The sequence below is a fragment of the Oceanobacillus limi genome, from assembly GCF_900111445.1.
Classification (GTDB): Bacteria; Bacillota; Bacilli; order Bacillales; family Amphibacillaceae; genus Ornithinibacillus; species Ornithinibacillus limi.
Window position 1 is genome coordinate 117,071 of record NZ_FOHE01000003.1, and the last position, 57,671, is coordinate 174,741.

Annotated in this window: 53 protein-coding genes, 1 pseudogene and 2 riboswitches (2 of these 56 running past the window's edge); of the genes and pseudogenes, 31 read left to right on the top strand and 23 right to left on the bottom strand. The window is 38.5% G+C overall.

The features are described from left to right. On the top strand, positions 1-195 hold the 3' end of the coding sequence (locus BMX40_RS04755; RefSeq protein WP_090867376.1) for a Na+/H+ antiporter NhaC family protein. It extends 1,218 nt beyond the left edge of the window; only the last 195 of its 1,413 coding nucleotides appear in the window; its start codon lies off the left edge, out of view; it ends in the stop codon at positions 193-195. A gap of 18 nt (positions 196-213) precedes the next feature. Continuing rightward, positions 214-1,398, top strand: coding sequence for a saccharopine dehydrogenase family protein (locus BMX40_RS04760; RefSeq protein ID WP_090867378.1), 1,185 nt, complete (start codon positions 214-216; stop codon positions 1,396-1,398). On the opposite strand, the gene BMX40_RS04765 is transcribed toward BMX40_RS04760, so the two are convergent. Both BMX40_RS04765 and BMX40_RS20095 read right to left on the bottom strand, forming a co-directional pair. After that, positions 1,379-2,047 (bottom strand): GntR family transcriptional regulator, encoded by a 669-nt coding sequence (locus BMX40_RS04765; RefSeq protein ID WP_170840665.1) that lies wholly within the window; start codon positions 2,045-2,047, stop codon positions 1,379-1,381. The two genes, BMX40_RS04760 and BMX40_RS04765, sit on opposite strands and share 20 nt — an antisense overlap. Before the next feature lie 319 nt (positions 2,048-2,366). Continuing rightward, complete coding sequence (locus BMX40_RS20095) at positions 2,367-2,525, bottom strand: hypothetical protein (RefSeq protein WP_170840666.1); 159 nt, start codon at positions 2,523-2,525, stop codon at positions 2,367-2,369. Between the two features lie 206 nt (positions 2,526-2,731). On the opposite strand from BMX40_RS20095, the gene BMX40_RS04770 reads away from it, so the two are divergent. Further along, positions 2,732-3,331, top strand: a complete 600-nt coding sequence (locus BMX40_RS04770; RefSeq protein ID WP_090867382.1) for a DedA family protein — start codon at positions 2,732-2,734, stop codon at positions 3,329-3,331. Positions 3,332-3,591: 260 nt separating this feature from the next. On the opposite strand, the pseudogene BMX40_RS04775 reads toward BMX40_RS04770, so the two are convergent. Further along, a pseudogene (locus BMX40_RS04775) lies at positions 3,592-5,046 on the bottom strand (IS1182 family transposase); the annotation flags it as partial. A gap of 280 nt (positions 5,047-5,326) precedes the next feature. Here BMX40_RS04775 and BMX40_RS04780 point away from each other — a divergent pair. The 5 genes from BMX40_RS04780 to BMX40_RS04800 all read left to right on the top strand — a co-directional run bounded on the left by BMX40_RS04780 (position 5,327) and on the right by BMX40_RS04800 (position 10,943). Further along, entirely contained in the window at positions 5,327-5,836 is a 510-nt protein-coding gene (locus BMX40_RS04780) for a GNAT family N-acetyltransferase (protein WP_090867384.1), read from the top strand. A 245-nt stretch (positions 5,837-6,081) separates the two neighbouring features. Continuing rightward, entirely contained in the window at positions 6,082-7,317 is a 1,236-nt protein-coding gene (gene fabF / locus BMX40_RS04785) for a beta-ketoacyl-ACP synthase II (protein ID WP_090867387.1), read from the top strand. Between the two features lie 18 nt (positions 7,318-7,335). Beyond that, a complete protein-coding gene (locus tag BMX40_RS04790; protein WP_090867389.1) occupies positions 7,336-9,081 on the top strand; it encodes a class I adenylate-forming enzyme family protein in 1,746 nt (581 codons plus the stop codon). 32 nt (positions 9,082-9,113) lie between these two features. Beyond that, positions 9,114-9,581, top strand: a complete 468-nt coding sequence (locus BMX40_RS04795; RefSeq protein WP_090867391.1) for an acyl-CoA thioesterase — start codon at positions 9,114-9,116, stop codon at positions 9,579-9,581. A 585-nt stretch (positions 9,582-10,166) separates the two neighbouring features. Next, on the top strand, positions 10,167-10,943 hold the full coding sequence (locus tag BMX40_RS04800) for a transposase (RefSeq protein WP_090867393.1): 777 nt from the start codon (positions 10,167-10,169) through the stop codon (positions 10,941-10,943). A gap of 55 nt (positions 10,944-10,998) precedes the next feature. Here the strand turns inward: BMX40_RS04800 and BMX40_RS04805 are convergent, their stop codons facing one another. Further along, positions 10,999-11,943 carry an aminoimidazole riboside kinase gene (locus BMX40_RS04805; RefSeq protein ID WP_170840667.1) on the bottom strand — a complete coding sequence of 315 codons (945 nt, stop codon included), beginning with the start codon at positions 11,941-11,943 and terminating at the stop codon, positions 10,999-11,001. A 122-nt stretch (positions 11,944-12,065) separates the two neighbouring features. Between BMX40_RS04805 and BMX40_RS04810 the strand changes: the two genes are divergently transcribed. The 3 genes from BMX40_RS04810 (at position 12,066) to BMX40_RS04820 (ending at position 16,124) form a co-directional block, all read left to right on the top strand. Beyond that, on the top strand, positions 12,066-13,055 hold the full coding sequence (locus BMX40_RS04810; RefSeq protein ID WP_090867396.1) for a LacI family DNA-binding transcriptional regulator: 990 nt from the start codon (positions 12,066-12,068) through the stop codon (positions 13,053-13,055). Between the two features lie 156 nt (positions 13,056-13,211). Further along, positions 13,212-14,615 (top strand): sucrose-specific PTS transporter subunit IIBC, encoded by a 1,404-nt coding sequence (locus BMX40_RS04815; RefSeq protein ID WP_090867398.1) that lies wholly within the window; start codon positions 13,212-13,214, stop codon positions 14,613-14,615. Between the two features lie 60 nt (positions 14,616-14,675). Further along, positions 14,676-16,124, top strand: coding sequence for a glycoside hydrolase family 32 protein (locus BMX40_RS04820; protein WP_090867400.1), 1,449 nt, complete (start codon positions 14,676-14,678; stop codon positions 16,122-16,124). Between the two features lie 57 nt (positions 16,125-16,181). Here BMX40_RS04820 and BMX40_RS04825 read toward each other — a convergent pair whose 3' ends face one another. Continuing rightward, positions 16,182-17,090 carry a Gfo/Idh/MocA family protein gene (locus BMX40_RS04825; RefSeq protein WP_090867401.1) on the bottom strand — a complete coding sequence of 303 codons (909 nt, stop codon included), beginning with the start codon at positions 17,088-17,090 and terminating at the stop codon, positions 16,182-16,184. A 186-nt stretch (positions 17,091-17,276) separates the two neighbouring features. On the opposite strand from BMX40_RS04825, the gene BMX40_RS04830 reads away from it, so the two are divergent. After that, entirely contained in the window at positions 17,277-17,492 is a 216-nt protein-coding gene (locus BMX40_RS04830; RefSeq protein ID WP_139177911.1) for a hypothetical protein, read from the top strand. A 126-nt stretch (positions 17,493-17,618) separates the two neighbouring features. On the opposite strand, the gene BMX40_RS04835 is transcribed toward BMX40_RS04830, so the two are convergent. From BMX40_RS04835 to BMX40_RS04865, 7 genes are all read right to left on the bottom strand, one after another. Continuing rightward, entirely contained in the window at positions 17,619-18,686 is a 1,068-nt protein-coding gene (locus BMX40_RS04835) for a C40 family peptidase (RefSeq protein ID WP_090867404.1), read from the bottom strand. Positions 18,687-19,285: 599 nt separating this feature from the next. Beyond that, positions 19,286-20,947, bottom strand: coding sequence for a glycerol-3-phosphate dehydrogenase/oxidase (locus BMX40_RS04840; protein ID WP_090867406.1), 1,662 nt, complete (start codon positions 20,945-20,947; stop codon positions 19,286-19,288). A 235-nt stretch (positions 20,948-21,182) separates the two neighbouring features. Further along, positions 21,183-22,673, bottom strand: coding sequence for a glycerol kinase GlpK (glpK, locus tag BMX40_RS04845; RefSeq protein WP_090867408.1), 1,491 nt, complete (start codon positions 22,671-22,673; stop codon positions 21,183-21,185). Between the two features lie 302 nt (positions 22,674-22,975). Further along, on the bottom strand, positions 22,976-24,994 hold the full coding sequence (locus tag BMX40_RS04850) for an alpha/beta fold hydrolase (protein ID WP_090867410.1): 2,019 nt from the start codon (positions 24,992-24,994) through the stop codon (positions 22,976-22,978). Positions 24,995-25,298: 304 nt separating this feature from the next. Next, entirely contained in the window at positions 25,299-25,838 is a 540-nt protein-coding gene (locus tag BMX40_RS04855; protein WP_090867412.1) for a glycerol-3-phosphate responsive antiterminator, read from the bottom strand. A gap of 542 nt (positions 25,839-26,380) precedes the next feature. Beyond that, positions 26,381-27,343 (bottom strand): D-2-hydroxyacid dehydrogenase, encoded by a 963-nt coding sequence (locus BMX40_RS04860; RefSeq protein WP_090867413.1) that lies wholly within the window; start codon positions 27,341-27,343, stop codon positions 26,381-26,383. A 204-nt stretch (positions 27,344-27,547) separates the two neighbouring features. After that, positions 27,548-28,846, bottom strand: a complete 1,299-nt coding sequence (locus BMX40_RS04865; RefSeq protein WP_090867415.1) for an alpha/beta hydrolase — start codon at positions 28,844-28,846, stop codon at positions 27,548-27,550. 139 nt (positions 28,847-28,985) lie between these two features. Between BMX40_RS04865 and BMX40_RS04870 the strand changes: the two genes are divergently transcribed. The 3 genes from BMX40_RS04870 to BMX40_RS04880 all read left to right on the top strand — a co-directional run bounded on the left by BMX40_RS04870 (position 28,986) and on the right by BMX40_RS04880 (position 30,853). After that, positions 28,986-29,516 (top strand): LURP-one-related family protein, encoded by a 531-nt coding sequence (locus tag BMX40_RS04870; RefSeq protein WP_090867417.1) that lies wholly within the window; start codon positions 28,986-28,988, stop codon positions 29,514-29,516. A 123-nt stretch (positions 29,517-29,639) separates the two neighbouring features. Continuing rightward, on the top strand, positions 29,640-30,011 hold the full coding sequence (locus BMX40_RS04875; protein WP_090867418.1) for a hypothetical protein: 372 nt from the start codon (positions 29,640-29,642) through the stop codon (positions 30,009-30,011). Between the two features lie 17 nt (positions 30,012-30,028). Continuing rightward, the gene (locus BMX40_RS04880; protein WP_090867420.1) at positions 30,029-30,853 is read left to right on the top strand and encodes a PIN domain-containing protein; all 825 of its coding nucleotides are present in this window, start codon (positions 30,029-30,031) and stop codon (positions 30,851-30,853) included. A 434-nt stretch (positions 30,854-31,287) separates the two neighbouring features. On the opposite strand, the gene BMX40_RS04885 is transcribed toward BMX40_RS04880, so the two are convergent. From BMX40_RS04885 to BMX40_RS04895, 3 genes are all read right to left on the bottom strand, one after another. Further along, positions 31,288-32,079 (bottom strand): zinc ribbon domain-containing protein, encoded by a 792-nt coding sequence (locus BMX40_RS04885; protein ID WP_090867422.1) that lies wholly within the window; start codon positions 32,077-32,079, stop codon positions 31,288-31,290. Positions 32,080-32,151: 72 nt separating this feature from the next. Then, positions 32,152-33,606 (bottom strand): zinc ribbon domain-containing protein, encoded by a 1,455-nt coding sequence (locus BMX40_RS04890; protein WP_090867425.1) that lies wholly within the window; start codon positions 33,604-33,606, stop codon positions 32,152-32,154. Positions 33,607-33,771: 165 nt separating this feature from the next. Beyond that, positions 33,772-34,308, bottom strand: coding sequence for a ribonuclease H-like YkuK family protein (locus tag BMX40_RS04895; RefSeq protein ID WP_090867427.1), 537 nt, complete (start codon positions 34,306-34,308; stop codon positions 33,772-33,774). A gap of 234 nt (positions 34,309-34,542) precedes the next feature. Here BMX40_RS04895 and mscL point away from each other — a divergent pair, with 234 nt between their 5' ends. The 8 genes from mscL (at position 34,543) to thiE (ending at position 41,142) form a co-directional block, all read left to right on the top strand. After that, positions 34,543-35,031 carry a large conductance mechanosensitive channel protein MscL gene (gene mscL / locus BMX40_RS04900; RefSeq protein WP_090867429.1) on the top strand — a complete coding sequence of 163 codons (489 nt, stop codon included), beginning with the start codon at positions 34,543-34,545 and terminating at the stop codon, positions 35,029-35,031. A 119-nt stretch (positions 35,032-35,150) separates the two neighbouring features. Further along, positions 35,151-35,253, top strand: a riboswitch (TPP riboswitch). 81 nt (positions 35,254-35,334) lie between these two features. After that, on the top strand, positions 35,335-35,940 hold the full coding sequence (tenI, locus tag BMX40_RS04905; protein ID WP_090867431.1) for a thiazole tautomerase TenI: 606 nt from the start codon (positions 35,335-35,337) through the stop codon (positions 35,938-35,940). A gap of 36 nt (positions 35,941-35,976) precedes the next feature. Next, complete coding sequence (gene thiO, locus BMX40_RS04910) at positions 35,977-37,101, top strand: glycine oxidase ThiO (protein ID WP_090867433.1); 1,125 nt, start codon at positions 35,977-35,979, stop codon at positions 37,099-37,101. A 14-nt stretch (positions 37,102-37,115) separates the two neighbouring features. After that, positions 37,116-37,319 (top strand): sulfur carrier protein ThiS, encoded by a 204-nt coding sequence (thiS, locus tag BMX40_RS04915; protein WP_090867435.1) that lies wholly within the window; start codon positions 37,116-37,118, stop codon positions 37,317-37,319. A 2-nt stretch (positions 37,320-37,321) separates the two neighbouring features. Beyond that, positions 37,322-38,089 (top strand): thiazole synthase, encoded by a 768-nt coding sequence (locus BMX40_RS04920; protein WP_090867437.1) that lies wholly within the window; start codon positions 37,322-37,324, stop codon positions 38,087-38,089. After that, positions 38,086-39,105, top strand: a complete 1,020-nt coding sequence (locus tag BMX40_RS04925) for a thiazole biosynthesis adenylyltransferase ThiF (protein WP_090867439.1) — start codon at positions 38,086-38,088, stop codon at positions 39,103-39,105. Before BMX40_RS04920 ends, BMX40_RS04925 begins: the two co-directional genes overlap by 4 nt. Positions 39,106-39,664: 559 nt before the next feature. After that, entirely contained in the window at positions 39,665-40,486 is an 822-nt protein-coding gene (thiD, locus tag BMX40_RS04930) for a bifunctional hydroxymethylpyrimidine kinase/phosphomethylpyrimidine kinase (RefSeq protein ID WP_090867440.1), read from the top strand. Next, a complete protein-coding gene (thiE, locus tag BMX40_RS04935) occupies positions 40,483-41,142 on the top strand; it encodes a thiamine phosphate synthase (protein ID WP_090867442.1) in 660 nt (219 codons plus the stop codon). The genes thiD and thiE overlap by 4 nt, the downstream gene beginning before the upstream one ends. Positions 41,143-41,381: 239 nt before the next feature. Here the strand turns inward: thiE and BMX40_RS04940 are convergent, their stop codons facing one another. From BMX40_RS04940 to BMX40_RS04960, 5 genes are read right to left on the bottom strand one after another with little or no spacing between them, the layout of a single operon-like run. Beyond that, positions 41,382-42,380, bottom strand: coding sequence for an ABC transporter substrate-binding protein (locus BMX40_RS04940; protein ID WP_425287841.1), 999 nt, complete (start codon positions 42,378-42,380; stop codon positions 41,382-41,384). Next, positions 42,377-43,132 (bottom strand): ABC transporter permease, encoded by a 756-nt coding sequence (locus BMX40_RS04945; RefSeq protein WP_090867446.1) that lies wholly within the window; start codon positions 43,130-43,132, stop codon positions 42,377-42,379. Before BMX40_RS04945 ends, BMX40_RS04940 begins: the two co-directional genes overlap by 4 nt. Further along, on the bottom strand, positions 43,129-43,908 hold the full coding sequence (locus BMX40_RS04950; protein ID WP_090867448.1) for an ABC transporter ATP-binding protein: 780 nt from the start codon (positions 43,906-43,908) through the stop codon (positions 43,129-43,131). The genes BMX40_RS04945 and BMX40_RS04950 overlap by 4 nt, the downstream gene beginning before the upstream one ends. After that, complete coding sequence (tenA, locus tag BMX40_RS04955) at positions 43,901-44,575, bottom strand: thiaminase II (RefSeq protein ID WP_090867450.1); 675 nt, start codon at positions 44,573-44,575, stop codon at positions 43,901-43,903. The genes BMX40_RS04950 and tenA overlap by 8 nt, the downstream gene beginning before the upstream one ends. Next, a complete protein-coding gene (locus tag BMX40_RS04960; RefSeq protein ID WP_090867706.1) occupies positions 44,565-45,896 on the bottom strand; it encodes an acetylornithine deacetylase in 1,332 nt (443 codons plus the stop codon). Before BMX40_RS04960 ends, tenA begins: the two co-directional genes overlap by 11 nt. A gap of 199 nt (positions 45,897-46,095) precedes the next feature. After that, positions 46,096-46,195, bottom strand: a riboswitch (TPP riboswitch). A gap of 239 nt (positions 46,196-46,434) precedes the next feature. Here BMX40_RS04960 and BMX40_RS04965 point away from each other — a divergent pair. Continuing rightward, positions 46,435-47,349 carry a DMT family transporter gene (locus BMX40_RS04965; protein ID WP_090867451.1) on the top strand — a complete coding sequence of 305 codons (915 nt, stop codon included), beginning with the start codon at positions 46,435-46,437 and terminating at the stop codon, positions 47,347-47,349. Positions 47,350-47,496: 147 nt separating this feature from the next. Here BMX40_RS04965 and BMX40_RS04970 read toward each other — a convergent pair whose 3' ends face one another. The 3 genes from BMX40_RS04970 to BMX40_RS04980 form a co-directional block, all read right to left on the bottom strand. Then, positions 47,497-48,144 (bottom strand): hypothetical protein, encoded by a 648-nt coding sequence (locus BMX40_RS04970; protein WP_090867453.1) that lies wholly within the window; start codon positions 48,142-48,144, stop codon positions 47,497-47,499. A 37-nt stretch (positions 48,145-48,181) separates the two neighbouring features. Beyond that, positions 48,182-48,913: an alpha/beta fold hydrolase gene (locus BMX40_RS04975; protein ID WP_090867455.1), complete on the bottom strand. Its 732-nt coding sequence runs from the start codon at positions 48,911-48,913 to the stop codon at positions 48,182-48,184. Between the two features lie 327 nt (positions 48,914-49,240). Next, positions 49,241-50,674 (bottom strand): hypothetical protein, encoded by a 1,434-nt coding sequence (locus BMX40_RS04980; protein ID WP_090867457.1) that lies wholly within the window; start codon positions 50,672-50,674, stop codon positions 49,241-49,243. Positions 50,675-50,892: 218 nt separating this feature from the next. On the opposite strand from BMX40_RS04980, the gene BMX40_RS04985 reads away from it, so the two are divergent. From BMX40_RS04985 to BMX40_RS05020, 7 genes are all read left to right on the top strand, one after another. Next, positions 50,893-52,002, top strand: a complete 1,110-nt coding sequence (locus BMX40_RS04985; RefSeq protein WP_090867459.1) for a hypothetical protein — start codon at positions 50,893-50,895, stop codon at positions 52,000-52,002. A 152-nt stretch (positions 52,003-52,154) separates the two neighbouring features. After that, positions 52,155-52,448 (top strand): DUF485 domain-containing protein, encoded by a 294-nt coding sequence (locus tag BMX40_RS04990; protein WP_090867461.1) that lies wholly within the window; start codon positions 52,155-52,157, stop codon positions 52,446-52,448. Positions 52,449-52,460: 12 nt separating this feature from the next. Beyond that, positions 52,461-53,957: a solute symporter family protein gene (locus tag BMX40_RS04995; protein WP_090867463.1), complete on the top strand. Its 1,497-nt coding sequence runs from the start codon at positions 52,461-52,463 to the stop codon at positions 53,955-53,957. A gap of 3 nt (positions 53,958-53,960) precedes the next feature. Next, complete coding sequence (locus tag BMX40_RS05000; RefSeq protein WP_090867464.1) at positions 53,961-55,694, top strand: LytS/YhcK type 5TM receptor domain-containing protein; 1,734 nt, start codon at positions 53,961-53,963, stop codon at positions 55,692-55,694. Positions 55,695-55,756: 62 nt separating this feature from the next. Next, a complete protein-coding gene (locus BMX40_RS05005) occupies positions 55,757-56,488 on the top strand; it encodes a LytR/AlgR family response regulator transcription factor (RefSeq protein WP_090867465.1) in 732 nt (243 codons plus the stop codon). Positions 56,489-56,924: 436 nt separating this feature from the next. Beyond that, the gene (locus BMX40_RS05015) at positions 56,925-57,227 is read left to right on the top strand and encodes a DUF4212 domain-containing protein (RefSeq protein ID WP_211753614.1); all 303 of its coding nucleotides are present in this window, start codon (positions 56,925-56,927) and stop codon (positions 57,225-57,227) included. A gap of 14 nt (positions 57,228-57,241) precedes the next feature. Next, positions 57,242-57,671 carry the 5' portion of a sodium:solute symporter family protein gene (locus tag BMX40_RS05020; protein WP_090867469.1) on the top strand. 1,274 nt of this gene lie beyond the right edge of the window, so the window shows 430 of its 1,704 coding nt (coding positions 1-430); its start codon is at positions 57,242-57,244; the stop codon falls past the right edge of the window.

Genomic DNA, 57,671 nt, shown 5'->3' on the forward strand with positions numbered 1-57,671 from the left:
GCAACGATTGCAGCCGTTGCCGGTGGAGGCGTTTTCGGAGATCATTGCTCTCCATTATCCGATACAACTATTCTAGCATCTACGGGAGCAGCAGTGGACCATATTGATCATGTTCGTACACAGATTCCATATGCTATTTTAGTAGGAATAATTGGGTTAGTACTATATTTAGGTCTAGGCTTATTCGGAGCATAGTATTGGGGAGGTTTTTTGATGAAAGTTATTGTATTAGGTGGTGCAGGTTTACAAGGAAGGGCTGCTTTACAAGATCTGGGTAATAGTAATGAGGTAACGGAGATAGTCTGTGCCGATGTCGCTTTTGATGGGATAGATAATTTTCAGAAACATCTTCAAATGGATAAGATTGTGAAACGAAAAATAGATGCAACATCACTTGATCATTTGGTTTCCCTTTTTAGAGAAAACGTGGATGTAGTCATTGATTTACTCCCAAAAAAGTTTAATGATATCGCTGCAAGAGCAGCGATTGAATCAGGAATACCATTAGTGAATTGCTCGTATGCAAAAGGGCTGTCTCAGGAGGTTTATGAAAAAGCCGAAGAACGTCAGGTGACCATTATGCCAGAATCGGGACTTGATCCAGGGATTGATCTCGTCTTATGTGGGTATGGTGTTAGTCAATTGGATGAAGTACATGCATTATACTCCTATTGTGGAGGTGTTCCAGTAGCAAGCGCAGCGGATAATCCATTAAACTATAAGGTCAGTTGGAATTTTGATAGTACTCTTATGTCCTATAAACGTCCAGCAAAGCTGATGTGTGATGGGGAAATTGTGGAAATTCCTGCAAAGGATCAGCATCATGAAAAGTGGAGAAAAGATATCGAACTGGCTGGAATTACGGGGCTGGAGTCGATCCCTAATGGAAATGCTATTCATTTTGCGAAGTTGCTAGGTATTGAGAATGAGGTTGTTCATACAGAACGCCGAACCATTCGCTGGGCAGGACATAGTGCGATTTGGAAACCATTTGTTGATTTAGGTTTTTTAGAGACAGAACCAGTGCCTGGCCTGAATGGCAACATTACGCCTCATGAATTTTTGCTGAAGCATTTAGAACCAAGATTACGGTATGCGGATCACGAAAAGGACCTAGTGTTAATGAAGAATGTAATAGAAGGAAAAAAAGATGGTAAAGATATTTCCTTTATCTACGAAATGGTAGATGAGAGGGAACTAAGCACTGGTTTATTTGCGATGAATCGAACGGTGGGATATACAGCGAGTATTGTTGCACAAATGATAGGTAACCATACGATTACGAAGAAGGGGGTTCTCTCGCCGACGACGGATATTCCATACGAGCTCTTCATTGAAGAAATCGGCAAGAGAGGCATTGTTATTCATCAAGAAATGGTTACTGGAACAAGTCACTAGCATGGTGAACCTTCTTCATTCTCGCTGTGTATTCTTCAATGGTCGATGTGATATGTTTATTTAGTAATTTTGAAAAAGAATCATAATCATTACGAATTAAAAAATTGATTAACATCTGATGCTCCTTTGGGCCTCGGATGTCTTTTTTTTGTCTATTAACTTGATAGAAATGATCATACAATGCAAGATAAATATGAGTTTGGTTAATTATTTTGATGCAGTCATTTTTCAAGAAACGGTTGTCGCACCCTTTTATTAAAGTGAAATGGAAGTTTTTATTTGTTTCAATATAACCTAGAAAATCCTTATTTCGGTAGGTCTCCTGTTCCGTATGAACGAGTTTAATTAATTTATTAATATCGTTACTGGTGATCCAGTTGATAATGTCTTTTGTGGCCATTCTTTCAAGATGAGAACGATATATAAAAGCTTCAGCGATTTCCTTTGAGGTCGGATCAATTACCTGTGCCCCTTTATTAGGTGAAATGGTTAAAAAACCTTCCTCTTGTAATTGCTGGAATGCTTGACGAATTGGGGTACGGCTAATAGATAGTGCTTCAGAAATCTGTTGTTCTATTAGCTTTTGTCCTGGAGTTAATTTTTGCTCATAAATAGAATGTTTTATCGTTTGGTAAACATATAATTTCATCGATTGTTTTGCCATAGTTACTCCTTTATCTCCCTATCATTGATAATGAATCTATATAGAATATATGTGAGTAGGAGAGATTATATTACCGGGAAGCGTTGGGACGGTTCTAGTGCTTCCTTTCTCCTTACCAAATTCCGTTAAATCGTTAATCTTTTCTAGTTTGAATAAAAGAAAGGAAGCTTTTCATAGTGAGATTAGTAACGCTTTATTGGTGACTTCACTTTTCTTCCAACGAAAAAACAAGCCTCAACTTAGGCTTGTTTTTTTGTTGGAAGGAACAATCTATAAGACTGGTAACTACCTTCCTCCATTTCTACTAAAAACCAATTGTACGGTAGTCACAAGGAGGAACTAAAAAGCAAGCCTGTGGTGTTATTTCTGAGGATGTAGATGTACTAGGGCTGGCAAACGCTGATCCGTAAAATAGGAAAGTCATACTAAATACAAGTAGCACGCGCATTGACTTCTTTAACATTTATATCACCTCCAACCAGAAACTAATTTAATAGTAACACTTTCTAGTGAATAATAGTAGCAATTTTATGAATTAATTGTATATTTTAAAAAGTGGTGGGGGGAACCATCCCCTGTCTTCCCATATTAAAAATAATTACTTTAGCAAATACTAGTATAATGAAAAAACTACCTGGATAAGAGATATTATAGTGTAGGAGGTTAAAAATGTTCCATAGGTTTTTAGAATGGTTGCAAGCCATTGGGGAACCAGGGTTATATTTTGTAATGTTATTGGAAGGTTCTTCATTTCCATTTCCGGGAGTAATACTTGTTCTATCATTTGGTTATATATTGTCCCCAGGATATGGGGCAGCTTTTTTACTAGCAGCAAAAATGAGTTTGTGTTACAGTCTTGCCAGTTTACTTCCTTATTTCCTGGCTAGGAATCTGAAAAAGATAACGTCGAACCGCTTGAAAAAAGGGTTGAATAAAGCGGAGTCTCTATTTAACCGGTATGGAATATGGAGCATAGCCTTTTCACGTCCTTTTGGGATTGGAAATTATATATCGTATGTTGCAGGATATAGCAAAGTTAATGTGTCCCATTTTTTAATTTTGACATGCATTGGAATTTATCCTTGGTGCTATGCATTAATAATGCTTGGCAATTATTTTAATGGCAGCTACGAGGCATTTCGTCAGCTTTATGATTCCTACAGCGTGTATATCTATGGAGCAGTAGCTATTATAATTATCGGAATCATTCTCCTTTGGATTTGGAAACGGAAGCGTGGGGACGGTTCTTCCGCTTCCAAGACCACGTAGCAGAGAGTTTGGCAGTTATTCGTTGGAAGCGATGGGACGGTTCTGGTACTTCCTTTTGGTAGTAAAGTTTAAACAGCAATAAAGTCAGCAATAAAGGGACGGTTCCTATGTTTCCTAAGGGGGAGGAAGCATGAGAACCGTCCGGGACCAGTGAAAAAGTATGGTATTTTTAATTAATCCTAAAAAAAGTGTTAATAAAAGAATGAAAAATTAATTTTATGTTATATATCAATTTTATTTTCATGTATTTCTATGTATTAAGCGGATACTATTGATGCTATCCGCTTAATATTTGCGGCTATTGCCGCTAACTTTGATTGTTTGGACGCGCTTAATAGACCGTATCCCCTGCATCGAGATAGGCCATGAAATCGTTTGAGCTCCGCATTTTTCCCTTCAATAGAAGCTCTTTTCTTATACTTTTCTTTAAATTCTTCTGTCTTCTGGTATTGAGATATCTCGTAAAACTCTGAGGTATTCATACCCACTGAAAGAATTCTGCGTGCAGTCTTTTTGGCAATAGGACATTCCTTACACTGCTTTATGTCAAAATAATACTTATAGCCTTGCCTCACACCATCCTTTCTTTTGGATTTGAAGTATTTTTTATTAACCGTGATGTTCCCTTGGGAACAATGCCATTCGTCAGAGTCTTTGTTATACGTAAATATATCCTCATCGATTCGATAAACAGTTGAACTAACTGGTATAAAAGGTTCGGCTTCTATAGCTTTAATTTCTTCTAAAATTGGTTTTCTAAAATAAGCTTTATCTCCATAAACTTCCTCTATATTCATCCCACTTTTTTGAGTTTGGGCAAGCATTTCATTTGTATAATCTCCATCCATATAAGCTCCATCAGCTGTTCGAACCGAGGTAATAATACGTTCATCTGTAGTCATCATGAATTCTGTTTTATATCCATAGAAGGATTGAGTCTTACTTTTACGTCCCACTCTTGCATCCTCATCAGTGAGAGAACGTATTCCTTTCTGATTAATAAATTTAGGATCATACAAGATATCTTTTGCTTTTTGAATCCATTGTCTGGTTGCTTCTTCGTTCTCCGTGATTTGTTTCTCTACTAGTTCAATAACTTCTTCCAAATAAGATTTCATAACTGCCTTCGCTTCGCGATGATCGGCTATTTCCTTGTAGTCAGGGACTTCTGGTAAATTATCAATTTTTTGGCCAACTTCTGTTTCATAGGTATGTATAATCATTTTTGCTAGATGCTTCATTAAACGCTCGGGAGTTTTCTTTATTGTATTCGCAAGAATATGAGTTGCATCTAAACTAACACTGTTCCCTTTTAATATTCCTTTTTCTACACATTGTCTTACCATTTCCGTAAGGATATCATCCAGTGTGTCTTCACCAAGACGCTGTGTTCTAAATTTTGAAAGGAGGCTTTTGTCTGGTAGGGAATCTTCTGGATTAACGCCAATAAAATACAGAAAAGCTAGATTCAAGTTACCCACCAATTCCATATTTTCATCAGATAAATTATATAAGTGTTGAAGAAAAAGAAGTTTACACATCATTTCAGGCTCTTTTGCAGGCCGGCCAAAGTCCTTGCAGTATGTATCTTCTAATAAAATATTGATAAAACTAAAATCAACAGTTTTAGAAATTACTTTAAGTATATGTTTTTCTGGAATTTTATCGTATAATACGGAGTGAAAGCTATTTTGCTTTGGTTTTTTCTGAAGCATAAAAAATCCCCCTAATGGTTTGGTATTCGGTCGTACTAATTATACCATTTAGGGGGATTTTTCTCTTTATAATACTAGTAAAAATTCACACTTCTTACTGTTTATTACTGTTTTAATAATTTGAGAGAATTTAAGGGACTTTTTCACTGGTCTCGAACCGTCCCTCTGTTTTTCCCCCTATTTTTCAATTTTTAAAAGATTCGATAGACGATGATGCAGATAGATGCAATATACTAAATTTTTTGTTAAAGTTTAACTATTATACTAGGAGGGGATACATATGAGAAACGAACTACAGCTTCGTCCCGTTGAGAAAGAGGACTTGGAATTTATTCACAAAATGCGAACGAATCCTGATGTGATGGATTATTGGTTTTCTGAGCCTTATACGACGATGGAAAGGTTGATAAAATCCTATGAGGATGGACAAAAAAGCGAATCACACAGACAATTCATTCTTTATCATTTGAATGAGAAAGTCGGTTATATTGGTCTTTTCGATATTCATTTTCGACACCGTAACGCAGAATTTGCGATCATGATCGATCCATCTCATCAAGGGAAAGGTTATGCAACGGATGCCACGCGGTTAATGGTAGAATATGGGTTTAACCAGTTGAATTTACATAAAATATCCTTGCATGTGATAAATGTAAATGAAAAGGCAATACACATTTATCAGAAGGTTGGATTTATAACGGAAGGACAACTAAAAAAGCATTTCTTCGTCGATGGAAGTTATCATGATGCATTAATTATGAGTTTGTTGCGCGAAGATTATGTGAGCTAACAAGAGGGCAGAGGGAAGCGAAGGGACGGTTCTCTTGCTTCTTTTTATCAGTTTGCTTTGATAAGAATCACTTCTCTATATAACCGCTATTTCAATAAAACCTCCCTTTTTTGTCATCTTCACGGGAAAGAGAGAAGAAATGCTATTTGGAGCACAATTAAGAGAAATAATAGTGATTCAAAGGAGGAAGCATTAGAACCGTCCCAACGCTTCCTCAAAAATTCAATGGGTAAAGGGGAATTTGTGTGAGACGTAGGGTTGTTGTTACTGGGGCAGGTGTTGTCTCTCCATTGGGTCATGATGTGGATTCGTTATGGGGAAATATTAAAAATGGAAAGTCTGGTATTAAGCGGTTGGAATCGGATGAGTATAGGGGTATTGGTACAAGAATTGCTGGTTTCATTAATGACTTTCAAGGGGACGACTACCTCGAGAAAAAGGAACTGAAAAAGTATGATGTGTATACGCAATATGGATATGCTGCAGCCGTTCAAGCACTAGAGCAGTCCGGACTCAACATGGAATCAGTGGATAAAGATCGGGTTGGTGTTTATATTGGGTCTGGAACTGGTGGGCTACAAACGTTGTTACATAATCACCAAACGATGTTGGAAAAAGGAACAAAACGGGTATCTCCTTTTTTAATTCCAGCAATGATTAATAATATGGCTTCTGGATTAGTAGCGATAAAAACTGGATTCCGTGGACCAAGTTATGCGCCCGTCTCAGCATGTGCGACGAGTAATCATGCTATTGGGGAAGCCTATTTCCAAATAGCTCATGGCTATGCGGATGCAATTTTAGCAGGTGGGGCAGAGGCTACGATTACTCCGCTGTACTTTGCTGGTTTTTCAAAAATGCGTGCCATGTCAACGAAAAATGAAACACCAGAACAAGCTTCTCGTCCATTTGATCAAAATAGGGATGGTTTTGTCATGTCTGAAGGTGCGGGTGTTTTATTTTTGGAAGAATACGAGCATGCAAAAGAGCGTGGTGCTAATATTCTAGGAGAAATAATTGGATATGGAAGTACAACAGATGCTTACCATATTACTGAGCCAGACTATCAAGGAGCAGCAAAAGCTATGAAACTAGCAATGGACCGGGCTGGACTGAGACCAGAGGAAATAGATTATATTAATGCTCATGGGACAAGCACGCCCGTAGGTGACATCTCAGAGACTAAAGCGATTAAGGAAGTATTTGGAGATCATGCATATCGTCTTAAGGTGAGCTCCACGAAATCGATGACGGGTCATTTGTTTGGTGCAGCAGGTGCAGTCGAAGCGATTATATCCATAAAAAGTTTGGCAGATGGTATTATTCCGCCTACGATTAATTTGGATGACCCAGACACTGATTGTGATTTAGACTATGTGGCCAAGGAAGCTGTAGAAGATAAGATTAATGTTGCTTTATCGAATGGATTTGGATTTGGTGGACACAATGCTGTCCTTGCCTTTAAAAAATATCACGAGTAGCTTGAAGGAGGAGAATACATGACAACTAATACAGACCAAGTAACGCTTCGTCAACAGGTAGCAGAAAGAAGAAAAACATTGGAAAGTCGTTTTCCTGAGTGGCCGCGCGATACGATTGCTGGACACTTTTCAAAAGCGTGTATGCAGTATAGCGAACGACCGTATATCTATATCGATGGTCAAACCGTTACTTATGGAGAGGTTTGGAAGCAAGCCATTCAGCTCGCCAAGGCATTTATTAAATTGGGGGTGAAACGGCGAGATCATATTGCGATTCTAATGAATAATGATTCGACGTACCCAGCATTGATGATTGCTTCATCTATAGTTGGGGCAGTCTTTATTCCAATTAATGCGATGCTTACAAAGGGAGAGCTTGAATATATTATTTCACAATCGGATACGAAGTTTTTAGTAATGCAAGAAAAAGTAAAGGATAAACAACATGGGAAAGCTATTGCGGCATTACTCGATCAAGAAGATTTTCGCGAAAAAAGTCAGCTAGAGCAAGTAGTTTGTCTATCGGATAATGACACATCTACCCAGCATGAACGGTTTATAGCTTGGCATGATTTTGTAAGCGGAGCCGGTGCTGTGTCTGATGAAGAACTAAATCAACGCTGGAAGGAATCAAAATATCCAGATGAGGTTGCCATGATCATGTACACATCTGGTTCTACAGGGAATCCTAAAGGAGTTATGCTGACTGATGATATGTTGCTCCGTTGCGCATATGGTACGTGTATGAGTCGAGCAATTGAAGATGGGCGTGTGACGTTTGCTCCACTACCATTCTATCATTGCTTTGCGATTATTGAGGCGATTCTTGCCATGTCTTTTGTTGGAGGGTCGTTCATCTCAGCACTTGGAGCTTCCCCGCTTAAATCCTTGGAGTTGATGGAGAAATACCAAGCTAATGATTATTTATGTGTTCCTTCTACATTGGTACCTTTATTAAATCATCCACGCTTGTCTGAATTTGATTTATCAAGTTTATTTGCAATGTGGTGTGGTGCAGCACCAGCTCCGGTACCAGTCTGGGAAATGGCAGTAGAACGTTTAGGGTTAACAGAAATTATTACAGGTTATGGGCAAACAGAAGTATCATCGTCAGGTGTGACAACGAAAATAGGTGATCCGCTCGAGCGTATTTCTACTAGGGTTGGTCGTCCGAAACTAGGGGGATCCAGTTCCATGCCTGAATTTAATGGAAGTTCTGTTCAATACAAAACGATTGATCCAGATACGGGAGAAAATTTGCCAGATGGAGCTGTCGGAGAGCTTGCGGTACGGGGGAATACGGTAACCCATGGGTATTATAAAAAGCCAGAAGAAACGGCCATGATTATCGATAAAGATGGTTGGTTACGGACCGGTGATGTTGGCCGAATAGATGAAAATGGTTATATCCAGCTGCTTGGTAGAAGTAAGGAAATGTATAAAGTATCTGGAGAATTAGTTGCTCCTCGTGAGGTGGAAACCGTCATCTCTCAGCACCCTGCCGTCAATCAAGTGAATGTAATTGGTGTTCCTGATAAAATGACAACGGAAATAGGCGCGGCTTTTATTGAACGGAAACAGGGAGAATCATGTACACGAAAGGATATTATTAATTGGTGTTCGGATCGCCTTGCGCGGTTTAAAAATCCACGTCATGTATGGTTTGTTGAGGAGTCGGAATGGCCAATGACAGGTACGGGAAAAGTCCAAAAGTTTCGTTTGGTAGAGATGGCAAAAGAGAAGCTTGCTCGTTCCGAGAGCTAAAACGTATTAGAACGCAAAACGGGGGGAAGACAATGGAGGAAACTTGGTATCAAGAGAACTTACGTGTTCAATATAAAGATACAGATCAAATGGGGATTGTCCACCACACGAATTATGTCAGTTGGTTTGAAATTGGACGTACCGAATGGATGCGTTATTATGGGCTTTCCTATCATAAAATGGAAGAACAAGGGCTACTTCTTCCGGTGATGGACGTGAATGTTGAGTATAAGAAACCCGCTCGATTTGATGACTGTGTTGCTATATTTACAAATGTAGCAACCTACTCACCAGTCCGCTTGGAGTTTGTATATGAAGCACGAAAAATTAGTGAACAAGCATACCAATCGGGAAGTGGAATTGTTTTAGAAAACATAGAACACATCGGTGAACTATTAGCCAAAGGAAGCACCAAACACATGTGGGTCAACCAAAAATGGAAGCCCACAAGAATCGACAAAACATCCCCAAAAGTATATCAAACCTTAAAACAAAGATGAAGGAAGCAGTGGGACGGTTCTCACGCTTCCTTTATACAAACTCCCTTTAAAATAAGTGAATTTTCTTGATTTTACGTTCGTCATAAAGTATCATGAATTTGGAAGTAATTAATTTGGGCTTCTAGCTTCCCTTATCTTATTTCTACATTTTATTGGGTTACACACCCAAGCACCCTCAACGTACCATCTTATGTTTAGTATACTCACTTCTACTGAACATTTTCCACCCGATTATATGAACGTGCAAGAACTAAAAACATTCCTCCCTTTAATATTGTAGTTTCCAAAATATCCAATTAATTAACGTCTACCGTTATTTCCTTTCCCGATTAAAGATCCCAAACATACAGACTCACTAAATTGGAAGACCGAAGAGCGAACGGAATAGTAGATTTTTTGTTATGAAAGTGGGAGCTACCTACTTGATAAAGATGTTCAATTAACCAATAGGAATCGTGTTAGTTTAAAGTACGTGTTTGTGCGTGCAATTGTCTTTAGCAGTTATTCATTCACAACTCTAATGGAGAGGAAATGCTTTATAAAAGGGAGTTGTTTTTAGAATCGTACTAAAGGAGTGAATGAAACGTGCCCCGAAAAGCCAGGGAGAAAAGTAAAAGTGGAACATATCATATTATGCTACGAGGTGCAAACAGACAAGAAATATATCATGATGATGTAGATTGTATGAAGTTCCTTGAGATCGTTGAAAAATATAAAGCAACAACAGAAATTAAAGTTTATGCTTGGTGTTTAATGAACAACCATGTGCATCTACTTTTGAAAGAAGGAAACGAGGAAATTTCGACTACCATGAAACGGATAGGAGTAAGTTACGTTGTGTATTATAACAATAAGTACGCTACTACAGGCCACCTTTTTCAGGATCGATTCCGAAGTGAGAACGTGGAAACCAGTAGGTATTTATTAACGGTAACAAGATACATTCACCAAAATCCCGTTAAAGCAGGGATTGTGAATCAAGTTGATGGATGGAGGTGGAGTAGCTGTCTTGGATACTATGGTAATTATTGTTTTCCTAAAAACTTACTGGACAAGGAGCTGGTATTAGGAATGTTTTCAACAGAACAAGCTTCTGCAGTAGAGAAATTTAAGTTATATAATGAGACAAAAAACGACGATGATTGTCTTGATGAGCATGTCATGAGAAGGAGAAAAACTGACGAAGAGGCAAGAATAGTAATCAAGCAGCTACTAGGTACTACTAAAATTCAACACGTCAAAAGTTTGCCTAAGGAGAAGCGAACGGAAGTCTTCCAAAAAATAAAAGAGCTTGACGGAGTTTCACAACGTCAAGCCGCGAGAATTCTAGGAGTATCCGTGAATCTTATATTTAAAGCATAGCTTCGGGTACTACTTTTTGGAAGCAGCAGAACCGTCCCACCGCTTCCCACCGTTTTTAATTCAAAATATTGTTTACTTCCTCTAAGGTTGGGAGTGCAGTCATGGCTCCTTTTGTAGAAGCAGCCAGTGCTCCGGAAATAGAAGCGAATTTCACCATATCTACTGCCTTGTCTAAACGTATATCTTGAAAGTTGCCACTATATTCATGGATCGAATAGAGTATTCCAGAAACAAAGGCATCTCCCGCACCAGTGGTATCAACAGCTTTAACCGATCTAGCTGGTACATGTGTTGCCCCATCTGCTGTATGAACATACGCACCCTCTGCCCCCATCGTTACTAGAATGAGAGGAATTTGATAGGGGAGAAGTGCTTTGATCCCCTCCGAAAGGTCAGCAGTACCAGTTATGAATTCCAATTCTTCCTCGGAAACTTTTAGAATATCTGCTTGACCTAACATCGAGATAATCGCTTCCCGTGCATGGCTTTCGCTTTCCCATAACATTAATCGTAAATTCGGATCATAGGAAATTAGCATTCCATTTTTCTTGGCCTCTGATACCGCGTGTTCTGTTGCTTCCTTAGCAGGAGAGTTAATAAGTGAAATGGATCCAAAATGCAAAATTTTATGTTGCTGCAATAAATCGATGTCAATGTCTTTGGTTTCTAGCATTTGATCGGCACTTGGATTTATATAAAAGTCGAAGCTTCTTTCGCCATCTTCTTTGTTGTTGACAAAAACAAGCCCCGTACGCGTGTCTGTTGAAAAATGTAGTTGGGAAGTGTCTACTCCATAATCTTGTAACGTCTCTTGCAAAAATTTTCCTAATACATCATGTCCCACTTTTCCTAGAAATGATGATTTCAACCCTAGTCTAGCGACGCCAACGGCCACATTTGCTGGTGCACCTCCTGGGCTTTTGATATATCTAGAATTTGATTTATCTGTTGGGATAAAATCAATTAAGGCTTCTCCCAGTGTTAGAATTCCTTGTTTCATATTGATACCTCCTATAGTACTTGAACTTTTTCATTATCATTATTTCTATTACTTTCCCACTAAAATGTCAAATCTTATGGTAAAGTAAAAGTATCATCGGAATAGGTAAGGGGGGCAAAATAATGCTTACCATAAAAGAAATTGCAGAAATGGCAAACGTCTCTAGGTCAACTGTTTCTAGAGCATTAAATAACTCTGGCTATGTTAGTGAGGATGCCAGAGAAAGAATTGAAAAAGTAATTAAAGAAACTGGATATGCACCTAGTCAGCATGCGAAATCACTCCGAACCAAGAAAACAAAGGTCATAGGGGTTATATTACCGACAATACAAACCGAAACCTCAGGTAAAATTGTTGCAGGGATTGATCGTGTACTATCTGCTAATGGATACCAGATACTTTTGGCTAATACCAATTTAAATTCGGAAAAAGAAATGGAATACATTGATTTGTTAAAGGCTCGTCAAGTTGATGGGATTATTTTAATTGCAACAAATACCGAAAAGCAGCTTGTTGAAAAAATAAAAGAGGTTTCCATCCCTTTCCTTGTTATTGGACAAGAAATAGAGGGTGTGGTTAGTGTTGTATACGATGACTATCATGCCTCACGGGAACTTGTCTCGCTTTTAATCAAGGAGGGGCATGAAAAGATTGCGTTTATCGGTGTCGACGAGGAGGATCGAGCAGTAGGTTATGAACGAAAACGGGGATATATAGATGAAATGCAAGCAAATAAGCTGACGATCGAAGGAGCATGGATGCAAAAAGCTGTCTTTGATATTGATTCTGGGAATAAAGCGATGGAACAGATTATCAATCGCTCGAAAGAAAAACCTACGGCACTATTTGCAGTGACAGATCGTTTAGCAATAGGGGCACTGAGTTACCTAAAAAAAATCGATATAGATGTACCGAATGATTTCGCAATTGTTAGTATTGGGGCATCCGAGATCTCACAATATGTTGATCCACCATTAACTACGGTCGACTATCAAAATGAGGAAGCAGGTAGTGAAGCAGGAAAGCAGATATTAGAAATGATCGCTTCTAATGAAATTGACCCTAAAAAAATCACAATTGATTATAGACTTATAAAAAGAAATAGTGTATGATAAAAAATAGATGGAATCGGTTCCATTTATTTTTTATCATATGTGTGGAATCGATACCACACCAATGTTGTGGTGAGAACTAATTTTATTGAATTTATTTTTACTTATTATGGAATCGATTTCATACAAAAGATATTTAAAGGAGTGAATTGTCAAATGGCTGAAAATAAACGAATTGCTCAAGAAATCATTGATGCAGTAGGAGGCAATGAAAATATTGATTCAGTTGCACATTGTGCAACAAGACTACGATTAATGGTTCATGATAAAGAGAAGATTGACCAAGAAAAAGTCGAAGAGATTGAGAAGGTTAAAGGAGCCTTTTTTAATTCAGGACAATATCAAGTTATCCTTGGAACGGGAACAGTTAATCGCATTTATGAAGAAGTAGAGAAGTTAGGGGTCAACAGTACGACCAAGGGGGAACAGGCGAAAGAAGCAAAACAACAGAAAAATGGCTTCCAACGTGCTATTCGTACATTTGGTGATGTGTTTGTCCCGATCATTCCAGTTCTCGTTGCTACCGGTCTATTTATGGGGCTTCGCGGATTAGTTATGCAGGAAGAAATATTAGCTTTATTTGGAATGACTCCTGATGATATATCGGAAAATTTCCTTTTATTCACGGAAATATTAACAGATACAGCATTTATTTTCTTACCTGCTCTTGTAGCCTGGTCAACCTTTAGGGTTTTTGGCGGTTCTCCAATTATTGGGTTAGTACTCGGATTGATGTTAGTTAGCCCTGCCTTACCAAATGCATGGGACGTTGCAACAGCAGCAGAGCCACTATATTTCTTCGGTTTTATTCCTGTGGTTGGTTACCAAGGTGCTGTTCTACCCGCATTTATTGCAGGTATAGTTGGAGCGAAATTGGAGCGAGCAATTCGTAAGCGAGTACCAGAATCATTAGACTTAATCTTAACGCCATTTTTAACGCTGTTAATTATGATTGTTGCAGCAATGTTTGTTATTGGTCCAGTTTTCCACACAGTAGAAGAGTATATTCTACAGGGGACACTGTTTGTTTTGGATTTACCATTAGGTCTTGCAGGAATATTACTAGGTGGATTAAACCAAATTATCGTAATTACTGGTGTACACCATATTTTCAATATGCTTGAGATTCAGCTGTTAGAAAACTTAGGAAGCAATCCGTATAATGCCATCGTAACTGCTGCAGTTGCAGCACAAGGGGGAGCTGCATTGGCAGTTGGATTGAAGACAAAATCGAAAAAGCTTAAAGCGTTAGCACTTCCATCTTCTTTCTCTGCATTCTTAGGTATTACAGAACCAGCTATATTTGGGGTTACCCTTCGCTATGTCAAACCATTTGTTATGGGGTTAATTGGCGGGGCTGCTGGGGGATTCCTAGCTTCTATGTTAGGAATCCAAGGAACAGGAATGTCGATAACAGTTATTCCAGGTACCCTTCTTTATTTAAATGGACAAATTATACAATATATCCTTGTTAATATTACGGCTATCGCAGTAGCTTTTGCGTTAACGTGGTTGTTTGGATATTCTGACAAAATGTTGAAGGAAACAAAATCTGCTTAATAAGTGAAGACAGGCAAAATATTGCCTGTCTTTGTAATAAAAAGGAGTGCATCGAAGAATATGGCATCACATGCAGCTAATTTAATGCAAAAGGCTTATGAAAGAATGATTCAATCTAAAAAGACAGTTTTCGAGGACCCAAATCGCCTCCATTATCACTTAATGCCTCCCGTTGGATTATTAAACGATCCAAACGGTCTAATCTTTTTCGAAGGGAAATACCATGTTTTCTTTCAGTGGAATCCATTTAAGACAGAACATGGTGCGAAATTTTGGGGACATTATGTTTCGGAAGACTTTATACACTGGGAGTTAGCTCCTATCGCTTTGGCTCCGGATGCTTGGTTTGACAAAGATGGCTGTTACTCTGGAAGTGCAATCGTGAATGACGGAAAATTGTACTTGTTCTATACAGGGAATGTGAAGGGCGTGAACGGTAACCGAGAATCCTATCAATGTCTGGCTGTTTCTGAAGATGGCATTACGTTTGAAAAAAAGGGACCGGTTATTGAAGTGGAAGAAGGATATACTGCTCATTTTAGAGATCCAAAGGTTTTTGAACAAGGGGACGCTTGGTACATGGTAATCGGAGCTCAGACTAATGACGAGAAGGGCTGTGTTGTATTATACAGTTCTAATAATCTACTAGATTGGTCTTTTGAAGGGAAGATTGCTGGAAATGGTATGAATGGATTAGACGATTTCGGTTTTATGTGGGAATGCCCGGATTTGTTTTCGTTGGCAAATAAGGATGTTTTAGTCGTGTCTCCACAAGGATTAGAATCCGAGGGAATCTTATACAATAATATCTACCAATCAGGTTACTTTGTTGGCAATATGGACTTTCAAACGAAACGATTTAACCATGGAGCGTTTACGGAAATCGACCGTGGCTTTGACTTCTATGCACCTCAAACATTTGAAGTAAATGGGAGAAGAATTTTGATTGGATGGATGGGAAATGCGACCGAAGATAACATTCCCCAACCAACAGAGAAATATGACTGGGTTCATGCGCTCACGTTACCGAGAGAATTGGAATTGAAGGATAACAAACTATATCAACAACCTATTCGGGAATTGGAGAATCTTAGAGAAAATGAAGTGCATTACAACCAGGTTGAGCTCAATCATAATTCAGCAGTTGAGCTAGAGGATGTGCGTGGAAGTGTATTTGAATTAGAGGTTTCTATTTCCGAGTTGTCAGATGGACTTCTTACAATAGAGATTGGTGATGCAGGTAGATTCGTTTATGATGCCAAACATGCGCTTTTTTCATTTGAAAGAATAGGACTCCATGGTAAAAAGGAAATTCGCACCTGTGCAATAGCTGACTTAGAAACTATTCGTCTATTTAAAGACACGTCATCAATGGAGTGTTTTCTCAATCATGGAGAAGAAGTGTTCTCTTCCCGAGTATTCGCACCAGAGGAACAACAAGTTCGGTTCCATGCTGAAGGAACAGCAATAGTTCACGTGAAAAAATGGAACCTCAAGCAATTTTGTTAGGAAGCAGTGGTAGGAAGCAGTGGGACGGTTCTGCTGCTTCCTTTACTGCTGCTTCCTTTAAACTTTAGGATCAATAGCCTGCACGATTCTTTCGCAAATTTCATGGGTGATTCGTGAATCTTCTATAGATGGGTTGGGTGTTTGGTTATTTTTTACACAATCGATAAAGTGGTCGATTATTTGGTAGAATCCTCGTTTATATAGTGTTGGGTCCCAATCTCCGAATTTTGTTATGCTGATTTCTTTGCCATGGTAGTGAGTAGTTTCGACAAGGTTATTTACTACAAATTTGTCTTGGGCGGTGTTATATTCAATAATTTCTTCTGTCACTCCGCCATTTCGGTTCATGATTCCAATAGCAGTGCAACTCTCTCCGATTAGTTGGATGATAACATGATGTAGAATGTCACCATCACGGTGGTGCTCCACTTTTACTTCTTTGACCTCTGTATCCATTAAAAATCGGAGTGTATCTACCACGTGGATAAAATCTTCCACTACAAATCTTCTAATTTTATCAGGCATGGCAAATCTATTCTTTTGCATGAGAATAAGGGTGGCTTTTCCATGATGTTTTAATTCATTTACCCTTGGGATAAACCTTCTATTAAATCCCACCATTGCCAATGTTCCAGATTCTTTTGCACGATTAACAATCCGTTCTGTTTCTAGGTAATTTAGAGATATTGGTTTATCTATGTAGGTGGGAATACCTTGTTGGATCAATTGATCTGCTATTTCCACATGTGCTTCCGTAGCAGTACTGACGATTGCCGCATCAATGTTTTGCGTTTGTAATTCATTTATTGATTGAACGGTTTCCTTAATCCGATATTTTTTTGCTAAGCTTTCCAATACGTTGGGATTTCTTGTGCAAAGAACTAACTCGATTCCTTCCTTTTCAGATAAAACAGGTAAATATGCTTTTTTTGCAATATCCCCCAACCCAATGATTGCGATTTTCATTTGCAATGACCCCTTCTTTTAGGATTTGATCTATCATGAGTATACCATTATGAAGTGATGGACACATGAGGAGTGCCTGGCACCTTTATTATCGATTCAAATTTCTTCATTTGATAACGATATTATCTATCAAGGGGAAAAGGACATACCCATTGCTAATGGTTTCCATTGTTTACAACAAGAGACATGAAACACCAAATGATCAAGGAATCTATCGAAAGTTTTGATGGCTTTGATTACACAGACGATGGTGGGGGAGCCTTCTGGGGATGGTATGAGAAACCACTTTCTGACTTTATTCCCATGGAAGATCAGCATCTAGAAATTATAACGTGGTTTCATGAGAAGATGGATGAACTGGTCCAATTTCAGGAAATGTTTGATGGGATTGGGTGGGAATAGGGAGCGTAAATTAATAAAGATATCGGCGTTGTTATTGCACTTCTTCACTATACCGCATCGCTAACAAAATAAGGAGGTTGTCCTAAAAGTTAAAGGTTAACCTCCTTCTATATATTCTTAGTAATCTTAATAAAACCGCTTAAATCCTTCAAAGTGCTCCTTCCAATACGCGTTATTTAAATTTGAAATAACGACACCGTTTGAGCTCGCATGAATAAACTCGTTATTTCCGATATAAATACCTACGTGGGAGATACCAGCTTTATAAGTCCCTTCAAAAAAGACAAGGTCGCCAAGCTTTGGTGTATCGATGTAGTAGGAACGGTTATAATACCCCTCACTAGAATGGCGCATAATGTCCATCCCTGCTTGTTTATAAGCATAATAAATAAATCCACTACAATCGAATCCACTTGGAGTAGTTCCTCCCCAAGCATAGCCTGCACCTAATTGGTTGTTGGCTGTATTAATAAGCTTATCTACATCATAATCCAAAGCTTTTGCTGGCTTTTCGTCCTTGGAGTTAGAGTTATTCGGGCTAGGTTCCCCTCCGATATTGAGCTTTTGACCGATATAGATCATATCCGATTTTAAGTTGTTCCAGCTTTTAATTTGATTAACTTTAACTTGATGTTGGGAAGCAATTCTGGAAAGTGTATCTCCTGATTTAACTGTATATACAGTTGTAGAGCTTACTTTTTCTGTCGTTTTGTTGGAAGACTTGTTCTCTGTTGAGTTATTCGTCTTTTGTTCTGTATTTGTTGATTTACGAATGACTAACTTGTTCCCTGGATAAATTAGTGTGGAATCCATGTTATTCCATTTCATCAAATCTGATAGGGATATCTTATACTTTGATGCAATGCCACTTAAAGTGTCTCCTGATTTAACGGTATATGTAGATGTTTCCGACTTTGTGGTTTCCGTCTTAATTTTGGCATCATTAGTAGTCTTCTTCGTTGTTTCGGATTTTGTCTCTGTTTCTAAGGTTTGATTTGGAAAGATGATATCACTAGATAAGTTGTTCATCGATTTAAGCTGTGAAACTGTCATGTTATGTTTTTGAGCGATCACCCACAGTGAATCTCCGCTTTTAACTTTGTAGGTTGCCGCTTCTGCTTCTTCGGCACCAAGAAGTGCTGAGGCGATAAACGCAGTCGCTGTAACGGACATAAAAAGCTTTTTATTAGCCAATTGGTAAACCCTCCCTTATTTTTGCAGATAGAAAAGAATAACTTTCCTATCCTGCATAAGTGCAACTGAGGCAGTCACTAAAGGTTAGCAAATGCCAAGTTTTCTAAGAAACTAGTATTTATATTATAATATACCATTTATGTCGAGAATAGTAGAATAATAGAAAATAATAGTTGAAAATTAGCAATTTTATACCTATATATAACTGATGGTAAGACCCCTGCTGATTAAAGAATCACTTACTCGGTGATGTACATCTCCCTTTACTAAGTGCAGAATTGAGGGGGGCAATGGGTCTTTGCCCAGTTATTTTAAACTTCTTAGGTAAAAACAAATAAGGTAGTACACTATTAAAGATGAGAACTAATACTTGATAACAAGTGTCAACCACTGTAAAAATTAAAAGGGAACTTGTTAAATTCAAGCTCCCAAAAATAATTCAAGTAAAGTTTAAGTGTTAAAACCCATTCCGAAAATCAAACAGATTATTAGTTAATTCTTTGACCTATACGTATAACCCTTGAGATTCGGAATTAATATAACTCAATTACCCTGTTTGTAAAACAAGCCTCCTCCATAAAGGGGTCCCCTTTAATTACTTACTCCTCTTCAACCGGATTCACAGCATCATACAACAACTCTTCAAGCTCTTTACAATAAACGTCTTTTTGTTCTTCTGACCAATTAAATTCAGTAGCCATATAGTCAGTAACTGCTTCTTTATGTTCGTGTACCCAGTTAATATTGAAAAATAATGCACCAGTACGGCGGATAAAGAAGTCAACAGGTTTATAAGCCATTTCATGATCAATGGCGTATCGAAGCATAGCAAACGTAACCGGATCAATCTGTTCAGCGGTTGCCTTTTCGCGATTAGTTGAATAGATATCAAAAACAACTTCGACATTGGAACCATATCTTCTAACTAATGATTCTGTGGTGCTAGTATCTAAGCCAAGCTTTTGACCCTCCACAAGCTTTTGATTCTTAAAAACATCAAATCCTTTAGAACCGCCAACATCTCCACCTGAGATTGGAAGGTGCTCTGTTTGGGTTGACGGATAATGTTTATCCTCCTCTTCATTTAATTGTTTAGCTACAAGGTCTATAATACCTTCAGCCATTTTTCGATAACCCGTAAGCTTTCCACCAGCGATAGATATTAATCCAGATTCAGAGATGAAAATCTCGTCTTTACGGGAAATTTCAGAAGGAGACTTTCCGTCTTCATGTATTAAAGGACGTAAGCCAGACCAGCTTGATTCCACATCAGTTGCCGTAATATTCACGTTTGGAAACATGAAATTAATAGCCTTAATCACATAATCTCGGTCTGAAACAGTCATTTGCGGGTGAGTGATATCTCCTTTGTAAACGGTATCTGTAGTACCGACATATGTTTTTCCTTCACGTGGAATGGCGAATACCATCCGTTTATCTGGTGTATCAAAATATATAGCTTGTTTTAATGGGAAACGTTCTCCGTCAAACACAAGGTGAATTCCTTTCGTTAGCTGTAGGGATTTTCCTTTTCTAGATCCGTCTTTTTCTCGCAACGTATCTACCCATGGTCCTGCTGCATTCACAATCTTTTTCGCGTAAATTTCTGTAACAGTATCATCTGTTAAATCGAGTACCTTCACGCCAACTACTTTTCCATTTTTATATAAAAGGTCGGTAACCTTCATATAGTTTAGTGCAAATGCCCCTTTTTCCACTGCTTTTTTTATTACTTCAAGCGTTAGGCGGGCGTCATCAGTTTTATATTCTACATAATAACCTGCGCCTTTCATGCCTTCATTCTTTAATAAAGGTTCCCGTTCCATGGCAACGTCTGATGAAAACATTCTTCTGCGCTCATTCTTTTTCACACCAGCAAGAAAGTCGTAAACCTTTAACCCAATATTTGTTGTGAATGGTCCAAACGTTCCGCCTTTATAAAAAGGTAACATCATCCACTCGGGTGTTGTTACGTGCGGCCCATTTTCGTAGACGATTGCCCGTTCTTTACCGACTTCAGATACAACCTTAAATTCAAATTGTTTTAAGTAACGGAGACCACCGTGAACGAGTTTAGTCGATCTACTTGAGGTACCTGCAGCAAAGTCTTGCATTTCCACCGTAGCTACTTTCATGCCTCGTGTAACAGCATCTAATGCAATTCCAGCACCTGTAATTCCTCCACCGATTACAACAAGATCTAGCGCTTCCTCTTGCATCCTTTGTTTCATGTTATTCCTTTCTAAATTTGAAAATTGCATAAATCATCGTTCCCTTCTTATTTTGTCTCTCACTAGTTGTAACGATGTTTTTCTATTCATCTCTTAATCTCCATTAGAAAAACAAAAAGAGACCACTATTACTCTATTGCCTACATGTAGACATAGAGTGATATGGTCTCTCGAAATTCTCCATCCAATATATTAACTTATTACTAGTATAGCATGATTGTAGCGCTATGGAAAGCCTTATGTAATGTGAAATACAAGGACTCTCTTACTTAAATGCTCTGGTTGCAGTAACTGCTTTTTTCCAGCCAGTATATAAATCTTCACGCTTTGTTTCAGTTAACTGTTGTTTAAATGTACGTTCATTTTTCCATTGCTTGGCGATCTCATCTTTATTTTTCCAGTATCCTACAGCTAAGCCAGCAAGGTAAGCGGCACCTAGGGCAGTGGTTTCATTTACGACTGGACGCTCCACTGGAACTCCTAATAGATCACTTTGGAATTGCATTAAAAAGTTATTTTTAACAACTCCACCGTCAACACGTAATGACTTTAATTCAATTTCAGAGTCCGACACCATTGCATCTAATACGTCCCTTGTTTGATAAGCAAGGGATTCAAGGGTGGCACGAATGAAATGTTCTTTCGTTGTTCCACGAGTTAAACCAAATATTGCTCCTCTGGCATCACTGTCCCAATATGGTGTTCCCAGTCCTACAAATGCTGGTACCAAATAAACCCCATCTGTTGATTCTACTTTGGTTGCGTAATCTTCACTTTCAGACGCATCCGTTATCATCCGTAATCCATCTCGTAACCATTGAATTGCGGAACCAGCGACAAATATACTTCCTTCTAACGCATACTCAACTTTACCATCAACACCCCAAGCTAATGTAGTAAGGAGACCATGTTTGGATTTGACGCCTTCTTCACCCGTATTCATGAGCATGAAACAACCTGTTCCATAGGTGTTTTTAGCCATTCCTTTATCAAAGCAAGCTTGACCAAATAAAGCTGCCTGTTGGTCTCCGGCTATTCCTGAAATAGGTACTTCAAATCCAAAGAAGTGATAATCAATTGTCGTAGTATAAACTTCACTTGATGGACGTACCTCTGGAAGCATATTTTTAGGTACGGTTAAAACGTCAAGCAATTCATTATCCCATTTTAAATCATAAATATTATACATTAACGTACGAGATGCATTTGAGTAATCGGTCACATGTGCTTTTCCTCCAGATAGCTTATATACTAACCAGGTATCAATGGTACCGAAAAGCAGTTCACCATTCTCGGCTTTTTCTCTTGCACCTTCAACATTATCTAAAATCCATTTTACTTTTGTACCTGAGAAATATGGATCTAGTAGTAACCCTGTTTTTTCGTGAAATAAATTACTGTAGCCCTGGTCCCTTAATTCACCGCAAATATCTTCAGTTTGTCGTGACTGCCAAACGATTGCTTTGTAGATAGGCTTTCCTGTGTTTTTATCCCATACAACAGCCGTTTCCCGTTGATTGGTGATGCCAATACTAGCGATATCACCTGCAGAAATATCTGCTTTACGGATCACATCCGCAATACATGAAAGAATTGATGTCCATATTTCGTTTGCATCGTGCTCTACCCATCCTGGTTTTGGGAAAAATTGCTCAAACTCATGTTGGGAAGTAGCAACGATACTACCTTGTTTGTTAAATAATATAGCACGTGAACTTGTTGTACCTTGGTCAAGAGATAAAATAAATTTCTCCATGATATTCTCTCCTAAATAGTGATTTTGGCAATGATGTATTTTTACACCTAAAAAAGAGCTTAAGGACTAATCCTTCGCTCTTTTTAGGAACTTAATAAATTTACCACGTTTAGCTTCGATAGAGTACAGCCTAGTGTCGATGATTCCAGATGGAAAGGAAAGCTTCCGTTAGAAACATCCCATACAAAAAAGTGATTTCCCATTTCAGGGACGTGGCAATTTATTGTCCAGCGCCCCTTACTTGAATCCTATTTTAGGGGCACTAGTTGTACTTGGCTAATCCTTCGCTTGCACTTTGGTTTTTAAAATACAGTATAAAGCGCAGTGTTTGCTAATGTGATCATCGTCATTAATATTGTATTTAAGAAGGCCGCAACATAAACATTTCCTGTCTTACGGTATAGGAATGTATTGAAGATAGCAGCTATTGTTAATACGGGAACTAAACCAATAACGATAATAGATGAAAGAGATTCAGCAGGATATCCTGCTACTCCTGTTGTAAATAATAATCCGTAATGGTAAGCCAAGTAAAGGATTAAACCTCCTACAAAATGTAGAATGGAAGCAATATATCCTTTAAATCCGTTAAATTTCTCTCCGGTAGTATTCATGTTGACAGAAATTCCAATGACAAAGTAGTAAATAAAGAATAGTGGAGCATATTTTAGTAATGCAATCACATGTTGTCCTTCGAATGTTTTTACTGCAAATGTCCAAAGTCGGAAGTCCGTTTTAAATACAGCATCAACGATATACAGCATACCGTATCCAATAACAACTGCAACGATAGCCGTGACTAGTGATGCAAGAATAGCCTTCACATTAGCCTTTACTCCATAATTAGCAATTGTTGCTCCTTCTGGTTTTCTAGAAATGTAGTGGGTGCTAACTAGTAACATCAACATAACAATAGCTACATTGATCGCCCAATAGACAGTTGGATTTGCTGTTGGTGCTCCAAAGAATTCAGTTTCCGTAATGAATTTGTCTTGTCCATTCAAATACCAATATTGAATCGCACTTAAAACAAGCATGATAATAGACCATGATTTCATATTTTTGTTAGCATTCTTCACAAATGAATAAATCATGACAATAGCAAACGTAATAATTAATATGAGGTTAATTTGTCCTATTAATCTCATTCCATAGGTATCACCACTATACCAAGCAGTAAAGAATAATGCTGGGAATAATCCACCGAAAATCAATAGAATATAGCTTGCTACTTTAGCGCCTGGTGTTTTGGGGCCAGGTAGTGCCTCTGGTTTTTTCGTATAAATATATTTAAAGAATGGTAATTTCGCTAGTAACAAGATCATTGGAATAAAGAGTAGGAAAAATCCTATAAGAGCAATAAAGGATGAATATTCTTTAAATACCCATGATTGTCCATCTTTACCAATAGTTACGAGGTTATCATAGTCTGCAAATGTCATATCATAGAAGTCGATAGCATAGCCTGTTGATGTTTTAGAAAAATGGTTCCATGGATGGGTTTCATTTGGCTGATAAATTACTCTTTTCCCATCATCAACTTGGTAAACTTCCCCGGCTTGAGGGTTTTCTGGATTTCCTAAAAATCCTTGTCCTTCTTCCGTGTTAACGTAGTCTTTTTTCACAACTGGTTCTGAAGCCATCTCTGCTTCTCGGTCAAAGAAAAACTCATCGTATTGTCCAGCAACTTTTCCTGATGTCCTTGGACCATATGAATTATTAATATCTTCGTCGGTATAACCTAGCAATGTTAACCACCAATAATCCGAACCAAATGTTAGGGAGCTAGCAATTTTACGATAACCATTTTCTTGGAAATCGTTCTCATCTAGCATAACTGCATGTGTAGAAGAGAATCCGCCCATCGAATGACCTGAAACTGCAATCATACCATTGCTATTTTCATCTTTTAAGACATAATCTTGATCATACATATATTGCACTGCGTCATAGATAGCGTGTGGCCAAAATGACATAAACGGAGACTCTTTTTCCATTGTCCCTGTAGAGTGTCCGTGATCATATTGGTCTAATGCTAGGACGACATAGCCTCTTTTAGACATTTCAATTGCTTGTGCATCTTGCATTTCAGCAGAATTCAGATAACCATGTGTTGCTACAATGGTTGGTCTTGGTTCTTCATTAGATCCATTTGGTTTATATAATAAACCAGAGAGTTCACCTCTTGGTGTATCAAAGTAAATTCGGTCTACTTCAACATCTCCACTGGAACTATTAAACTGAGATGCTAAAAAACTCCCTACAAAAATCAATACTAAAGAAATAACAATCCATAAGATAGGATTCTTTACGTTTTTCATGATTTTCCTCCTATTCAATTTGTACGTTTTTCTAGATTAATATAAAAAGTAAAATAGTATTGTCTATTATTCCAATAATAGATATTCGTGAGAACATTATGTTTCCTATATAATACATGATCCCTCCTCTTGTTTTATAGGAACTGTAATTAAGGTGTAAAGAGAATAAAAAAAGACACACTATTATTTCCTTGAATTTAATATTCAAAGATTATAGTGTGTCTCCGAGTTCTCGTCACAAACTATTAACTTAAATATAAGTATATTATGATTTGAAAACGTTGTCAACGTTTGTCGTTTTCAGTTACCACAATTCTTTGTTGGAGGTTGTTATCGCAGTCGCACCACTATTTAATGTGTTTTTTACATCCTCTTTTGTACGGATTAATCCACCAGCAATTACTGGTATTCCAGTTTCTTCGTTAATTTCTTTCAATATGCTCGGAATGATGCCCGGTAGAACCTCTATATAATCTGGTTGGATATTTTTGCAAACTTTCAAATTGTGATTAATTGCATGACTATCCAGTGCAAACAAACGTTGTATTCCTACAATATTATGCTTTTTCGCGGTTGTGATTACGTTTCCTCTAGTTGAGATAATTCCATCCACTTTGATATCGTTGATTAGATATTCTAATCCGTACTCGTCCACTTTCAACCCTTGGATTAAATCAACGTGCATAAATACTTTTTTATTTTTTTGTTTTGTATATTGTACCAGGCTCTTGACTTGGGATAATCTTGTCTCTAAAAAAATGATATTTTCATGATCACTGGTAAGGGCAGCTTCGAAATCCTTCATACTTCGAATAGCAGGCAATACACCCTCTAATTTTGTCATTTATATCACCTCCAATAGAATTTAATGATAGGTATCTCGAAGAATCCTATTAAAATATTAATTATACATTTCTTTATTAGATAGACAAGAATTTGAATTTGAGGCGCGAAAGAATAAGTGCGAAGGAGAACTAAGTAGGTGCCTGGCACCCATCCTAATTTGTCGAATATATTTTTGGGGTATAACATGCGTATGGTACTGGACTGGTGCTGGAGTTGAAATCTAAATTAACCGATAGGTAGTCTGGCGGGCCAAGAGCTACGAGGAAACGAGTCCGAAAGTATACTGGTATTAAGAGATATGATTGATGGTACTTTTATAACCAGGTAATACAAGGAGATACACTAAAGAGTGTGCTAGCTAAACTAATGCTATAGTTGCTAAAATACCAAAGTAGTAGCAGTAGAATATTTTCTAACTAATAGGTTGTGTATCGATTTTTTACTAGCTAGGATTTATAGATTATTGTTCGATAAATCCTAGCATATTTTATAGGTGAATGTTCTTATTCCTACATGTGTATATCCTATTCACTTAATTATTCAATATCCCTTCTCATAATCAACTACATTAATACCTAACTCCCCATCCTGAATATAACGTTTGAGATTAGGAATAAATATATCTTTAATTACTCGATCCGTATAATATTCGGTTGCTCCTGCCGTGTGGGGAGTGACAATTACATTTTCCATATTCCAAAGTGGACTATCTTCTGGTAATGGTTCAGTAGCAAACACATCAAGCCCTGCACCAGCTATTTCATTGTTTTGTAACGCTTGTATTAAGTCATCCTCCACAACAATTTGTCCCCGTCCTATGTTAATGAGGATGGCACTATCCTTCATTTGTTTAAACTGTTCAGCGGCAAATAGATTTGTCGTCTCTTCCGTCAGAGGCAGTGTAATCACAACAATATCACATTGTGGCAGTATCTCTTCCAATTGATCTGGTGTATACATTTGATCCACATATTTCGTCAGTACTCCAGAACGACGGACGCCTAGCACATTCATTCCAAATGCTTTGGCTATTTTTGCTGTCTCCTGTCCAATTGCACCAACCCCAATGATACCTATGGTCTTCTCATGAATCTCATGCTTTAGGTTCGCATTATCCCATGTTTTGTTTAGTTGTTGACGGACATAGGTATGAATCTTACGGGTTAACCCTAACATTAATGCAAATATAGTCTCTGAGATTGGATATGCGTGTACCCCGTTGGCACTTGTAATGGAAACGTTTCTTTTTTGTAATGCTTCCAATGGGAGACTATTAACGCCAGCACTCCAGGTTTGGATCCATTTTAAGTTTGTATTTTTCTCCAGGATAATAGGTTCAATGGTTTTGTTCCAACGAGCGACAATTTCAGCTTTTTTTAGCTCATCTGATATTACTTCAGGATCTTTTTCTGCTACAACATCCCACCCAGGAGCTATTTTCTTAATTTCATTTAGATAGGTTTCACTTAGATCGAGATTAACTACGATTGTTCGTTTTGACATAGGTTCCTTCCTTTCGCTAATAGTGCCTTATTATTGATAAGTTAAGTATAGCATGCATTACATTAATAAGAGGAGGGGAAGGCAGCCTCGCAAAAAAAAAGCCCCTTATCATTCATAGGAAACGACAGGGACGATTCTTATCGCAGTACTACCTAATTAGAATAATAATATCTTTATCTGTCTGGTTGTAATTAGGGATTTTTATTAATAACTTACTTCTAACTGACTTTGAATGTTCATTGTCCAATCGCTTGGGATATCGGAAAATAAGAGATGACGAGGTGGAAGACTTACTTTCTCTTTCATTGCTTCTAGTACGTCACACGAAACGTCAATATTTTCATCGATCCAGACGTATTGCATATCGGAATGGATGATATTTTTGTACCCAGCATCTTTTAATAATTTTCGGAGGTGATGGATGGAAACTCGTAATGAATTTTGTGCACTTACTTTATTGGAATTTGGCCATAATGCTTCGCAAACAACCTCTTTTGTAGATTTACCAAAGAAGGCGACATATGCTATTAATTCCCTTGCTTTTCTTTGGTTCCACTTTCCTTCTACTTTAACTCCATTTATTTGCATTTGAAAAACCGTTAGAAAATCAATACGAATAAGCATTGATTTTTCAATTTTTTCGTAAAGCATATCTAAATATGGTAGATCTAAGTTTTTAGCTGTATTCCTTTTTTTTACATCGTGTTCTTGAATAAACTCTAGAATGTGGGCTGCTGTATGTTCTGGCTGATCGACATGAACCATATTCGAAGCATTCCTAAGGATCTTAGCTCTACCATTAGGTAAATACTTCATACTTATATTGGTTAATTCAGGAGGATAATTTACATCCATTTCTCCATTTAGTAATAATGTTGGTATAAAGATTTTCTTTAATTTTTCTAGATCTAGTGCATTTGCTTGTAATAAAAAGATATCCATGTATAAATCCAGGCGGGCTTTTTCAAATGAATTCTTAATATGCTCGTGCTTTTCTGGATCTTTTGTTTCCATTATTTGTGGAATCATCCAAGCACCTAGCTCTCTTCCGGTCATTCCCTTAATCTTCTCCGTACGGTATTTAATGCCTTTTTCAGCAACACTAGCTGGATAGTAAAAAGGGGTAGATAGGATGGTGTACGATAATGGCTTAACCATCTCACTACTAATTAGCTCTATACCTAGCTGTGCGCCAATTCCGTGGCCAACTAGATGATAATTTGTTATTTCTTCCTTTTCTAAAAGGGATATAAAGTCTATGAAAAGTGCCTTCCAATTTCGTTCATCATCTGAATAAAAAGTCCCGGAAGAAAGCCCATGCCATCTTAAATCATAGGTGAATAAACGATAGGAATCTTCTAAGTAGGGTATTAAATAATGCCATTCTGTATGATCCAATCCAACACCATGAAGAAAGACAATTGTGTTTGCGTGCTCACTTGAAGGTGAGCAACCTTTTATATCGTAATGAATAGTTGCATCTGTTAAATCTATTTTTTTCATAGTTCCTCCATCTATGTAATGACTTTGTAATAGGGACTATGTTACTATTTTAGTTATCTTAAGAAATGATTGCAATAAAATGGTAGAAATAGGTAGTAATATTAATTTTCTCAATCTTCAATTTATGGAGGGGTAAAATATGGAGACGAATACAGTAATCCTAAAAGACAAGCTAGTAAAAACAGGAAGTTCACCTGTTTTTGATGAAAGCTATAATGAAATCGGTTCGATTCATTATAAATTTCTGTCTGTAAAAGGGAAAGTAGAGATAAAGGATACATCTGAAAACCTAGTATCTAAGGGTGGAGCGAAATTGGTTTCCTTGCTCCCAAAATGGCAAATAACGTCTGGTAGTGGAGACGAAATTGGAACAATTAAGAGAAAACCTTCTTTGTTTAGAAAAAAGTATAGCTATAGAAATAGTCAAGGAAACACTTATAATATAAAGGGAAGTATAACCGATCGTACCTTCGATGTAGTTAATGATAGGGGAGTGCGTGTTATACAAGTTTTTTCTATTTCTAGTATTATTTCCTTACGCCCACATACATTTGCTGTCGAAATTAACGGAAAAGAGTTTTCAACGTGGGAAGCCATTAATTTAGTACAAGGAATTCGTTCATTAGTGAAAAGGGAGCAGAAGTCTAAACAAAACCAGCATGATGTTTAAAGTCTATGGAATACCGAAGTAATTTGTTACTAGTAGATTAACACTTTTCGTACACTAATTATCTATCAATAAGTGGAATCGTGATATAATAGTCCTATTATCGAATGAAAGGAGGCCTTCTTCATGGAAATGACGTCCTTGATTATTTGCGTTCTAGTTGGTGGAATTATCGGTACTTTTTTATTAGAGTTAAAAGGAAAGCATTTTGGGAAAAGAATAGAGTATAAGTCAATCTTCCCTAATACAAAGGACGACTGGACAAATAATGTCCTACAGACCATGGTTGTATCTCGTGGTACTGCACCAATATACAGTGATTCACAGCTTTCATCTGGTACCTATGTGGATGATAATTTTCATCATCAGTCTGGACATGATCCCCATGATCCATATACGAACCCTGGTCTTGATATCGTTGTTGACGAAAGCTATCACGGAATTGATCATGGTTCCGGGATACATGATGCGGGTGCTAGTGATCCACATAATTATTAAAGTAAGGGGAGAACGAGATGCTATTAGCATTAGTCATCGGATGGGTAAACAATTGGTTGGATATTGTCGATAAGGGCGAACCAGTATTATTAGTGATTTACATACTTAGTGTGCTATTATTCGTAAATTATTACCGTGTAAAACAATTTACTTCCATTGATAATGGGAAGGCTGGCTGGTTGTCTGCGTTTGTTGTTGGTTTAGGTCATGTTTACTCGCAAAAGAAAACACTTGGATACATTTTGGTCATTTTGCATTTCGTTGTATATTTTTCTGCGATCAATATGGAAGATAGGACCTTGATATACGTGTGGATCGGTTTAACTGTTCTATCTGTTATGCATGCCAATATGACGGCTAGTAAAATGAATGACAAGCTAGCAAAGCAATCGCTACAGAAACTCGCCGTAATGAAATATCGTAACCTAAAGGCATCTATTAAGCCTGGGACAGTAATTGCTCCAGATACGAATATATTGATGCATGAACAATTAACACTAGTTGCAGCTTTTCGAGATAGTGATTTAAAGCTATATATTAGTAAGCAGGTAATGAAGGAACTTGATGGTTTGAAAAATAATGATTCACCGGGAACGAGAAAATCTGCCCAATTAGGGTTCGATATCCTGGAGATGTATCAAGAAGCAGGACGTGTGGTTTTCATGGAAATACCACATCACAATTATTTAAAACAGCGCCACTTAACAGGTGGTCCAGATGAAAAGATCATTGCTTCTTGTTTAGAATTATTAGAGAAAAATGTACCTATCGTTTTTGTTTCCAATGACAAAGGTGCACGCATTTTGGCACGTAACAGTAAAATGCCGACATTATCGATATAAGGAAGCGTGGGGACGGTTCTTTTGCTTCCTCGTTTAGTAGAATTAATCGACAGGTGCCAGGCACCTGTCGATTTTTGCAAAGTATATTTTTCAGGGTGTGGGTTTATCATACCAGGCTCTAATAAAATGGTACGGATTGACGGTTCTTATTAAGAAAGATGTTTCAACTGACTTATAAGGTACACGGTAGATCTGGGTTCGTTCGAAACAATTAAGAATATATAATAGATCCCCAGTAGAAATAATATTTCTATAGGGTTGTTTAAGCAAGATGAGTGTATCACATACGCTGAAATGAAATGTAAGTGTTCGACAATTTTTATAGTATATCAAGTTAAACAGCGCCTGGAGAACCTTGTTACATCTAGTATTCATTAAATTTCATCATACAAAAACAGGATATCAAATGCTGATATCCTGTTTCCCTCTAAAAATTAAAATGGAAATCCGATAAGACTACTTTGAATCTGGTCTATTAAATTCCCAACTATACTATCTCCTATTATCAATAAGATAATCCCAATAGCGATATTTGTAATAATAATTCCATAGACGACGTCGATTCCTTTATCGTCCCGTGCAAAGGTTTTTATCGAAAAGATAGTCGCAATACTCGATATAGATACCAACCCTAATGCTACAAAAAGAAGTATCGCACTAAACACATTAATAGACAATATTAAAAACAATAGGCTAACCAATAGAAGTGAAGTTGGTAATACCATTAATGAACCAAAGATCGTTAGAATTCTAATGTAAGATAGTTCTGCATTTAAGAGTTTAGATACTCCAAACTTAATACCTACTAATATTGCAAAGAAAATTAAAATAAACACTAGTGGTTTTAAGACTGTTTCAAAAAAAGGAACTTCTATAAAGTCGGGGCTGATTTTCTTTGCTATCGTAAATGTATATAAAGGCAATAGAAGTGAGAAAAGCACGAGTGTAATTATACCATTTATGTTGTCTGATTCTGAAACCTTTTGGCTTGCAGTGAATGGTCGTTTTAACGCCTGTGGAATAAATTGTATATAATTCCTTCCAATTTCTTTTCCTTGCTCTACGTATTGATTTTGCTTATTATTTTTTGTTTGTTGCTCACTATGTGCTGGATTTTTAGCTTCGTTTTGTGAGGCGGCAGCATGTTCTTGATTAATTTTCCCTCCGCAATTTATACAAAACTTTGAATCCTGATCTACTTGTGCTCCACATTGTGTACAATGCATGTAAATCTCTCCTTTTTTATATTGAATATAATGCTGAATCTATTAAAATATTATTATAATTTCCAACTCAAATTACTCTTCTGTAGCTGATAATTCTTGTACATTATCAGCATTAAATCCCCAAAATAAGTTATTATAATTATTAATTAACCAACTACTACTTTCGTTGTCATAAATGAATTCGTACTCTCTGTCGTAATGGTTTTCAGTTGTTGCTACATCATCTTCTTCCACGTCAACAATCGTCGAATTAAAATATAGACTTGCATCTACATACGCCATATATGTGTCCTCTTTTAAAGATAGGTCAAAACTGTCTAAATCGATAATACTTTTATCGTAGCTGCCAACCCATTTCTTCTCATTACTTTTTATATCAGAAATGTCTTCTGTATATACTTCCAATAACGGATCAGTTACATTTGAAAAGAGAGAATTATCGAGATCGTTATATGCATCTGACCAATCTTGAGCGTGTGTATGTATAGCATCCATGACATCTGATTTTATCGTTTCTAAAACAGAATCGGCGACAAAATAAACAGAATTGTCTTCTATGGTGATTTTTTCTGTTTCAACCTCTCCCCAAGGAAATTGAAGGGTAGCGTATGATGTAATAGAACCATCTAATGATACAGGACCAAACTGGTTGTCGTCTGATTCATTAAATTGAATTTCCGTGTCATTTACATAGTAGGTAACATTTGATGCAATATCTTCAAAATTAGAAGAAAGCTTTACGTTTTCTCCGTACAAAGGCAGTTCAGCGTATGAATTCTGATTAGAAGGATTCATAAGTTCCAAATCATAACTATTTTCTAGCATGGCGAATTCATCGGAGTATTCTGATTTTAGTTCATACACCCCAGGTAATACCGGACCATATTCTAGCTCATAAGAATCTGAATCTGCTGTTGCAATTTCTTCTCCATTAAGAAGTATTTTTGCATCCTCCATATTTGTTGCAACATTAAAATAGAATGGAACAATGTTGATTTGGTATCGATCAAAGAGAAATGCTGTCTTGCCTTCTTTTTCTAAAAAGAAAACACTGTCGTCGAAATTATTAGTTTCCCCATTCTCGTATGAATCAGCTTGTTTTTTTAGTGAATCCATAACGAAATTATAGTATGACGGATTGTCATTTAGATAGTCTAATAGATGATCGATATCGTCCGTAGCTATCTCTAATCTTGAATCTTTTGAATGAAGCATAGTAGAGAGTTTGTCATTATCCTCATCAAGAATCGCTTCACCGAAATTTTCAATGATTCGATTCTTATCGGTCAAGGTTGAACCGATTTGGTAGCCAATTAAAAGTAATATTATAGCGATGGAAGTACTTATGGCGACAACCTTTTGTTTTTTTGTCCATTTCTTTTTAGGGACATGATTCGGGTTGGCGGTACTAGTAGAACTAGAGTTTGTTCTTGGATTATCGAGATTAGTTTCTATGCTTGTACCACACTCTGAACAAAAACTAGCACCCTTCTTTAATGGATGTCCACACTCCTTGCAATACTTCAATAAGATTTCCCTCCTTCCTCTTAAATAATAATCTCTACTAGTATAGTACAAAGCATTTAATAATTCACCCAGTTTTTACAAAAAAACTCAAATATTGGCAAAAAATTAATCGACAGGTTCCCCGATAGGTGCCAGGCACCTGTCGATTTCTGTTTGTTGGGTGATTTATTTTGTATATCGGTTGGCATAGCTGCTGGCGACAAATGCGTCTGGTTTAATTTTGGGCTCCAACCCTAAGGACTCCATTCGTGCAACCATTTCATTAACAAAGACACGTGTTTTATTTCTTCTTCCTGATCCGATGTCGATATGGCCCTCCACTGTGAAGGATGCACCTTTATAAATATGTGGTAAAACAATATCGATTAGCTCCTTCTTTCGGTCTTCTGTAAACATCGATACGACTTCTTCTGTCAATGTCGTTTCATAGGAAATCCGTTCATGGAGGTTCATCATTTTCCTTGGCACCTTCACTTTTCGAATACAGGCCCAAGCACCTTTTCTTTCACGTTGGATTACAATTCCTGTAATGAATAGCGTGTAGTCTGTATGAACCTGTGAATCGGTTCCAAAGATCAATCGGTAATTCCCCGTCACATCCTGTTTCATATAATTAACAATTCGATTATAGACTTGGTCAAACGTCATATTTTTTTGACTAAGGTTTTGGAATGAATCCGTCAACCTATCGAAGTCTGTCATGTGTGACATTTCCCTCCTAATAATGGAGCAGATTTGAAGTGATCGTCCTATTATTATTTATAACAAATATGGGATAAAATAATTCCTTTTAATACTTTATTTATATGTAAAATTACATTGGAACGGGACAGGATATACGATTCATTTTGGGAGATAGCTTTTCCATAACGCTATATCCTTTTCATAGTTTGTCCGACTCCTTCATATGTTTTTAGAAGAAAGGAGATCGGTTCTATGGGGCTGTTTCATGAATTTCGTCAGTTTACAATGCGTGGAAGTGCAATTGATATGGGAGTTGGGGTTGTCTTAGGAGCTGCGTTAAGTAGTTTTATCGATTCGCTTGTCCGGGATATCTTACTTCCACCAGTTGGTTTATTATATTCAAAGATGAATATAGAAAACTTATATATTAGCCTTAATGGCCGAACCTATTCTTCGCTAGCGGAGGCGCAGGAAGCAGGTGTTGCCACAATTAATTATGGGCTGTTTATTTCCGCAACAATTCGTTTTCTGATTATTTTATTTGTTGTTTTCCTTGTTGTTAGACAGATAAACCGCTGGAAAAAGCCACATCAACATCCGCTTGAATCAATGACGAAAAAAGAATGCCCGTATTGTTGTTTGTCGATTCCTAACAAAGCAAAAATATGTCCGCACTGTTCTTCCAAATTGGAAAAAAAGCAAAAGGAAGAGAATAATGCGCCGCGTTGGCGAATAAATTAATGTGTGTCTAGTACGAAAAAGTCCATATTGGATGGGACAAGAAACCTGTCCCCCTGACCCACCCTTGACCCTTTTCTCTTCGTGCGAGTTGTGTTATACTGACGGTGACAATTACATAGTGTGCTTACTAGGGGAGCCGATAATGGCTGAGACAGATGGATATCTGGACCCTTTGAACCTGATCTGGGGAATACCAGCGTAGGGAAGTGGGATTGATAAATGATATGTTTATGCTACATACATATATAGAAGGCCACCCCTATAAGGAGTGGCCTTTTTCTTATGCAGAGGAGTTAATCGCTTATGAAAAAAGGGCAATTACATGTTGTTTCAACAGGAAAACAACCACCAGAAAAACTAGCGGACATTGCTGGGGACATTCATCCATATGTGGATGCCATTCATATTCGGGAAAAAACGAAGACTGCAAAAGAAATCTATGAACTTGTAAAGCTATTCCTAGCAAACCAAGTTCCGCTATCCAAAATTATCATCAATGATCGCGTCGATGTAGCGTATGCCACAAAGGTTCATGGTGTCCATTTAGCGTACCACTCCTTACCAATAGCGTTGGTTAAGGATCATTTTCCCGAGATGAAAATAGGCTGCTCGGTTCATTCCTTGGAGGAAGCACAACAGGCTGAAGTCCAGGGCGCAGACTATATCACATATGGCCATGTGTTTGCGACAAATTCGAAGCCTGGGCTAGCTCCTAGAGGGATCGAGTCATTAGTGGCTGTCACGAGGAACACGTCTATACCAGTGATTGCAATAGGTGGCATCAAACCAAGTGATGTAAAAGCAGTGCTTGAATCTGGTGCTAAAGGTGTTGCTGTCATGTCAGGTGTGTTGGAGGCTGATAATCCTTTAGAGATGGCGAAAGCATATGCAATGAATCTTTCAATCTAACATATCCAATAAACCCAAAATAGAAAGGAGCGTTTTATGCCGAATACGTATGATGCAATTGTGGTAGGCGGTGGAATCAATGGCGGTTCCATCGCTTACAATCTCGCAAAACGTGGGAAGAAGGTCCTTTTGTTGGAAAAAGACCGCCTAGCAAGCAAGGCTTCTGGAGCCGCAGCGGGTATGCTGGGAGCGCAGACTGAATTGGATGAAGCTGGTCCAATGTTCCAATTAGCGAAAAAAAGCAGAGCAATGTTTCCACAACTCTCCGAGGAAATAAAAGAGTTGACGGGAATCGATATTGAATTCGTTCATAAAGGAATGTATAAGATCGCATTGTATGAGGATGAGGAAATCCAGTATAAGCGCATTATTCAGATTCAAAACGAAGTAGGCGAGCAAGCAGAATGGATCAACCAAAATGAGCTACGCATGCGTGAACCAGCCCTATCTACAGCAATAACCGGTGCGATGTATATAGAAAAAGATGGGCAAGTGTCCGCTCCCAAGCTAACACTAGGGTTTTTGAAAGCGGCTGCATCATTAGGAGTCGAGATAAAGGAATATACAGAAGTTACCTCCTTTCCCATGGAAAATGGAAAAGTAACCGGCGTACAAACAACAGCAGGTCTTTTTGAAGGGGAACATGTTGTAGTTGCTGGAGGAGCATGGAGCCAAAAACTACTCCAAGAGGTAGGTGCGCAGCTGAAGGCCTATCCTGTAAAAGGGGAATGTTTCTCGGTATTAACGCATAAGCCATTAATCGCTGGAACAGTTTTTTCCCATGGGTGTTATCTTGTTCCGAAAAAGGGCGGGCGTCTTCTAGTTGGAGCAACGATGAAGCCAAATACATTTGACCAAATAGTAACGGTGGAGGGAATCCATACTCTGATGGGAAAAGCTCAAAAGATACTCCCATCCATTGCGGATGCTGAATGGGAGAGGTCCTGGGCGGGCATTCGACCACAAACGATGGATGGTCTCCCTTATCTAGGGGAGCATCCCAAATACGCTGGGTTATGGATTGCAACGGGGCATTTTCGTAATGGAATATTGCTTTCACCAATAACCGGTGAAATTATCGCGGAAATGGTAGACGGGAAAGCACCAACGCTTGATGTAACCCCTTTTCGGATTGACCGTCACGTGAAAACGATTATGTAGGAGGGAGTGTACATATGGAATTAATAATTAATGGGGATAGAGTAGAAGTTCCTGCAACAATTACAACCGTTTCTTCTTTATTACAGCATTTTGGAATTGATCAAAAGGTAGTGATTGTGGAATTAAACCAAGAAATATTAGAAAAAGCATCTCATCACGAAGCAACGCTTTCGGATCGGGACAAAATTGAAATTGTAAACTTTGTAGGAGGCGGATGATCATGTTAAAAATTGGACCATATGAATTTAAATCAAGATTATTATTAGGTACTGGGAAATACCCGAACTTTGATGTGCAAAAAGAAGCTGTAGCGGTTTCCGAGACGGAGATACTTACGTTTTCTGTACGCCGAATGAATATTTTTGAAGCAAGTCAGCCCAATTTTTTAGAAAAAATTGATGTGGAAAAATACAATTTATTACCAAATACGGCAGGTGCCAAGACCGCAGAAGAAGCGGTTCGAACAGCAAAATTGGCAAAAGCATCCGGGCTTTGTGACATGATCAAAGTCGAAGTAATAGGCGATCAAAAAACACTTTTACCGGACCCAGTTGAAACATTAAAGGCATCGGAAGAGCTATTAAAAGAAGGATTCATCGTTTTGCCGTATACCTCAGATGATGTGCTACTAGCCAAACGTCTGGAGGAAATGGGCTGCCATGCGATTATGCCTGGTGCTTCACCAATTGGATCTGGCCAAGGAATTGTGAATCCATTAAATCTTAGCTTTATTATCGAACAATCGAATGTACCGGTTATCGTTGATGCAGGGATTGGGACACCATCAGATGCGACAATCGCCATGGAACTTGGGGCGGACGGTGTATTATTAAACACAGCAGTTTCTGGTGCAGAGGATCCAGTGAAAATGGCTAAAGCAATGAACATGGCGATTGAAGCGGGAAGATTAGGCTATGAAGCTGGCCGGATCCCGAAAAAACGTTATGCAACAGCAAGTAGTCCGATGGAAGGGATGAGCATCAGTTGAGTGAGCGTTATTCCCGACAAGAGTTGTTCACTCCGATAGGGAAAGAAGGACAATCAAACATTCGCCAAAAACATGTGCTCGTCATTGGGGCAGGTGCCCTTGGAACAGGGAGTGCTGAAGCTCTTGTCCGTGCAGGAGTAGGGAAACTGACGATTGTTGATCGGGACTATGTGGAATGGAGCAATCTGCAGCGTCAGCAGTTGTATACGGAAGAAGATGCAGAGAACCGGATACCAAAAGCAGTTGCTGCGGAAAGGCGCTTGAAAACGATCAATTCCGATGTAGATATCAATGCGTTGGTGTTGGATGTATCCGTTGAAGAGATTGAACAATTAATGGATGATGTTGACTTAATAATGGATGCTACCGACAACTTTGACATTCGTATGATTATTAACGATATTGCTCATAAACACCGGATTCCCTGGATATATGGGGCATGTGTCGGGAGCTATGGTATTAGCTACACCATTTTGCCAGGTGAAACCCCGTGCTTGCATTGTTTACTCGAAACGGTGCCAATCGGTGGATTAACCTGTGATACAGTGGGGATTATTAGCCCAGCTGTTCAAATGGTTGTCGCCTATCAAACGACAGAGGCTATGAAAATATTGGTGGAAGATTACGAGGCATTACGAAAAAAGGTAGTTTCTTTTGACTTATGGAAAAATCAGCATACAGCAATACAGGTCGATCGGCTGAAAAAGGCAGGCTGTTCCACCTGTGGAGAAGATCCTTCCTATCCTTTTTTATCATATTCCAACCAGACCAAAACTGCCGTGTTATGTGGAAGGGATACGGTTCAAATCCGTCCTCCAGAAAAAAGGGAGCGAGACTTGGAACAGCTAGCTGAAATATTAGCCGAACAAGGTGGTAAGGTTACTCGAAATCCTTACCTACTATCCTTTCATATTGGGGATCATCGTTTGGTATTGTTTAAGGATGGCCGTGTACTTGTTCATGGCACAAACGACACTGCTGAGGCGAAGACGTTGTATCATCGTTATTTGGGGTAGATTGAAAACTGGTGGAATAAACAGGAAGTGGATCCTCATTCCGTTATATGGCATATATATCGTACAAAAAGGAAAGTATGGATCCTCGTTCCGTTATTAGCCAAAAATAAATGGAATTTTACTTGAAAAAGGTAAATAAAGGAATGAGGATCCGAAACCATGCTCTACGAGTGTTATTTTAAATGATTAGCGGAACGAGGATCCGACTTGTTTTCGGAACGGTCAAAATAGAATTAGAACGGGAGCTTGTGGAAGCAGGCTGAGAGTACGAATAATCCTTCGTAGACCGTTGAACCTGTTGGGTAATGCCAGTGTAGGGAAGTGATGGCTGAAATATGGACTTTTCCCTAGGGAGAAGTCTTTTTTTTGGCAGATAGAAGTACAAACTACCCTATCCAACATAAGTGTAGTTAAGCCTTTTGTCTTAAAGACTTAGCAAAAGGCTTAATTTAATATAACTTCATTATCTTACCAGGAATAAGTGGAATGAAGACTTATTACCATTACGTTGGTGATAAGCATCTTTAAGGTGAAAATATCTCTTAAAAAAGGTGATCAAATGAATACAAAAACGTTAAAGGCATTGACGATAGCTGGATCAGATAGTGGTGGTGGAGCAGGTATTCAAGCAGATCTAAAGACGTTTCAGGAATTGGATGTATTTGGTATGTCTGCACTATCTGCTGTTACTGCACAAAATACACTTGGGGTTAATGGTGTATATCCGCTTTCCACAGAAGCCGTCAGCAAACAAATTGATGCCGTAACAGCTGATATTGGGATTGATGCGGTGAAGACTGGTATGTTGTTTAGCACAGAAATAATTGAAGTTGTTGCACGAAAAGTAAAGCAGTATGAATGGGGAAATGTTGTGGTTGATCCGGTTATGATCGCAAAAGGAGGATCTCGTTTGCTTCAAGAAGATGCTGTAAAAGCCATCAAAGAACAGCTCCTACCAGTTTCATTTGTTATTACGCCGAATATTCCTGAAGCGGAGGTGTTGACCAATAAACCGATTCGTACGCTAGAGGACCGAAAAGAAGCAGCAAAGCAATTATATGGGCTTGGGGTTAAGAATGTCGTTATTAAAGGTGGTCATGATGAAGGACAAACGGAACTCATCGATCTGTTATACGACGGGAAGGAATTCCATTCTTTTACAAGCAAGCGAATTGAAACGAAACATACACATGGCACAGGTTGTACGTTTTCTGCTGCCATTACGGCCGAACTAGCTAAGGGGAAAGACATTCTAGATGCAGTACGTGTAGCCAAGGCTTTTATTCATGCAGCTATTGAAAACTCCCTTGGTATCGGAAATGGCCATGGTCCAACGAATCATTGGGCATACCGAAATGTGAGGGGAGGAGACGTTAAATGAAGGTATCTACAGAAGAAATGCGTTCATTATTAAAGACTTACTTTATCATGGGTAGTCAAAATTGTGATGAAGATCCACGAGAAGTTTTGAAGGATGCGATTCACGGTGGAATAACTTTATTCCAGTTTCGCGAAAAAGGAGATCAGGCTCTAGTTGGTGAAGAAAAAATTCGACTTGCCAAAGAATTGCTAGAAATATGTAAACACTATCAAGTTCCTTTTATTGTGAACGATGATATTGACCTTGCTTTAAAGATAAATGCAGATGGTGTCCATATTGGTCAAGATGATGAACCAGCCGAACAAGTTCGAAAAAAAATTGGTGATAAAATTTTAGGAATATCTGCTCATAATCAAGAGGAAGTAGAAGCAGCCATCAATCAGGGAGCAGATTATATAGGAACTGGTCCAGTGTTTCCCACCGAAACGAAAAAAGATACGGAAGCTGTACAAGGAACAATTCTAGTTCAAGAATTACGAAAACAAGGCATTTCAATCCCAATCGTAGGCATTGGTGGAATTACACCAGAGAATGCAGCATCCGTTGTTAAAGGAGGAGCTGATGGTGTTTCGGTGATAACAGCTATTAGCAAGGCAAAGTCACCAAAAGAGCAAGCAAGATTGCTTAAAGCAGCAGTGGATTCAGTAATGCAGTGAATATGCGTGGTATTAGTAAGCTGGTATATAACAAAAAATTCCCCTTTTAGTCGATTATTCTAAAGGGGAATTTTTGATGAGGTAAAAGTAATTATCAAATATGTTGCGCTTTTGTTCCGATCTCTTGAAAAAAGTGAAGCTGTTCCCTTTTTATATAGAAATCATCTCCACTAACTGTTATTGGTCTATTCCGCAAATATAATGAGATAAAACCTGCGGAAGACCAATTGTACTCAGGCTTATTCTACGATATTTACAAAAATATCTTGTAACGATGGTTTGGTGTCAATAAGTTCATATTCTTCCATCCAATCAATCGTTTCTTGCCATGATTCCGCTTCCTGACTTCCAAATCCATTTGTAGATTTCATTTTGGGCAACAGGATTTCGAGGCTTTCCTTTTCTACTTCTTCATTAAGTGGGAAATTGGCTTCATCTTGGTTGTTTAATAAAATATTCAGGGCTTCCTCTGGGTTTTCTACCATAAATTCGTAACCTTTTGTAGCACCACGCCAAAAGGAACGGATGGCATCGCTTTCGTTCTCCCAAGTCGTATCATTGGTCACAAATACCAGCTCATAAAAGCTAGGTACTCCATAATCGACTGGATTCATATAATCAACCGCATATCCCTCGTGTTGAAGTAATGGGACTTCATGATTAATGTAAGCGCCAGTTACTGCTGCTACATTCCCACTGACAAGAGATGAACCAAGTTCGAATCCGACGTCAGTGAGCTGAACTTGAGAGGGATCTCCGCCATCATTTTGTACCATTGTTTGTATTAATGCCTCGTTTAAAGGGATCCCAGGGAATCCAACATTTTTTCCTTCTAAATCCTTCGGCGTTTTAATGTCACTATCGGCCATAAAAACGGTATGGTTCAAAGGAGAACGAACAATTGCCCCAATTGATTTAACCGGAACATCCTCGTTTGCTCTGGCAGTTACCACATCTGGTTGGTAGGTAATACCTAATGTGATTTTTCCTGCAGCAGCTAAGTTAATTGGATCTGTTGGATTGGTAGGGAATTGAATGTTCACTTTAATTCCTTCTTCTTCAAAATAACCGTTTTCAATTGCAGCATATAAGTAGCTATGTACAGCATTTGGATACCAATCTAGCATAATATCAATTTCTGTAACCTCTTCGTCTCCTGCTCCCGATTGCTCACTTTGACAAGCTACAAGAACGATAATAATCAATGCGATTACCAATAAAAACAATGACTTTTTCACTTTGTTTTCCTCCATTTTAATGTGATTTTTTCAAGTGCGATAACCATAAGAAATAAAGCAATGCCGACCAATGATAATAGAACAATAGGGGCGAACACGCCTGCTCCATCAAACTGGTTCATCATTCGGCGACTAAAAAATCCTAAACCTGCTTGGGCACCAAGCCACTCCGCAATCGCTGCTCCAATCACACTTAATGTGACGGCGACTTTTAAACCAGAATAAAAATGTGGAAGTGCAGATGGTACTTGTAATTTGAAAAAAATATCACGTTTACTCGCTCCCATCGTTAATAACAGTTCCTTTATTTCTTGCCTACTAGAGCGTAGCCCATCATAAGTGTTTACTGTTATTGGGAAAAATGTAATCAGGAGTGTTACCGCAACCTTACTCCATAGCGAGTACCCGAACCAAAGGACAAAAATTGGTGCTAAAGCAATAATGGGGATCGTTTGGGATGAAATAATAATCGGGTAAAAAGCCTTTTCCGCAATTTTACTTCCATTCATCCAAATAGCTATTCCAATTCCAAATATAATCGATAATAATAATCCCGTAAGTATCACTAGTAACGTTGCTGGTAAATGTACAAAAAAGAGAATTGCTTTAAGTTCCCATAGTTTCATTGCGACTTGTGTAGGTGACGGCAAAATAAATGCGATCGCGATAAATCTAGCCGCAATTTCCCACGTAACGAGTAGGATAAACACAAGTAGTGCTGGTGCCAAAAAAGAGTTTCTTTTTTGAATCATGGTGTCACCCTCCAACGGAGCTGTTCAATCAATTGTTCTTTTAGCTTGATTATTTCTGGCTGGTGGATCATATGAAAATCTCTCGGTCTTCCCAAAGGGACGTTTATCTTTTCTAAATGCTGAACAGGAGTTTCCGATAATACAAAAACACTGTCAGATAAAAAGAGTGCCTCTTCCACATCGTGAGTGATAAATAAAATCGTTGTTTTCCACTTTTCCCATTTTTCCAATAACCATGCTTGCATGTTCATTCTTGTTATGGCATCCAGTGCACTGAACGGTTCATCTAGGAGGAGAATATTGGAACCACTTAATACCGCCCGAAGAAAGGAAACCCGCTGCTTCATTCCCCCAGAAAGATCTCTTGGATATTTATGTTCCACTCCTTTTAAGCCGAATTCCTCAAGAAGCTCTAAAACGCGTTGATGTGCATTGTTTTTCGCTACCCCTTTTAATTCGAGGGGGAGTGCAGCATTTTTTAAAATTGTTCGCCAAGGCATTAGTAAGTCTTGCTGTGGCATGTAACCAACTCGGCCGAGGCGGTTGTGATCGTGCTGGCCATTTAATAGAATCTCACCAGAGGTTGGCTGCTCCAGTCCGGTAATTAGCTTGAAAAGGGTGCTTTTCCCAGAGCCACTTGGACCAATAATGCTAATAAATTCTCCGGCATTAACATGAAAGCTTACGTTGTCTAACACATTTGGTTCAGTGGACGTTTCCATGCCGATTCCGTAGTGGAAGGTAATGTTTGAGAATTGTACTGCGGGACTATGCATCGATTGGCCACATCGCTTGATTGTACGACATTTCCCAAAACATATATTCAAAACGAGTTGTGTTTAGGAAGATTTCCTCTAAATGGGATAGCTCTTCTTCCGGTTTCCCTTTTGTAAGGTCATCAAGTAAGTCAATACACCACTGGGCAACCTGACCAAATTCTTCGGAGCTATACATTTTTATCCACTCGCCGTAAAATTCATGCTCGCTAGCTCCAGGTATTTCATTTAGTTCCTTACCTATTTCCCAGTAGCTCCAAGCACAGGGGAGTAGAGCTGCAATTAGGTCGGCAAGTGTTCCATTCTGTCCTACATGTAGCATGTAGTGTGTATATGCAAGGGTCGTAGGAGATGGCTTTGCTTCTTCAAATTCCTCTGGTGTGATTCCGAACTTTTTCCCGTACTGGCGATGCAAATCCATTTCTTCATTTAATGTCGAATCTAATAATGCGGCAAACCGTCCCATTGTGGCAACATCAGTAGACTTCGCAGCTCCAATCGCAAATAGTTTTGCATATTCTATAAGGTATAAGTAATCTTGAATCATAAAAAAACGGAATTTCTCTTTATCTAATGAGCCATCTCCAATCCCTTGAACAAATGGGTGGGAATGGTTCTTTCTCCAAATGGCTTGTAATTTCTCATGTAATCTTTCACTAAATTTCATCCCAATCACCTCTATTTAAATTTGTGGCTTCGCGCCTAATCTTTATTTTTTTTGTGTTGGTCCATTCAAAGATAAATTGTACTAATGTTTTGGTGTATTGAATCAATTGTTCTATTAAAACTTGTTCGTTAACAGAATGGGCGTTTTGTAAATCTCCAGGTCCGTAGATGACGGTTGGAATTCCTTCTTCGCCTAACCAGCCACCATCTGTTACGGTTGGGGAAACATCAAGGATTGCACGTTCACCAGATACTTTTTCATGTACTCCTGCTAAAAGCTGAACCCCTTCCTGTTCAGGATCTATTTCTAGGGATGGGAATATTTCTCCTTTGTCTTCAATCATAGAAGTTCCGCCCCAAGTAAACGTTGGAAGATTATCCTTTAACCAAAGGTCCCCTTTGGCAACGTTTAAAATGTATTCTTCAATTTCTTGGGCTACTTGCTCATGGGTTTCGTTTGGATAAAAATGAACCGTAATCCAAAGACGGCACTCGTCAGCGATAAAAGCTGCATGCCGACCACCTTCAATAACGGCAGGGTTGATCGTATTCGTACCTGCTGGATAACCGGGGTAACTTTTTGTTACGGCCCAGTGGCGTTCTAGCTCCTGTAGCCCTTCGATTATCTTCATCATTTTTTCAATAGCACTGGCACCGAGTACATTCCCGCCAGCATGAATCATTTTGCTTCTCATCGCATCGTGGAAGGTTTTCTCGCTTTTAATGGTGATCCAACCGGTAATGACTCCACCCTGGCCTTGAATATGTAAGTCACTCGTATCGACCACTACGGCAAAGTCGGCTTCGGCTCCACCATTACGTTTACACGCTTGTAACGTTCCAGCTTCACCAACTTCTTCTCCAATCACGGATTGAAAGGTTAAATCACCTGGAAGTTCCATCCTATTTTCCTTTAGTAATTGAATTGCAAATAACGCACCAGCCATACCACCTTTCATATCAGCAGCTCCACGGCCAATAATATATCCGTCCCGTACAATAGGGGTGAAAGGATCTTTCTCCCAGTTTTCGTCCGTACTCACTTCAGCTACATCCATATGTCCATTAATGATGAGGCTTTTATAGTTTTGTGAATCTAAACCTTTTAAATACCCCACTACATTGGGATCACCTGGGTAAATCTCCCATTTATCAATAGAAAATTCCTGGTTGTTAAGGAACGTTGCTACAAATTGTTGTGCTTCGTTCGTATTTCTTGCGGGTGGTGCTGGTGTTTTATACATTATTAATGTTTTCAACAACTTAGTAAGTTCATCTTGTCGCTCATCCACTTGTTTACAGATGTCTTGTATATCTTTCATTTCAGTCAAACAGATTCCTCCTTTTTCGATTAGCTACGGATAGGATTTTTGGTAAGGAAGGGCGCTAGTGATTCTGAAATGAAAAAGAGCTGAAGGATAAAAATGTAGTAAAAAAACCACTTCTTTTTATTGAAAGAAGTGGTTTATTATCCATACGTATGCTTCTTACTAAACATGCGCACAGGCGTTGTTTAGCTACAGCATTTCCACACTTCTTCCCTACGCTAGCTTTAACTAGATCAGGTCATAAGGGTTAAGACAAATGTCTCTCTCAGCTTATAGCACCCCTAGAGTGATTCCTATTTTATTCATATAAAAAACAATAACTCGTATATAGTAATATCATACGCGTTATGTGAAGTCAATAAAAACATTAGAATGCAAAATTAATAGTTAGATAAAATATACATAGTATAGGCGGAGCTCATTAAAATGTACTTTTGTAGTCTCTATCCAGTTTCAAATCCTTCCTTAATCACTGCATCCTCATGTATAATACAAAAATAACTATTAAACTAGAAATCTGGTGAAGACAGCTTTGAGAAAAATTTACATCGCATTATTACTTATTATGATGTCTTGGGGGTTTAATGTTTCTGCCGTAAAAGTGTTGGTTGCAAACATTGACCCAATTTTATTAACGGCTTTCCGTATTTTTGTTGCGGGCGTGGCTGTTTTAATTATTTTGGCCTTTTTAAAGGTTCTCCGTTTACCAACAAAAAGGGAAATGCTCATTATTATGCTTATCGCATTCTTCAATGTGGTTATCCATCATATATTTATTAGTGTTGGATTATCGAAAACATCTGGAGTGAATGCTGGCTTAATTGTTGGAACCGCACCATTGTTTACCATGATGCTTTCGGTTCTATTCCTAAGTAAACGTGTGACGATGTTTCGGGTTTTAGGATTTTTGTTAGGATTTACAGGGGTGGCGATTACGTCCATTGCAGGTAATGGTGGATTTACATCGATTTCCATTGGGGATATTTTTGTGCTTATTAGTATATTGGGGCAGGCCTATTCCTTTATCTTAATTAGTAAACTTAATCCTAACTTTGACTCGAGACTGTTGACTGGTTACATGCTTGTATTTGGGTCGTTCTTTATTTTTATTGTTAGTTTATTTGAAGGATCTGAAGTGAGTCAGTTAATTGAGCTATGGAGCTTTGATTTGGGCTTTGTTTTTCTATTTAGTGCTGTCATCGCAACTGCTGTTGGACATATGATTTATAATGCTGCTATCAAACAGGTAGGGCCGGCAGAGTCAGCAATCTTTATTAATTTTACGACGGTGTTTGCATTGGTTGGATCAGCCATTTTCTTAGGAGAAACGATTTTAGTTTCCCATTTTGTCGGATTAATTTTTATTGTGTTTGGTGTATTAATTGGCTCGGGTGCAGTAGAGCATTTGTGGAAGCGGAGTAGGCGGAAAGAAAGCTTATCGCATTGAGGTTGAAGGGGAGAAATAGCCTTTGTATTGACGCTCAAATTACTTAGGTGTCCCCCTGGAAGTTAGCGTATAAATCTAACTTTTGAGGGGGCGCCTTATCCAAACAAGCTTATCTTGTCCGATTCAAATCGTACAAAAATTCTATCATTATCGTTGGTTTTCTTCTATAAAGTTGATAATCCAATCAATATCTATTGATCCGTTGACAAGTGAATAATATTCCGTATTGATTCTTAGCCGTTCTTCCATAATGTAAGCCATTATCGGACGGTCACTATTTACTATATCAAAAGAAACGCCTCTTTCATTACTAACATCTGAATCCCAATCTCGTTGTTTCATTCTTTTCACATCATATTGACTTAAAAAGTCCATTAATTCATCAACGTGGTCTTGGTTTGTTGTTCTCCATTCGATATTTTGACCCGGATAGAAGATGAACATTTCAAAGCTATCCTCATCGTAGTCCATCGCTTCAACTAATCCCTTTTCCTTGTACTCATTGTATAACTTCAACGAAACAAACATAATTGGAATCATAATAAGGGTTGCAATTAAAATTCTTCTATTCATGAACCTTTGATTCTGACAAAACTGCAATACTCTTTCAGATAGATATGCCGTAAACGGAATGACAGCTAAGAAGTATAGTAAAACAATGATGATCGTGAAGGAGCTACTCGTTTCCCAATGGTCCGGAATAAAGTTAATGTTCTTAAAAAAGAGTCCATAAAAATAAGTATTAATGAGCAAAAATATAAGAAAAAATATCCAAAATAATACTTTATCTATCAAAAAATCCCCCTAACGTTATTCAGCTGACGATTTATATCTACTTTGTCTTTACGTGCGGTGATTCCGCATGTTGGAAAAACCCTTCAACTATTTTATTATACATTTCTGGCTGGTCTAGATGTACAACATGACCGGCAAAAGGAATGATGGACACATGAATATTTTCATTCGTCTTAGGGTATGTAATGGTTCCGATCGTTTCATGTTCGTTTTGTTCACCGACTATGAATAAAATAGGCATGTTTAACATGGATAAGTCGGCTGTTTCGTCAAATGGATACCAATCTGTGTTTTGCGTGGAATGAAGCAATTCTTTCCAGTCACCATCATGAATAGCATTAAAATAGTTGGCTGTATCTGGATCTTCAACTATTTTTGCGGTATTTTCTACATCTTCCTGATTGATTTTTTCCCAATCAGCTGGCTTTTCTGGGATAATACTAGACAAAGTTAAACTTTTCACCATGTCGGGGTGATTTTTAGCAAAAACTAGACCAACGAGTCCACCTAAAGAACATCCAACAATATGGGCGGATGGAAGACCTAACTCTTCTAGTGTTTCGGCTAAATCTTTTGCGGAACGATGAAAATAATCGGATAAATTATTCGATACCGATTTACCATGTCCCCGTAAATCCGGTAAGATTACTTTATACTTTTGTTTAAAATATTCTCTTTGCAAGTCAAGCTCTGTTTTTCCAGTTTGCAAGCCGGTATGAAGAAACACAATTGCTTCTCCACTTCCACTTACTTCTGTATGTAAAATCATAAAGCTAGATTCTCCTTATTTGGTGTATTATCTCTATTCCGCTGAAGCATATCATTTTCCAGTTTATCATCTCTATCATAGCACTTATCTGTATCAGCGCAAAATTTCCAATAATCTTTATAATTTATATATTTAGCACGGTTAGGAGTCGGTGGTTTTGAGAGTGCAGTTTTAATGGGAAAAGGGGAATTAGTTACATGCTGTGAATTATAGAAGAAAGCATACCAACCAACGTGTGATTCAGTATGCTGTTCAACATCTGTTTAGTTTTTCTCCATCGAATGTAAGTTGCTTTCTTGCAATGCTTTCCCTTTTTATTGGTTTGGTTTAATCTTCCTCCTTCAAGATCCCCGTGTCCACATAGCTTATTTCTCCAGTGTGGGCATTCATTTTTTCGATGTGGCCACCTGTTTTTGGGAATTCAGGAGTATAGGATAATGTATAGATCTTAGGATTGTCGAAGTATTTAACGGTACGAGCTAGTTTCATTTCTAGCTCAGCAAAAATTCTCTGTTCAGCTTTTTCCATTGATATAGTTGGTGTGGTATTTATGTTTTGCAGGCTTTGATATTGTTTGTCAGATAAGCCTGTAACAGAGCATTCCCGAATGATCCCGGTGTATAACCCAACATGAATATGCGCTTCGAATCCCTCTAATCGCAATCCTGCATGCTCTCGGTAGAAGGTAAACATTTGGGTTGGTTCTGGGTCAGGGAAAGCATCCATATCTTCTTCAGAATCTATGTCTTCGAATTCGTCCAGATCCTCTATCTCTTCATCACCATCTTCTGTTGCTTGATAAGGATCTTCCAATACGTACTTTTCATTGGAGTTTTTTACAACTAATTCAAGAAACTGTAATGCCCTTTCCATTAATGCTTCCATGGGTAGCTCGGTTAGGTTCTCCGTTTGATAGAATGGGAGATTACAATAGCTAAAATGATTGATATTGTCGTCAAAGATTGATATAACCGCTTCTTCCTCCTCGTCCTCATCCAATATGGCGTTTGGATCTACCCATATAACGGATCCTTCCTCCCCATCCTTTTTGATAAGTGAGTTTGGTATTCCTAGCATTTGTTCGATTGTTTCTGTTGGAGTTACTTTTGGAATTCGTTGTGCAGGAAGGTCTTCGGCATCCATGAATTCTGATACAGTTTCGATTCTTCCATCGATACCAACTCCCATGATATCGTGACTCGTATGATAAATTAGTTCCAGTTCTTCCGCCCCCTCATCTGGAAAATGAATGGCTAATTGGAGATAGTCGGATTTTCTTAATAGTTCTTTTGCTTCTTCATCAGAGATTTTAATTGTCGGATATTCAAGTTCAACGTCGGTTTGGCCAATATTTGCTGTCGTAAGGACTCCATCTCTTGTAAAGGAAAGTGTGCATCCGGTATGTGGGAGTAGCAAGCCTAGCTTAGGGTCACGCTCCTCGTAAGTAACCATGAAATTATTCTCGCTCCACTCGTTTAACATACTAAAATGTACTTCCCGATCAATAAAAGTATCAACAAATAATGCTGCTGTATGGAGCATCTTAGCGACATCTGCAGGTGTATTGTAGGTTTGTTCTTGTTCCTCATCGTAGTCAACTTCCATATCATACCCTTCAAAGCGACCATCATTGATGTGCACCGTACCATATACCTCTTTCGTGTGGGTATCGATGACTTCAGTGGTGTACTCATCTTCTACAATTTTAATAGAAGGGTTCCCCGGTATAAATGGTTGTAATTTCTTAGCTAACTCTTGCATAAACTTTCACTCCCTATTCAATTGTATAGTAAATCCTTCATACGTACGTTCCAATAACAAAGAAGGTTCCAAATTTTGATTAGAAGACGATTAGGCGAGGTGCCAGGCACCTGTCGAATATTGTCGGTGCCTGGCACCTGTATTTTGTTGGAGGAGGTTTGGGGTTCTTTGTCGAATAGGTTAGAGATCGATCATTTTTAAGGTTGGTGGTTATTGATATGGAGAAAGTGAGTTATGAACCGTTAACGTATACGAATGTTCTAAACGATAAGGGGAGAAGATTATTTTATGTCATTTTTAGTGTTTGTGTAATGATGGCTATCTTTTTTCTAGTTTTAGGGATCTATTTGGTAGCTATTGATCCTAACGTTTGGGGGCTGCTATTTCTGTTTATTTTCATGGCAGTGGCTATGGGGATTGTTGCTTCCTTTTTTTATCCGAAACGAAGGCAGGTTTATCACTATGAACTGAATGATAGTGGACTTCATCAATATTGGGAAAATACGAAAACAGGTGAGACATATGAAGTACATTTTTTATTCGAAGACATAGATGAAGTGATTATTGGTATTGCTGCCAACCGTGTCCATGTTCCGAAACGACGTGATTTCTATCGGTTTGACGGCCAATTAATTATTTCTTCCCAGGGAAGGTACTTTATGGAGCGGGTTTATTCATCAGAGCAATTAAATGAATGGGTAATACGCTTAAAGAATCATGTACCGAATATCACATATACCGAAGCAAATTTATTGGAAGCATTAGAGGCCAGGGCATATACAGAAATTGACTTTTCTAGGATACAAGGTACTTCAGATGACGTGGTTAGCAAGCATATCGGAAAAGAAAGTGTTCGAAACTTGTTTGCCAGTTGGTTGCCTGAAGATATGGAGGAGAAGGCTCAAGCTGAAAAAGAGAAACAGCTACGTGCCAACACGAAAAAGGCAGAAAAGCAAACGTACTTGAGTTTACTGGTGTTCTCCATTTTCATGGGCTTATTCTTACTACCCAATGCACCGGTCGACGAGGATAATTTCATTGAGATTACGGATAGGATCCTTATTGTTTATGGGATTTACCTATTCATTCCTGTTATTCTCCTTTTCTTTAGAAGCTACACAAAATGGTATAACCCACTCTTGTGTTGTCTGGTTACTGCGTTTGGATTAGGTATTGGTATGACCGTAGCAGCTTTCGTTGTTGAAATTCCATCTTTTGGGTCCATCGTAATGCTTGGTGCCCTAAGTCTATTATTTTGGATTCTTGCTTATGTCGTTGCGAAATTATTCAAGGTAATCGCAAACTTCATGTATAAACATAACTTATAGATGCAGTGGAGGTTCCACGGTGAGGTGCCAGGCACCTGTCGAATATTGTCGGTGCCTGGCACCATTTTTTGTGGAATTGTTTAAATATTGACTATTTTCTTTTTATTATTTTATAATGGTTGCTATAGGTTGGTGATGAGGGGGCGTGTGGTATGGAAGAGAAAGCAGAAACGTATAGTTATCATTCCCTTCAGCAAGATCAGGCATTTCGACGGTTATTGAGGCGCAAAAGCCTCTTTCGCTTAGTGATTACTTCATGTTTACTTGTTTTTTATTTATTTTTCCCACTCCTACTAACCAATTTAGGAGAGCTATTCGTTATGTTTTCCTGGATCTACTTATTTTCCTTATTTATTTTCACGTGGCTATTGGGGTACATCTATTGGAGGTATGCCAAAGCTTTCGAACAGAAAGTACAGGAGTTATACGATGAGAATGCTAGATAGAGGGGTTACTCTATGAACGTAACGTATTTTATATTTTTTCTAGCAATTGTAGTTGGAACGCTTATTATTACACACTGGGCTGCAGAACGGAGTAAAACGACTCATCAGTTTTACGTTGCGTCTGGTAGTTTAACAGGTTTTCAAAATGGAATGGCTATTGCTGGTGATTTTATAAGTGCAGCATCTTTTTTAGGTATTGCTGGTTTAATCGCATTTTACGGCTATGATGGTTTTTTATATGCAACAGGCTTTCTTGTTTCTTATATTATTCTACTATTCTTAATTGCGGAGCCGGTGCATTATCTCGGTAAATATACGATTGGGGATGTAATTGCAGCTCGTTTCCCGGGGCGTACGATGCGTCTTCTTGTTGCTGCTATTGGCATATTAATTTCTATTTTATATTTAATTCCACAATTAGTGGCGTCAGGTCTATTGATTCGTCTCTTACTTGGAGTTGATTATGCAGCATCTGTTTGGATTATCGGAATATTGATGACCATATATGTTGTTTTTGGTGGGATGGTTGCGACTTCTTGGGTCCAAATAATTAAGACGGTTCTATTAATGTCTGGAACCATATTGCTCGTCTTTATTCTCTTATCTTGGATAAATTGGGATTTTTCCTTTTTATGGGATCAAGCAGCGAAGCAAAGCCCACTTGGTGAACAATTTTTCCATCCAGGAAATTTGTTTGATCATCCGGTGGAAACCTTCTCCTTAACCTTATCATTAATTTTAGGAACCTCTGGATTGCCGCATATTTTAATTCGATTTTTAACCGTGAAAAATGCAGCTGGTGCTCGGGTTTCAGCGATGTCAGCAACATGGATTATTGGATGCTTTTATTTGATGACACTGGTACTAGGTATTGGTGCCGTTGCGCTGGTGGGCTGGGATCAGTTGGTACAAGCTGACTCCAGTGGGAATTTAGCTGCCTTATTATTAGCAGAGGTTTTAGGAGGCGACTTTCTCGTTGCTTTTGTGATGGCCGTTGCCTTTGCGACCATTATTGCAGTTGTAACTGGATTGATTTTTGCTGCGACATCCTCGTTAGCACATGATATTTATTTTCATACGATTAAAAAGAAACAAGTTGATGAAAAGGAACAGCTCTTTGTAGCGAGATTAACAGCTGTATTTGTCGGTTTTCTTTCCATCTTTTTATCGATTGGGATGGAGGAGAGTAATGTTGCCTTTTTAGTATCGCTAACTTTTTCTGTTGCAGCAGCTACAATTTTTCCTTTGCTTCTTTTCACATTTTATTGGAAGCGTTTTAATCGTGTGGGAGCATATTCTGGCCTGCTTACTGGTTTCTTTGTTTCCGTTTTATTAGTTGGTTTAGGACCTGAGGGATTATCAGTCCTCTCATTATATAATCCTGGCATTGTGGCTATTCCTTCTGGTTTTCTAGGTGCGATAGTCGGAACCCTGGTTACGAAAAAAACATCAGATGATCGATTTGAGGAATTAACCGTACGTGTACACACTGGAATTGGAGGCAATTGATGGATGATAGAACTAACAATTATTCTTCTTCAACGTATTGGTCTATTGTTATTAATTGCATTTATGCTAACTCGAATTCCTCGTTTTCGATCGTTATTGGATCGAGATATCACTGCAAAAACCGTAATTTATTACGCATTGGTGTTTGGGGTAATGGGTGCAATCGGTGCCCATGTAGGTGTAGTCATTCAAGGGGAAGAGCTCATGATGCAGCCATTGGTATTTCATCTTGAGGATGATGTTGTATTAATTGGGTTTAGTCTCGTCGTTGTTATGATTGCCGGATTGTTAGGGGGCGCATTTGTCGGGTTAGGAGCAGGTATCGTAGCTGGGTTATATGCTGCTTTTCTAGGTGGTTCCGGTTGGCTGGCAAATGCCTTAATTAATCCACTTGCAGGGTTAATCACTGGTTGGACCGGCCAATTTTTCTCTGACGAACGCGTAATTGCTCCAAATAAGGCATTATTTATTGGGATTTTTCCGCCGGTATTATATATGGGCTTATTATTGATCGTTTTACCGAATCAAGAAACAGGTGTTGAGATTGTCAATACAATCGGAATTCCTTTAGTAATTACGGTATCGGTCGCATTAGCCATATTTACCATGATGATTCGGGTTGCCCTTAATGAAACGGAGCGAGAAGCAGCACTCGAAACCAATCGAGCGCTATCGATAGCTGAAAAGACCTTGCCGATTTTACGGGATGCGCCACTATCGGTTCATGCGTGTAAATTAGCGAATTTATTGTATGATGAATTGGATGTAGCGGCGATTTCAATTACAGATCGAGAAAGGGTTCTTTCTCATATTGGACTTGGTGACGACCACCATCAGGATGGAGAGCCGTTGAAAATGCGTTTGTCTCGAAAAGCGGTGGAGCACGGAGAAATTCAAATTGCTTATGAAAAAAAAGATATTCAATGTCGTCTACAATCCTGTCCACTACAAACAGCTATTATGGTACCGATTTTTCGTTCCGGAGAAGTGATCGGATTAATTAACCTGTATTTTCGTCATTCTCAACAGATTCGTCAGGTTGAGATAGCGCTGGCAAAGGGGTTGGGTACCATCATAAGCAATCAGATTAATGGATTTGAGGCAGAACGGATGAAGGAGTTGCTTCAAGAAGCCGAATTGCGTAACCTACAGGCGCAAATCAACCCTCATTTTTTATTTAATACGTTTAATTTAATTCACTCCTTGTTACGTGTTCAGCCGGATAAGGCACGACATATTCTTGTACAGCTAAGTCAATATATGCGGGCAAATTTAAAAATTACGAGTGAATCGTTAATTACACTGCGACATGATTTGGACCATCTGTATGCCTATTTGGAAATTGTTCGGGCAAGGTTTCCGGATCAAATTGACATCCAGGTGGAGATAGAAAGCGGTTTGGATGAGGTGGAAATTCCACCCGCTACACTGCAACCATTAGTGGAAAATTGCATCCAACATGGCTTGAAAAGGATGGAAAAAGGAAAAATTCATATTCAAGTAGTCGAAAAAGGTGGCTCTGTTTATGTAGCGATCAAGGATAATGGCCGAGGGTTTGCTGATGGAGTTCTTCCATTACTTGGTAAGGAGCCATTACATTTTAATGAAGGAAATGGTACCGCGCTCTATAATATTAACCAACGATTGAAAGGATTAATGGGGAGTCAAAGTGAGTTGCACTTCGAAAATTTGGCAAAGGGAAGTGTGGTTTCATTCCATCTTCCCTACCAATCATGAATGGGACCTTAATGGAATAATATAGATGCATAACCATGTTCTCGAGTAGAGGAGTCCAGAATATGAAAATTAATGTGATGATTGCAGAAGATGAGCGAATTGCAAGGGAAGAATTAGCATTTCTTTTACAGCAGGAGGAAGACATTATTTTATGTCCAAGTGCAGAAAATGGGGAGCAGTTACTTTCCTTATACCAGGAATATCAACCGGATGTGATTTTTCTTGATATACATATGCCAGGCTTATCAGGTGTCGAGGCTGCGGAAACACTGCGTCATGATCAAGATGAAAAAAAACCACTGATTGTGTTTACGACTGCTTATGATTCCTATGGTGTACAGGCTTTTGATCTGCAAGCAACGGATTATCTTCTCAAACCATTTGATCAAGAGCGACTTCAAGAAGCGATGAATCGGATTCGGGCTGGGTTAAATGCAAAAGAGCCAGCTCGCCCAAAAATTGACAAGCTAATTTTAACGGTTGATGAAAAAATGGTCGTAGTTGATCCGAAACAAATTGGTTTTGCTGTACGAGAGGGAAGAGGGTTAAAGATATATACGTTAAAACAGGATGTATTGGAGACGAAAATGACCTTGAAGGAGTTAGAGGACAAGCTAATCGGGTATCCTTTTTATCGATCCCATCGTAGTTATTTAGTAAACATGGATGCCATTCAAGAGATCAAGCCGTGGTTTAATGGCGCCTATAATCTTATTATTCAGGATACGGTTCAATCGGAGGTTCCCCTAAGTCGGACTTCTGCTAGGGGGCTTTTTGATGTATTGCAGGGGTGATGGAGGTTTGTTCGCGGGACAATGCGCTTTCGTCCTGGTTAATGAGGGAAGACGGGGGACGTGGGACAGTGAACCTGGGACGGTGGAATGGGATGGCAAACCCGGGACGGTGGGACAGCAAATCAGGGACAGCAGAATGGGACGGCAAACCTGTCCCTCTGTCCCAGGACGGCAAACCTGGGACAACAAACCTGTCCCCCTGTCCCGGGGATGTCATTTAGGCGTGGATTTTTGCATTTTAAACATGCTGTGTGACATTTCGCACAGAATTGATAATTGAATAGTTTGAATTTTATATACTGGATATAGGATGTTTATCCAGTATTTTTTTACGTTCTAAATGTAAGCGTTTTCTCGGAGGTGGTAATAGGAGGCTTAATAGGAGTGATGGAATTGTTAGATAGTAAGATCAATCATTTTTAAAGGAGGTTTTTGGATGGAAAAATCAGATGCTAATAAAATGCTTGATGATAAGCAGGAACGATACTGGAAGAAAAATGTACGGTTAATAAGTAGTCTATTAGCAATTTGGGCCATCGTTGGTTTTGGTGGAGGAATTCTTTTTGCAGAGCCGTTAAGTAACGTTTCATTCTTCGGGGTATCGGTTTCGTATTGGATTGCCCAACAAGGCGCAATTCTTGTGTTCATTCTATTAATTTTAACCTATGCGGTTCGGATGGATAAGTTAGATAAGGAATATTTGGAAGAAACGAAGAAAGAGGATAAGAAAACAGGGTAAGGGAGGGATCAATTGTGAGTGTAGAAGCAATTACAATTACATTAGTTATTATAACGTTTGCCATCTATACAGGAATCGGCTGGTGGTCACGCGTACGGGATACATCGAATTTTTATGTCGCAGGGCAAAATGTGCCAACGGTTGCGAATGGTGCGGCGATTGCTGCTGACTGGATGTCTGCTGCCTCATTTATTTCGATGGCAGGTCTAGTTGCCTTCTTGGGATATGATGGAACGATTTATTTAATGGGGTGGACTGGTGGTTATGTACTATTAGCTCTGTTATTAGCACCATATTTACGTAAATTTGGAAAATTTACCGTACCTGATTTTATTGGGGATCGCTTTTATTCAAGTAATGCCCGTGCTGTTGCCGCTATTGCCACGATATTTATCTCTCTAACGTATATATCTGGGCAAATGCGCGGGGTAGGAATTGTCTTTA

Excerpts from the sequence above, each read along its gene's own strand:
- BMX40_RS04760 (WP_090867378.1), top strand. The coding sequence starts at position 214 with ATGAAAGTTATTGTATTAGGTGGTGCAGGTTTACAAGGAAGGGCTGCT.
- BMX40_RS04765 (WP_170840665.1), bottom strand. The coding sequence starts at position 2,047 with ATGAAATTATATGTTTACCAAACGATAAAACATTCTATTTATGAGCAA.
- BMX40_RS20095 (WP_170840666.1), bottom strand. The coding sequence starts at position 2,525 with ATGTTAAAGAAGTCAATGCGCGTGCTACTTGTATTTAGTATGACTTTC.
- BMX40_RS04770 (WP_090867382.1), top strand. The coding sequence starts at position 2,732 with ATGTTCCATAGGTTTTTAGAATGGTTGCAAGCCATTGGGGAACCAGGG.
- BMX40_RS04780 (WP_090867384.1), top strand. The coding sequence starts at position 5,327 with ATGAGAAACGAACTACAGCTTCGTCCCGTTGAGAAAGAGGACTTGGAA.
- BMX40_RS04790 (WP_090867389.1), top strand. The coding sequence starts at position 7,336 with ATGACAACTAATACAGACCAAGTAACGCTTCGTCAACAGGTAGCAGAA.
- BMX40_RS04795 (WP_090867391.1), top strand. The coding sequence starts at position 9,114 with ATGGAGGAAACTTGGTATCAAGAGAACTTACGTGTTCAATATAAAGAT.
- BMX40_RS04805 (WP_170840667.1), bottom strand. The coding sequence starts at position 11,943 with ATGAAACAAGGAATTCTAACACTGGGAGAAGCCTTAATTGATTTTATC.
- BMX40_RS04810 (WP_090867396.1), top strand. The coding sequence starts at position 12,066 with ATGCTTACCATAAAAGAAATTGCAGAAATGGCAAACGTCTCTAGGTCA.
- BMX40_RS04815 (WP_090867398.1), top strand. The coding sequence starts at position 13,212 with ATGGCTGAAAATAAACGAATTGCTCAAGAAATCATTGATGCAGTAGGA.
- BMX40_RS04820 (WP_090867400.1), top strand. The coding sequence starts at position 14,676 with ATGGCATCACATGCAGCTAATTTAATGCAAAAGGCTTATGAAAGAATG.
- BMX40_RS04825 (WP_090867401.1), bottom strand. The coding sequence starts at position 17,090 with ATGAAAATCGCAATCATTGGGTTGGGGGATATTGCAAAAAAAGCATAT.
- BMX40_RS04830 (WP_139177911.1), top strand. The coding sequence starts at position 17,277 with ATGAAACACCAAATGATCAAGGAATCTATCGAAAGTTTTGATGGCTTT.
- BMX40_RS04840 (WP_090867406.1), bottom strand. The coding sequence starts at position 20,947 with ATGCAATTTTCAAATTTAGAAAGGAATAACATGAAACAAAGGATGCAA.
- glpK (WP_090867408.1), bottom strand. The coding sequence starts at position 22,673 with ATGGAGAAATTTATTTTATCTCTTGACCAAGGTACAACAAGTTCACGT.
- BMX40_RS04850 (WP_090867410.1), bottom strand. The coding sequence starts at position 24,994 with ATGAAAAACGTAAAGAATCCTATCTTATGGATTGTTATTTCTTTAGTA.
- BMX40_RS04855 (WP_090867412.1), bottom strand. The coding sequence starts at position 25,838 with ATGACAAAATTAGAGGGTGTATTGCCTGCTATTCGAAGTATGAAGGAT.
- BMX40_RS04860 (WP_090867413.1), bottom strand. The coding sequence starts at position 27,343 with ATGTCAAAACGAACAATCGTAGTTAATCTCGATCTAAGTGAAACCTAT.
- BMX40_RS04865 (WP_090867415.1), bottom strand. The coding sequence starts at position 28,846 with ATGAAAAAAATAGATTTAACAGATGCAACTATTCATTACGATATAAAA.
- BMX40_RS04870 (WP_090867417.1), top strand. The coding sequence starts at position 28,986 with ATGGAGACGAATACAGTAATCCTAAAAGACAAGCTAGTAAAAACAGGA.
- BMX40_RS04875 (WP_090867418.1), top strand. The coding sequence starts at position 29,640 with ATGGAAATGACGTCCTTGATTATTTGCGTTCTAGTTGGTGGAATTATC.
- BMX40_RS04880 (WP_090867420.1), top strand. The coding sequence starts at position 30,029 with ATGCTATTAGCATTAGTCATCGGATGGGTAAACAATTGGTTGGATATT.
- BMX40_RS04885 (WP_090867422.1), bottom strand. The coding sequence starts at position 32,079 with ATGCATTGTACACAATGTGGAGCACAAGTAGATCAGGATTCAAAGTTT.
- BMX40_RS04895 (WP_090867427.1), bottom strand. The coding sequence starts at position 34,308 with ATGACAGACTTCGATAGGTTGACGGATTCATTCCAAAACCTTAGTCAA.
- mscL (WP_090867429.1), top strand. The coding sequence starts at position 34,543 with ATGGGGCTGTTTCATGAATTTCGTCAGTTTACAATGCGTGGAAGTGCA.
- tenI (WP_090867431.1), top strand. The coding sequence starts at position 35,335 with ATGAAAAAAGGGCAATTACATGTTGTTTCAACAGGAAAACAACCACCA.
- thiO (WP_090867433.1), top strand. The coding sequence starts at position 35,977 with ATGCCGAATACGTATGATGCAATTGTGGTAGGCGGTGGAATCAATGGC.
- thiS (WP_090867435.1), top strand. The coding sequence starts at position 37,116 with ATGGAATTAATAATTAATGGGGATAGAGTAGAAGTTCCTGCAACAATT.
- BMX40_RS04920 (WP_090867437.1), top strand. The coding sequence starts at position 37,322 with ATGTTAAAAATTGGACCATATGAATTTAAATCAAGATTATTATTAGGT.
- thiD (WP_090867440.1), top strand. The coding sequence starts at position 39,665 with ATGAATACAAAAACGTTAAAGGCATTGACGATAGCTGGATCAGATAGT.
- thiE (WP_090867442.1), top strand. The coding sequence starts at position 40,483 with ATGAAGGTATCTACAGAAGAAATGCGTTCATTATTAAAGACTTACTTT.
- BMX40_RS04945 (WP_090867446.1), bottom strand. The coding sequence starts at position 43,132 with ATGATTCAAAAAAGAAACTCTTTTTTGGCACCAGCACTACTTGTGTTT.
- BMX40_RS04950 (WP_090867448.1), bottom strand. The coding sequence starts at position 43,908 with ATGCATAGTCCCGCAGTACAATTCTCAAACATTACCTTCCACTACGGA.
- tenA (WP_090867450.1), bottom strand. The coding sequence starts at position 44,575 with ATGAAATTTAGTGAAAGATTACATGAGAAATTACAAGCCATTTGGAGA.
- BMX40_RS04960 (WP_090867706.1), bottom strand. The coding sequence starts at position 45,896 with ATGAAAGATATACAAGACATCTGTAAACAAGTGGATGAGCGACAAGAT.
- BMX40_RS04975 (WP_090867455.1), bottom strand. The coding sequence starts at position 48,913 with ATGATTTTACATACAGAAGTAAGTGGAAGTGGAGAAGCAATTGTGTTT.
- BMX40_RS04980 (WP_090867457.1), bottom strand. The coding sequence starts at position 50,674 with ATGCAAGAGTTAGCTAAGAAATTACAACCATTTATACCGGGGAACCCT.
- BMX40_RS04985 (WP_090867459.1), top strand. The coding sequence starts at position 50,893 with ATGGAGAAAGTGAGTTATGAACCGTTAACGTATACGAATGTTCTAAAC.
- BMX40_RS04990 (WP_090867461.1), top strand. The coding sequence starts at position 52,155 with ATGGAAGAGAAAGCAGAAACGTATAGTTATCATTCCCTTCAGCAAGAT.
- BMX40_RS04995 (WP_090867463.1), top strand. The coding sequence starts at position 52,461 with ATGAACGTAACGTATTTTATATTTTTTCTAGCAATTGTAGTTGGAACG.
- BMX40_RS05000 (WP_090867464.1), top strand. The coding sequence starts at position 53,961 with ATGATAGAACTAACAATTATTCTTCTTCAACGTATTGGTCTATTGTTA.
- BMX40_RS05005 (WP_090867465.1), top strand. The coding sequence starts at position 55,757 with ATGAAAATTAATGTGATGATTGCAGAAGATGAGCGAATTGCAAGGGAA.
- BMX40_RS05015 (WP_211753614.1), top strand. The coding sequence starts at position 56,925 with ATGGAAAAATCAGATGCTAATAAAATGCTTGATGATAAGCAGGAACGA.